At 25.3% G+C, this 47,398-nt stretch carries 42 protein-coding genes; 1 reads left to right on the top strand and 41 read right to left on the bottom strand.

The window, feature by feature from the left end:
* Nucleotides 1-36 precede the first annotated feature (36 nt).
* The 27 genes from BUE91_RS04740 to BUE91_RS04610 all read right to left on the bottom strand — a co-directional run bounded on the left by BUE91_RS04740 (nt 37) and on the right by BUE91_RS04610 (nt 27,768).
* Nucleotides 37-579 carry a hypothetical protein gene (locus BUE91_RS04740; RefSeq protein ID WP_073508116.1) on the bottom strand — a complete coding sequence of 181 codons (543 nt, stop codon included), beginning with the start codon at nt 577-579 and terminating at the stop codon, nt 37-39.
* Between the two features lie 250 nt (nt 580-829).
* Nucleotides 830-1,180 carry a 50S ribosomal protein L19 gene (gene rplS, locus BUE91_RS04735; protein WP_066900802.1) on the bottom strand — a complete coding sequence of 117 codons (351 nt, stop codon included), beginning with the start codon at nt 1,178-1,180 and terminating at the stop codon, nt 830-832.
* Between the two features lie 119 nt (nt 1,181-1,299).
* On the bottom strand, nt 1,300-2,154 hold the full coding sequence (locus tag BUE91_RS04730; RefSeq protein WP_066900804.1) for a YitT family protein: 855 nt from the start codon (nt 2,152-2,154) through the stop codon (nt 1,300-1,302).
* A gap of 17 nt (nt 2,155-2,171) precedes the next feature.
* Nucleotides 2,172-2,879 (bottom strand): queuosine precursor transporter, encoded by a 708-nt coding sequence (locus BUE91_RS04725; RefSeq protein ID WP_066900806.1) that lies wholly within the window; start codon nt 2,877-2,879, stop codon nt 2,172-2,174.
* Between the two features lie 57 nt (nt 2,880-2,936).
* Nucleotides 2,937-4,247 (bottom strand): L,D-transpeptidase family protein, encoded by a 1,311-nt coding sequence (locus tag BUE91_RS04720; protein WP_066900808.1) that lies wholly within the window; start codon nt 4,245-4,247, stop codon nt 2,937-2,939.
* 8 nt (nt 4,248-4,255) lie between these two features.
* Entirely contained in the window at nt 4,256-7,798 is a 3,543-nt protein-coding gene (gene smc / locus BUE91_RS04715; RefSeq protein ID WP_073508115.1) for a chromosome segregation protein SMC, read from the bottom strand.
* An 11-nt stretch (nt 7,799-7,809) separates the two neighbouring features.
* Entirely contained in the window at nt 7,810-8,289 is a 480-nt protein-coding gene (locus tag BUE91_RS04710; protein ID WP_066900812.1) for a deoxycytidylate deaminase, read from the bottom strand.
* An 8-nt stretch (nt 8,290-8,297) separates the two neighbouring features.
* Entirely contained in the window at nt 8,298-9,626 is a 1,329-nt protein-coding gene (gene xseA / locus BUE91_RS04705; protein WP_066900814.1) for an exodeoxyribonuclease VII large subunit, read from the bottom strand.
* Nucleotides 9,627-9,634: 8 nt separating this feature from the next.
* Nucleotides 9,635-9,979: a Spx/MgsR family RNA polymerase-binding regulatory protein gene (locus BUE91_RS04700; RefSeq protein ID WP_073508114.1), complete on the bottom strand. Its 345-nt coding sequence runs from the start codon at nt 9,977-9,979 to the stop codon at nt 9,635-9,637.
* Nucleotides 9,980-11,956 (bottom strand): excinuclease ABC subunit UvrB, encoded by a 1,977-nt coding sequence (gene uvrB / locus BUE91_RS04695; RefSeq protein WP_073508113.1) that lies wholly within the window; start codon nt 11,954-11,956, stop codon nt 9,980-9,982. It abuts the gene before it with no gap.
* Between the two features lie 8 nt (nt 11,957-11,964).
* The gene (locus BUE91_RS04690; RefSeq protein WP_066900818.1) at nt 11,965-13,269 is read right to left on the bottom strand and encodes a glycoside hydrolase family 10-like protein; all 1,305 of its coding nucleotides are present in this window, start codon (nt 13,267-13,269) and stop codon (nt 11,965-11,967) included.
* Nucleotides 13,270-13,280: 11 nt separating this feature from the next.
* Nucleotides 13,281-13,910, bottom strand: a complete 630-nt coding sequence (locus BUE91_RS04685) for an O-methyltransferase (protein ID WP_073508112.1) — start codon at nt 13,908-13,910, stop codon at nt 13,281-13,283.
* A gap of 63 nt (nt 13,911-13,973) precedes the next feature.
* The gene (locus tag BUE91_RS04680; RefSeq protein ID WP_073508111.1) at nt 13,974-14,651 is read right to left on the bottom strand and encodes an ATP-binding cassette domain-containing protein; all 678 of its coding nucleotides are present in this window, start codon (nt 14,649-14,651) and stop codon (nt 13,974-13,976) included.
* Complete coding sequence (locus BUE91_RS04675; protein ID WP_073508110.1) at nt 14,638-15,348, bottom strand: ABC transporter ATP-binding protein; 711 nt, start codon at nt 15,346-15,348, stop codon at nt 14,638-14,640. The genes BUE91_RS04680 and BUE91_RS04675 overlap by 14 nt, the downstream gene beginning before the upstream one ends.
* On the bottom strand, nt 15,329-16,108 hold the full coding sequence (locus BUE91_RS04670; protein WP_073508109.1) for an ABC transporter permease: 780 nt from the start codon (nt 16,106-16,108) through the stop codon (nt 15,329-15,331). Before BUE91_RS04670 ends, BUE91_RS04675 begins: the two co-directional genes overlap by 20 nt.
* Nucleotides 16,101-17,033: an ABC transporter permease gene (locus BUE91_RS04665; protein WP_073508108.1), complete on the bottom strand. Its 933-nt coding sequence runs from the start codon at nt 17,031-17,033 to the stop codon at nt 16,101-16,103. The genes BUE91_RS04670 and BUE91_RS04665 overlap by 8 nt, the downstream gene beginning before the upstream one ends.
* 69 nt (nt 17,034-17,102) lie before the next feature.
* Nucleotides 17,103-17,300 (bottom strand): cold-shock protein, encoded by a 198-nt coding sequence (locus BUE91_RS04660; RefSeq protein ID WP_066900829.1) that lies wholly within the window; start codon nt 17,298-17,300, stop codon nt 17,103-17,105.
* Nucleotides 17,301-17,385: 85 nt separating this feature from the next.
* On the bottom strand, nt 17,386-18,231 hold the full coding sequence (locus BUE91_RS04655; protein ID WP_073508107.1) for a pseudouridine synthase: 846 nt from the start codon (nt 18,229-18,231) through the stop codon (nt 17,386-17,388).
* Nucleotides 18,218-19,336, bottom strand: coding sequence for a rod shape-determining protein RodA (rodA, locus tag BUE91_RS04650; protein WP_073508106.1), 1,119 nt, complete (start codon nt 19,334-19,336; stop codon nt 18,218-18,220). The genes BUE91_RS04655 and rodA overlap by 14 nt, the downstream gene beginning before the upstream one ends.
* Complete coding sequence (locus BUE91_RS04645) at nt 19,329-20,546, bottom strand: M16 family metallopeptidase (RefSeq protein ID WP_073508105.1); 1,218 nt, start codon at nt 20,544-20,546, stop codon at nt 19,329-19,331. The genes rodA and BUE91_RS04645 overlap by 8 nt, the downstream gene beginning before the upstream one ends.
* A 3-nt stretch (nt 20,547-20,549) precedes the next feature.
* Entirely contained in the window at nt 20,550-21,107 is a 558-nt protein-coding gene (locus tag BUE91_RS04640; protein ID WP_073508104.1) for a CvpA family protein, read from the bottom strand.
* Nucleotides 21,104-22,129, bottom strand: a complete 1,026-nt coding sequence (gene alr, locus BUE91_RS04635) for an alanine racemase (RefSeq protein ID WP_073508103.1) — start codon at nt 22,127-22,129, stop codon at nt 21,104-21,106. Before alr ends, BUE91_RS04640 begins: the two co-directional genes overlap by 4 nt.
* Complete coding sequence (gene cmk, locus BUE91_RS04630) at nt 22,107-22,748, bottom strand: (d)CMP kinase (RefSeq protein ID WP_073508117.1); 642 nt, start codon at nt 22,746-22,748, stop codon at nt 22,107-22,109. The genes alr and cmk overlap by 23 nt, the downstream gene beginning before the upstream one ends.
* Before the next feature lie 10 nt (nt 22,749-22,758).
* On the bottom strand, nt 22,759-23,538 hold the full coding sequence (locus tag BUE91_RS04625) for a TIGR00282 family metallophosphoesterase (RefSeq protein WP_073508102.1): 780 nt from the start codon (nt 23,536-23,538) through the stop codon (nt 22,759-22,761).
* Nucleotides 23,539-23,612: 74 nt separating this feature from the next.
* Nucleotides 23,613-25,178, bottom strand: coding sequence for a ribonuclease Y (gene rny / locus BUE91_RS04620; RefSeq protein WP_066900844.1), 1,566 nt, complete (start codon nt 25,176-25,178; stop codon nt 23,613-23,615).
* 24 nt (nt 25,179-25,202) lie between these two features.
* A complete protein-coding gene (locus tag BUE91_RS04615) occupies nt 25,203-25,589 on the bottom strand; it encodes a hypothetical protein (RefSeq protein ID WP_066900846.1) in 387 nt (128 codons plus the stop codon).
* A 127-nt stretch (nt 25,590-25,716) separates the two neighbouring features.
* On the bottom strand, nt 25,717-27,768 hold the full coding sequence (locus tag BUE91_RS04610; protein ID WP_073508101.1) for a hypothetical protein: 2,052 nt from the start codon (nt 27,766-27,768) through the stop codon (nt 25,717-25,719).
* Nucleotides 27,769-27,925: 157 nt separating this feature from the next.
* Here BUE91_RS04610 and BUE91_RS04605 point away from each other — a divergent pair, with 157 nt between their 5' ends.
* A complete protein-coding gene (locus tag BUE91_RS04605; protein ID WP_073508100.1) occupies nt 27,926-28,987 on the top strand; it encodes a M24 family metallopeptidase in 1,062 nt (353 codons plus the stop codon).
* Nucleotides 28,988-29,019: 32 nt separating this feature from the next.
* Here BUE91_RS04605 and BUE91_RS04600 read toward each other — a convergent pair whose 3' ends face one another.
* From BUE91_RS04600 to BUE91_RS04535, 14 genes are all read right to left on the bottom strand, one after another.
* Complete coding sequence (locus BUE91_RS04600) at nt 29,020-29,940, bottom strand: ABC transporter permease (RefSeq protein WP_066901217.1); 921 nt, start codon at nt 29,938-29,940, stop codon at nt 29,020-29,022.
* An 11-nt stretch (nt 29,941-29,951) separates the two neighbouring features.
* Complete coding sequence (gene opp4B / locus BUE91_RS04595; protein ID WP_073508099.1) at nt 29,952-30,914, bottom strand: oligopeptide ABC transporter permease; 963 nt, start codon at nt 30,912-30,914, stop codon at nt 29,952-29,954.
* Between the two features lie 2 nt (nt 30,915-30,916).
* Nucleotides 30,917-31,864 carry an ATP-binding cassette domain-containing protein gene (locus BUE91_RS04590; protein ID WP_066901221.1) on the bottom strand — a complete coding sequence of 316 codons (948 nt, stop codon included), beginning with the start codon at nt 31,862-31,864 and terminating at the stop codon, nt 30,917-30,919.
* A complete protein-coding gene (locus tag BUE91_RS04585; protein ID WP_066901223.1) occupies nt 31,864-32,880 on the bottom strand; it encodes an ABC transporter ATP-binding protein in 1,017 nt (338 codons plus the stop codon). Before BUE91_RS04585 ends, BUE91_RS04590 begins: the two co-directional genes overlap by 1 nt.
* A 111-nt stretch (nt 32,881-32,991) precedes the next feature.
* Nucleotides 32,992-33,393: a Fur family transcriptional regulator gene (locus tag BUE91_RS04580; RefSeq protein ID WP_073508098.1), complete on the bottom strand. Its 402-nt coding sequence runs from the start codon at nt 33,391-33,393 to the stop codon at nt 32,992-32,994.
* Between the two features lie 23 nt (nt 33,394-33,416).
* Complete coding sequence (gene asnA / locus BUE91_RS04575; RefSeq protein WP_073508097.1) at nt 33,417-34,424, bottom strand: aspartate--ammonia ligase; 1,008 nt, start codon at nt 34,422-34,424, stop codon at nt 33,417-33,419.
* Between the two features lie 4 nt (nt 34,425-34,428).
* Entirely contained in the window at nt 34,429-36,456 is a 2,028-nt protein-coding gene (ligA, locus tag BUE91_RS04570; protein WP_073508096.1) for an NAD-dependent DNA ligase LigA, read from the bottom strand.
* A 7-nt stretch (nt 36,457-36,463) separates the two neighbouring features.
* Nucleotides 36,464-37,924 carry an IMP dehydrogenase gene (gene guaB, locus BUE91_RS04565; RefSeq protein ID WP_066901231.1) on the bottom strand — a complete coding sequence of 487 codons (1,461 nt, stop codon included), beginning with the start codon at nt 37,922-37,924 and terminating at the stop codon, nt 36,464-36,466.
* Between the two features lie 2 nt (nt 37,925-37,926).
* Nucleotides 37,927-39,540, bottom strand: coding sequence for a uracil-DNA glycosylase family protein (locus BUE91_RS07470; protein WP_073508095.1), 1,614 nt, complete (start codon nt 39,538-39,540; stop codon nt 37,927-37,929).
* Nucleotides 39,541-39,552: 12 nt separating this feature from the next.
* Entirely contained in the window at nt 39,553-41,403 is a 1,851-nt protein-coding gene (locus tag BUE91_RS04555) for a ribonuclease J (protein WP_073508094.1), read from the bottom strand.
* Between the two features lie 12 nt (nt 41,404-41,415).
* On the bottom strand, nt 41,416-43,323 hold the full coding sequence (gene mnmG / locus BUE91_RS04550) for a tRNA uridine-5-carboxymethylaminomethyl(34) synthesis enzyme MnmG (protein WP_073508093.1): 1,908 nt from the start codon (nt 43,321-43,323) through the stop codon (nt 41,416-41,418).
* Between the two features lie 8 nt (nt 43,324-43,331).
* A complete protein-coding gene (locus BUE91_RS04545) occupies nt 43,332-43,985 on the bottom strand; it encodes a potassium channel family protein (RefSeq protein ID WP_073508092.1) in 654 nt (217 codons plus the stop codon).
* Nucleotides 43,986-43,992: 7 nt separating this feature from the next.
* On the bottom strand, nt 43,993-45,321 hold the full coding sequence (locus BUE91_RS04540) for a TrkH family potassium uptake protein (protein WP_073508091.1): 1,329 nt from the start codon (nt 45,319-45,321) through the stop codon (nt 43,993-43,995).
* Nucleotides 45,322-45,375: 54 nt separating this feature from the next.
* Nucleotides 45,376-47,175, bottom strand: a complete 1,800-nt coding sequence (locus BUE91_RS04535) for a peptidylprolyl isomerase (protein WP_073508090.1) — start codon at nt 47,173-47,175, stop codon at nt 45,376-45,378.
* Between the last annotated feature and the right edge of the window lie 223 nt (nt 47,176-47,398).

Below are 47,398 nucleotides of genomic sequence, written 5' to 3'. Positions count from 1 at the left end.
CCCTTTTTTGTTCCTTTTTCTTCATCCCTTTTTAATTTATTTCTCAATTTTTATATATTTATTAAAGTATTTTTCATCCACATTTTCTTCTGTTAGACTCTCTAAAAAGATTTCTGATAAATCTTTTCCAGTTAAACTAACTTTTAAAATTTTCACATTATTTAGTTTTTCTACCTTTTTATTAATATTTTTCATTTCATATGTTATATAATCTCTATTTTTCATATATTTATCATCAGTTTTAAAGTTAAATAAATATATGTATATGTTATCGACTTTTTTAGAAACATCTTCTATATATTTTTCTAAATAATCTACATCTGGAAAGTATAAGTGTAGTTCTTTTATTTTCTTTTCTTCATATTTAGGTATTTGCCTTAATATCTCATCTGCTGATATTACATTTGCTAAAATATCAAAGTTCCTCTTCTTTGAATATAGCTCTTTCATTCCTGTTATCACACTTAATCTTTGATTTATTATCTTGTCATAATAATCTATATTTTGTGAAAATATTAAGTTTCCTAATATAAAGATTAAAAAATAAATGAGTTTATATCTATCAACTATTTTTTTCAAATCGTAATTTTATAGTGTTATTAATAATTAACTCTACTATATTCCTCCTTTTATTTAATATTTTCTTTAATTATACCCCCCCCCCACTGTTTTGTCAACAGTTAAATATTTAGAACAATCTAGTATTATATATATTCTCTTGTATATTTTATACCCCTTAACTTATATTGCATCAATAATTTGAGACTAAATTACTAAACTATAATAATTTTTAATAAAGAAAAAACCTAGCTTTGCTAGGTTCATATTATTATTTTCTAATTTCTTTAATTCTTGCTGCTTTACCACTTAATCCTCTTAAGTAATATAATTTAGCTCTTCTTACTTTACCTATCTTCTTAACTTCGATTTTATCGATTAATGGAGAGTTAATTGGTATAATTCTTTCTACTCCAACTCCTGAAGATACCTTTCTTACTGTAAAGCTTTTTTGAATACTTCCTCCAGAAATTCTAATTACTACACCTTCAAAAACCTGTATTCTTGTTTTATTTCCTTCTTTTACTGTGTAATGTACAGCTATTGTGTCTCCAGCTTTAAATTGTGGTAAATCTGATTTTAAGTATTCTTTTTCTACTAATTCTATTAATTTCTCTTTCAAGAAATTCACATCCTTCCCTCTAAAATATTCATATTTTCTATACTATTGAAAACAGCGGAATATTCGCTTAATTTACCTATGAATAATATCATATTTTAATATTTTTTTCAAGTATTTTTTTAAATAGGTGGTATATAGAACTTACCGTAAAAAGCATCTGTTTTAAAAGTATTAATAATAGCATTTTTATCAAGTTCTAAAATAGCTTTAACAATATCATTAACTTCATAAACTGACACTACTGTATAGCAAATATATACTCTCTCTTTTAAATAAGCTCCTGATCCAACAATTTTAGTCATACCATGTCTATATTTACTTATATACATTTCTGTTAGTTCATCACCCTTTTTAGTAATAATTTGAAGAGTAATACGTCTGTATCTATTATAGAAAGTATCTATAACTTTAGTTGTAACAAACTGAAATATTATTGAATATCCTGCACCATCCCATGTAAACATATATCCAAAAATTAATATTACTAACATATTAAATATAAATATATATATCCAAATAGATTTATTTATTTTATTAGAAATATATAAAGCAATGAAATCTGTCCCACCTGTTGAGCCTCCAACTTTTAACGCAAGAACCATTTGTAAACCATGTATTACTGCTCCTATAGTTAAGTTCAATAATATATTAGTAAACAATGGCTCAAATTTAAAATATTTCAAAAAAATTGAAGTTAAAAATATATGCAATAAAGATAGAAATACAAATTTTTTACTAATTTCTTTTGCACATAATAATGCTACTGGAAAGTTAAGGACTATCAATAAAATCCCTACAGATAAACTTACACCAAAATTTGATAATATCATATTTATTAATATAGATAATCCTGTAAATCCACCTGTTAATAATTTTGATGGAATTATGAATACTTCAATAGTATATGATTGTATAAATGCTGACATTACTATTAAAATTATTGGTAAAATCATTGATTTATATTTCTTAAACATTTTTTCTCCCAATATATTTAAATTTCTTCTATTACACCTTTATTTTTCCAATATGTTGCGATATATACAAATGGTGTATCTAAAGCAGATGTAATAATTTTTAAGAAATAAGTTGAAAATGTAATTGTTAGTATTAATGAAATTGGAAATACTCCATAAAATGCAACAAAATTAAATATTAGATTATCTAATACTTGACTTAATAATGTACTCAAATTATTTCTTATCCAAATATTATTGAAATCTGGATATATTTTCTTAATTATTTGATATAGATTAATATCAACATTAGATGAAATAACATAAGCAAGTAATGATGCAACTGTAAATCTGATAAATGGAGTAAATATAGCTGCTAAATGAACTTGACTAGTATCATTAGTAGATGGAGCCAATATTAATGCAATATTCATCACAACTGTTGTAAAAATCATAGTTAAAAATCCTATACCTACAACTTTAGAAGCTGCTTTTTTACCATAATTTTCAGATAAAATATCAGAAATTAAAAATATAGAACTATAAGCTATGTTTCCTAAAGTAGTTTCTATTCCAAATAAATAAACCAATTTATTAACCTGTACATTTGCAAGTATAATAGATATAGGGGCAAATATCATAAGACCAACTTTTCCCCATTTTCTATAAGCAAATAAGATTACAGAATAATTAATTAAAACATATAGAAGCCAGATAACTTCGTTACTTTTTAAAAAATCAAACATTTTTCCTCCTAAATTTTTCTGTTCAATGCTGCCACCTATGAACATCTATACTGTATTTTAGTCAACAATTACTATAACATTTTCTTCTGGATATGTAAAGCCATTTTTATCTGTTTTGCCATTACCATTTACCCATTTATATAGATATTCCATTACATCATCTGCATTTCTTACGCACTTATGAGATAAAGGTATAGTACCTAACTTTGATTCAGTCATTTTTTTTCTTTCTTTTCTATTTTCTTTAGGTTCAAAAGTAGATGGTATTCCATGAGAATAACCTCCACCAGAAAATCTAATTGCAAATTTTGCATCACCTATTATTATTGGTCTTTCTCCTATTTTTTCCCCATTAGAATTTAATATATCTTCTCTTTCAAAATCAGATGTATATAACATTACAGGTTTAGTATATGCAACTAGAAAATCACCATAAGGAGTTACAAATCCTACTCCTTTTGTTGTTCCTGTAGTTACATAACCTACTGTATTAACATTAAATATATTAGTTTCCTTGTTTCTTTCAATACTAACCTGAGTTTGACTATTTCTATCTATGTATATAAATTTATTGATAATTTCACTTATATTAGATTTCTTTAATCTTCTAATATACATCTTAGGTATTTTATATATCTCATCTCCATAAGAGAGTGTTTTAATATGTACATAATTATCATCTTCTCCCTCTAATGTAAATAATGACCTATCAGGTAAATTAATATATTCTTTATTATTATCATAATATGCCCTAATACTCTGATTTGATACATTCCCATATTTATCTTCTTTTCCATCAGATTCTATATTTAAAGAAATATAGCTATGTAAATAATAAATATCTTTTTCATCTTTAATTGCAGAAATAATAAAATCATTTACTTTATTTGCTTTTTCAACTGCCTTTTGCCAATTAAATCCTCTTATCTCTGCATTTTTAGCATAGATATAATGTTTTTCATCCTTATACATTACCTCTAACCATTCTTTTTCATCATCACCCTTAATAACTCCAAGTAATGGCAATCTTATGCCATTTTTAATTTTTCCAACAACTTTACTATCTTTTGTTGAAGGTAAATCTCTAATATTAGTCGTTGCCTTAATAAAGGCAAATTGATTTAAATTTTTATCAAAATATTTATCAAATTCTAAATTTAATGTAATATTTTCATATGACTTATCAAATTTTTGAATATGTTCAAAAGAAGATTGCTCTTCCTTTTCAACATTTTCTTCCATTTCAATATTTTCTTCCTTATTATCTTCAACAACTTTAACAAATTCTTCTGTTACCATACTTCCATTATTACTATAATTAACATTATACATACCAAGAAATAATATTAATAATAAAAACTTTTTCATAAATCCTCCTATATATCAACAGAAACAATTCTGGATTCACCTATTTCTTTATTCATAGTAACTCCATATAACCTATCAGAACCTTTCATTGTTTCCTTATTATGTGTAATTAAGATAAATTGTGATTTATCAATAAACCGTCTTAATAACTCCACTATTTTTTTTGTATTAGCTTCATCAAGAGCTGCTTCTATTTCATCAAAAAAAGTAAATGGTGATGGTTTAAACATAAATATCGCCATTATAAATGAAACTGCCAACATTGATTTTTCTCCACCAGATAATAGCATCAATGTTTGTTCAGGTTTATTTTTATATTTTACACTTAATTCTAAGCCCGTTGTTAATATATTTTCAGGATCAGTTAATTTAATATCTCCTTTTGCACCATAAAAAATTTCTGAACACATATATTTAAAATTATTTTTAATTTCATTAAATGCAAAGCTAAATTTACTTATCATATCATTTTCTATATTAGTTATTAACGATTTTATAGAATTTGAACTATTTTCTAAATCTTGCTTTTGTGAAACTAATTCTAAATATCTTTCATTTTCAAAATTGTATTCATCTATAGATGCTAAATTTACACTCCCTATATTTTCCTTTTTACTTTCAAGTTTAGTAATATTGGATTTAACTTGACTAACTTTATCCTCTTCAAGAATATTATAGTTAAAATCATTTATTATACTTTCCTTACTTTCATGTAAGCTTTCTAATTTTTCAAATAAGTTTTCAAGTTCTTTAGAATTTCTACCTATATTTTCAGATAATTTTTCAACTATATTTATCATCTTAATAGTTTCTTTTTCTAAGTCATTTATTACAGTAAAATGATTATTTTCATCTTTTTCTAGTTCTTTTAATAAAATTTCATCATTTTTTATTTTTTCAGAAAATATATTTTTATTTTCAGTTAATTCATCAACTAATTTATTTTTTTCATCAATTTCTTGATTATATTTACTAAATAATTCATCTTTATTATTTTCAAATATATTTATTTCTTCAAGATCATTTTTAACCTTATTATACATAATTTCAAGATCATCTTTAGAATTTTTTTTGTTAGTTAATTTTTCATTTAATACTGCAAAATCAATCAACATATTATGTAATTTTGTTTGATGTTTATCTACATCTTCAATTTCTCCTAATTTAAATTCTAATTCTTCTCTTTCATTATATATCTCTTCAATAACATTCATAGATTCATCTATTTCTTGTATATTTTTATCAATTTTATTTGTATTTTCAACTATCATTAAATTACTATCTTTAATTTCATAATTTATTGTATCAATTTTTCTTTCTAGACTAGATAATTCATTATTTTTTAAATCAAGTAAATATTTTATATCATTGTATTCCAATTTAAATTTATTTACCCTTTCATTTTCAACATTCAATTTTTCATCTAAAATAGAAATTTTTGTATCAATATTATTATACTCATTTTCAAGTTCTATAATTTTATCATCAAGCAATGTTATGTCTTTTTTAATAGCATTTAATTCTTCTCTTTTTCCCAAAGTTAAATCTACTCTATTTTTCTTATATCCCCCAGATATTCTACCCCTTGAAGTAACTAAATCACCATCTAAAGTAATTATTCTATCATTATATCCATTTTTAATCAAAGAATTTGCAATATCTAAATCTTCTACAATTAAAGCATTTGAAAAAATATGATCAACTAACTTTTCATATTCTACTTCCTTTATTTTAACTATATTTCTTGCAAAATCTATAACACCATTACCTTTAGGTATTTCACTTAATTTAGTTGATACTTTAATAGTATCTAAAGGTAAAAATGATATAGTTCCTATCTTTTTATTTTTCAATTCATTAATATATTTTTTACTTTCATTAGCTTTTCTTATTACTATATCATTTAAACTATATCCAACTAAAGTTGAAATAGCTGTTAAATATTTTTCTGGTATTTGTAACAGATTAGAAACACTATCGACTATATTATCATCATCTTTAAATGTATCAAGAATAAATTTACTAGAAGTCGTCAAAAATATATTATCATCTAAAGTTTTTTGTATAGAATTTAACTTTGAAATTTTAGATTCTTTCTCAAATATTATTTTCTGTCTATTAGTAGCAATATTTTTTCTATCTTTTTCTAATAATAAGATTTCATCTGTATAATGTTTTTGATTATTTAAAATACTTTTATTAGACTCTTCTTGAGATGTTTGTTTATTTTTTAAAGATTCATATTCTAATTTAATTTTTTCAGAATTTAATAATATTATCTTCTTTTCTTCTTCTAATTTACTAATATTATTTTCTGTTAACTTATTCTTTCTTTCTAAATCTTCATTTTCTCCTCTAAGCCTGTATCTTTTCATTTCAATTTCATTTATAGATTTTTCATGTAATGATAATTTCTCTTCCATTTCATTACGTAACTTAGTAAGATATTCTATTTTTTCTTTAAGTATTTCTATATTTTCATTTTTCTTAACATATTCTTTAGTCAATACATTTATTTCTTTAATTTCAACAGATAATCTATCATTATATATTTTTTCATCTTGCATTAACTTATCTTTTATAGCTAATTTTTCTGAAAGTTTTACTTCATAATTAGATTTTTCTCTAATAGATGTATTTAAATTTTCCTTTACTTCCTCTAATTCTTTATATATATTATTTAATTTATTTTTTTCATCTTCAATATTTTGAATTAAACTATTTTTCTTTTCTCCAGCATTTATTAAATATTTTTTTTCTAATTCAAGATTAATTTGTATATCATCAATTTTTTTACTATTTTCTTTTTTTTCTAAATTTAATTTTTCCTGTTCTACTTCTATTTTATTAATACTATATTCATAAAGCATGTATTTATTAACATTAATTTGATGAACTATACTATTGTATAATCCAGCTTTTTCTGATTCTTCTTTTAATCTTTTAACTCTTTGTTCAAGTTCTTTTTCAACATATATTATTTTATCTAACTCAACTTGTACATTTGATAGTCTTTTTAAAGCTTCTTCTTTTTCAACTTTAGCTCTCTTAGTACCAGCAGCCTCTTCAAGTATTTCCCTAATTTCTTTGGGATTAGATCCTATAATTCTTTCAACCCTACCCTGACCAATTATAGAATAAGCTTGTTTACCTATACCAGTATCCATAAAAAGATTATGTATATCTTTTAATCTTGATTTTCTATTATTAATTAGGTATTCTCCATCTCCATTTCTATATATTCTTCTGGTAATTTTAACTTCATCAGCTTCATAGTCTAAGTATCTATCTATATTATCAATTACTAAACTTACTTCTGCACTATTTGCATGTTTTTTATTTTTTCCACCAGAAAAAATTACATCACTACTCATAGCAGCACGTATATTTTTATAGCTCTGTTCTCCTAATACCCATAATATTGCATCTAAGATATTACTTTTTCCACTACCATTAGGTCCAACAATGGCTGTAATTCCCTTAGTAAAATCGATAATAGTCTTGGTTGAAAAAGACTTAAATCCATTTATTTCTAACGCTTTTAAATACATTCTTATTCCTCTTAATCCTTAAATTTAATTATTAATTCATCTATTCCTAATTCTAACTTAACTATTTCTATTCCAGCATTAATTAACATTCTTTTTGAAGCAATAGAACTATCTTTATCCTTATGTTTATCTGAGAAAAATATGACCTTTGAAATTCCAGTTTGTATTATACTTTTTGCACATTCATTACATGGAAAATGAGTTACATATATAGTAGATCCTTTTAAATCTCTATTACTATTTAAAATAGCATTTAATTCTGCATGTACTACATATGCATATTTAGTATTTAAAAAATCTCCCTCTTTTCCCCAAGGAATTTCATCATCACTTGAACCTATAGGAAAACCATTATATCCTATTCCAACAATTTTACTATCCTTTACTATACAAGCTCCTACTTGTGTAACAGGATCTTTACTTCTATTTGCTGATAAAAATGCTATTCCCATAAAATATTCATCCCATGATAGAAAAGTTGATCTCTTCATATTACCTCCTATTTAACTTTACTTTCAATATACCCGTCAGAAAAAGTTGTTTTTATAATGTCTCCAGAACTAACTTCTGTACCTTTTTTTATTATATTTCCATTATGTGTAGTAATAGTATATCCTTTTTTAAGAATATCTTCATTTGAATGCTTAGAAACAGACAATTTAAAATTTTCTAATTCAAGTTTTTTTATATCAATTTTATTTTCTATTATTTTTGATATATTATCATTTTGAGATTGTAACAATATTTTAAATCTATCAATTTTTGTAATTAAATTATTAGTATTCATCTTAAATTTAAAAGTTTTAATATCATTATTAATATTATAAATCTTTAAATTTAATGCTTTTTCTACTATATTTTCTAGTTCAGATATTAGTATTCTTTTTTCATTAAGTTTATCTTCAAAATTTCTAATAATATATGAATTTTTCAGACTATTTAATTCTTTATTTAAACTTGAATACTTATTTTCCAATATTTTACTAGCCTTATCTTTAAGATTATATAAAGTATACAATGCATCATCATGTTTTATAATGATTTTTTCAGCAGCCTGTGTAGGTGTTGAGGCTCTTAAATCAGCAACATAATCTGAAAGTAATATATCTGTTTCATGACCAACAGCTGATACTACAAAAATATCAGAATAATATATTGCTTCTATTACTTCTCTTTCATTAAAAGCCCATAAATCTTCTATACTTCCTCCACCACGTCCTACTATTAATGCATCCAAATTATATTTATCTTTATTATCATTAAAATATCTTATAGCTTCAACTATTTCTTCTTTTGCACCAATTCCTTGAACTTTAACAGGATAAAGAAAAATATCCACATATTTATCTCTACTATGTGTAGTATTAACTATATCTTTAATGGCTGCTCCTGTTTCAGCAGTTATTACACCAAGTCTTTTAACTATAGTTGGAATTTTTTTCTTCTTATCTACATCAAAATATCCCTTTTCCATGTATTCTTTCTTTAATTCCTCAAGTTTTTCATAAAGATATCCTATTTTATTCATTTTTTCTAAAGTATCTACATTAAAAGTTAATTCACAACGAGGTTTATAGAAAGTCATATCCGCAACTATCTTTATTTTATCTCCCTCTTTTAAATCTCTTGGTATGTTTTTATATATATATCCAAAAGCAGTACATTTAATTTGTGCATTGCTATCTTTAAGCGTGAAATAAAGATGTCCTGTTTTATGATAAGTAATATTAGACATTTCACCTTCTATAGATACCTTTTTCATATCACTACTTTTAATAAATTTGTCAACTAAAGTTACAATTTCAGAAACAGTTAAATTCTCATTCATATTTACCCCTAAACATTATCGTAGTTTTCTTTTTTATACCCTATTATTACCTTGGCACCATCTATTAATATAGGTCTTTTAACTAACATACCATTAGTTGATAATAATTCTAATTTTTCCTCTAAACTCATAATGTCTAATTTATCTTTTAATTTCATTTCTTTATACAAGATACCACTTGTATTAAATAATTTTTTTATATCTAATCCAGATTTTTTATGTATTTCTCTTAATTCTTCTTTAGTTAATTTTTCTTCAACTATATGTCTTTTTTCTAAAGTATGTCCCTTTTCTTCCAAATGTTTAAGTGCTTTCTGACAAGTTGAACATTTAGGGTAATGTATATACTTCATCTACATAACCTCCAATAATACTTTCTTTAATTCATTAAGTTTATTTCTTCTACTTATAGCTTCTTCATATTGATAATTTTCAGCAAATTTTTTCATTTCTGCTTCAACTTTTTTAATTTCTTTTTCTAGTTCTTTTATAGACTTAAATGTTATCTTACTTTCTTTATTTTCTTCAACATCTTCAGTATATTCAAGTAATGACTCAGTTAAATGAGCCTTAACATTTTTAGGAACTATATTATTTTCCTTATTATATCTTTCTTGAATTACACGTCTTCTTTCAACCTCATCTATAGCCTCTTTCATAGATTTAGTTATTTTATCAGCATACAATATTACATGTCCATTTACATTTCTTGCTGCCCTACCCATAGTTTGTATTAATGATCTTCTTGATCTTAAAAATCCTTCTTTATCTGCCTCAAGTATTGCAACTAATGAAACCTCTGGCAAATCAAGACCCTCTCTTAATAGGTTAATTCCAACAAGAACATCAAATTCTCCATTTCTTAAACCCTTAACTATTTCTACTCTATCTATAGTAGATATTTCAGAATGCATATATTTAACTTTAATTCCATAATCTAGGTAATATTCTGTTAATTCCTCTGCCATTTTTTTTGTAAGAGTTGTAACTAATATTCTTTCTCCTTTTGATACTCTTTCTTTAATATCATCCATTAAATTATCAACTTGATTTTTAGTAGGTCTTATTTCTATACTTGGTTCAACAATACCTGTAGGTCTTACAAGTAATTCTACTATTTCTCCATTTGATTCGCTTATTTCATAATCACTTGGAGTTGCTGATACATACACTACTTGTCCTACCTTATTAAAAAATTCTTCATGTCTAAGAGGTCTATTATCTAAAGCACTTGGCAACCTAAATCCATGATTAACTAGCATTTCTTTTCTACTTCTATCACCATTAGACATACCACCTATTTGTGGAACCATAATATGTGATTCATCTAAAAATACTATAGGTGATTCTGGGAAATAGTCAAGTAAAGTATATGGGGCTTCTCCTAATTTTTTACCTGTAAGATATCTAGAGTAATTTTCCATACCTTTACAGTATCCTATCTCCTTTATCATCTCTAAATCATATTCAGTTCTTTGTTTTATTCTCTGTGCTTCAACTAACTGCAATCTATCTTCAAAATATTTTACTCTTTCAACCATTTCTTCTCTTATATTCTCAACTAAAATATCAGTTTCAACTTCAGATAAATAATGGGTAGCAGGCATAAGATTTATTCTTTTAATATCCCTTATTTTTTTATATGTTAAAGTATGTAATTCAGAAATACTTTCTAATTCCTCATCAAAAAATTCAAATCTATAAACTATATCTTGGTATATAGGGTATATATCAATTACATCACCTTTTACCCTAAATTTAGCTCTTTCAAGAATAAGATCATTTCTTTCATACCTAAGTGCTAATAGTGATTTAATTAATTCTTTTCTTCTTATACCATTTAAAGCTATATCTACATACAAACTTCTATCTGAGTATGAATTTGGGGATCCTAACCCATAAATTGCTGAAACAGATGCAATAACTATAACATCTTTTCTATTTAAAAGGGCTGCCGTTGCCGCATGAGTCAACTTATCTATTTCCTCATTAATAGCAGAATCTTTTTCTATATATGTATCTGTAGATTGTATATACGCTTCTGGTTGATAATAATCATAATATGACACAAAATATTCTACAGCATTTTCAGGGAAAAACTGCTTGTATTCATTATATAATTGTGCTGCTAGTATTTTATTAGGTGCCATTATAAGGGCAGGTCTATTAAGTTCTTTAATTATATTTGCTATAGTAAATGTCTTACCACTTCCTGTAACACCTAATAAAATCTGATCACTAATTCCATTTCTTATATTTTCAACTACTTTTTTAATTGCTTCTGGTTGATCACCTGTAGGTTTGTAGTCTGAATGTAATTTAAATTCCATATTTTTCCTTATATTAAATTATCCTCTATTTGTCTTAAAATATTTGAAGGATTTTCAAGTAAAGTTCCATATCTAAAGAATATTGATCCTTTAACTGCATCATATTTTTCATTTAATTTAAGTTGTTTTTCAAGCTCTAATCTATCTTTCCATGGTTTTTGTTCTATGTATTTATATATTCCATGTCCTACATATAAAGGAGTATTTGTTTCTTTTGATTTTTCTGACCACCATTTAACTAATTCTTCATAATCAGCTTTTTCAAATCCAATATTCCAGTATATTTGAGGAGCTATATAATCTACCCATCCTTCTCTCATCCATTTTAAGCTATCTGCATATAATGAATCATAACTTTGTAATCCTTTAGTTTTTGAACCATTAACATCTGTTTCATAATTTCTCCATATTCCAAATGGACTTACTCCAAATGATAAATTAGGTTTAATCTTATGTACTGAAACTGATAAATTCTTTATCATATTATTAACGTTATCACGTCTCCAGTCCCCTCTAGTATTATATCCTGACCCATACATTTCAAATTCTTTTTGATCTACATTATCTCCAAGTTTTGAAGTTGCTGATGGATATGGGTAGAAGTAATCATCTAAATGAAGACCATCTATATCATATTTTTCAACTATTTCTTCTATAGCTCTTGAAACATAGTTAACTACTTCTGGATTACCTGGATTCATATAGAATTTACCATCATATTCAAATATCCATTCAGGTTTTCTTTTAACTATACTCTTATCTGATAATTTACTTAAATCTGTATTCATAGATGCTCTATATGGATTTATCCATGCATGTAACTCTATCCCTCTTTTATGTGCTGCATTTATTGCATATTCTAATGGATCATATCCTGGATTTTTATTTTGATTTCCAGTTAAATAAATAGACCAAGGTTCAAATTCAGAATTATATAATGCATCTGCTGCAGGTCTTACATGGAAGAATACTGCATTTAATCCCCATTTTTTAATATTTTCCATCATTTCATCTATTTCTCTTTTTTGTTCTTCCATAGTTGTTGTTTTTGGGAAGTCAAGATTAACTACAGTTGCTGCCCAAACACCCTTAAGATTTTTATTAATTTTTCTATTTTCTCTCTTAAAAATTTCCTCTGTTAACTTCTCATTACTTAATATTTCTTTATTTGTAGTCTTAGAAGTTATTTTTGGTTCATTTTCACCTAATTTATATTTAGCTTCATAATCCTTATATAAATCTTTTTCTTCCACTACAGATGAACAAGATATTAAAAATCCTAAAAAAGCCAAACTCGCTATTATTTTTTTCATTTTTACCTCCATTATTTTATAACTATTCCTACACCATCACCAAAGGGTAATAATGTAAAATTATATTTATCATTTAAATAATTAATAAATTTTTTCAAATTCCTTACCATTGTCTTATATTTCTTAGGAACATCATCTTCTGCAACATATCCTCTAAACATAATATTATCAATAAAGATGATTCCACCTTCTCTTAATAAACTATAGGAATGATTATAGAAATCTTCATATTTACTTTTTGATGCATCTATAAATATGAAATCAAATTTTTCAGTCATATTAGGCAATACATTCATAGCATCATCATGTATGTTATTTATATATTCACTTAACTTAAACTCTTTAAAATTTTCATTTGCTTTTAAATATCTTTCTTGATCTATTTCTATAGTTGTTAATTTACCATTATTTTTTTTACATATTTCTGCTAAAAAAATACCTGAAAAACCTGTAGCCGTTCCAATTTCTAAGATATTTTTAGCTTTAATATTTTCTGCTAAAAACACCATATATTTTAAAACTTCTCTAGTAATTATAGGTATTCTATTTTCTAGTGCTATTTTTTCAAGTTTTTCCTGTTTTTCATTAAATTCATATAAGTTCCTAGCAAAGTTACTAGAATTTTCAAAATTTATTATCATAAAAATCCTTTCACGATTTTATTAAATTATATCATAAAACATAGAAAAAAGCTATTTTTTATACTATTTCCATATATTTAATAATTTTTTTGTATAAGCCATATTACTTTGTTTTAATATATTTCCTCTTTCAACTATTTCTCCATTTTTTAATACCAAAATATCTTCTGTAATATATTTTAACAACTCTACATTATGAGTTATAAATACTATGGTTTTATCATGTCTTTCATTTAACTTTTTAACTATATCAATAATCTGTAATTGTAAATGAATATCAAGTGATGATACTGCTTCATCAAATATATATATATCAGGATTAAATAAAATTGCTCTTGCAATAACTAATCTTTGTTTTTCTCCTCCCGATAATATATTTATATTACTTTTTAAATCAATATGATTTAAAGATACAAACTCAAGAATTTCCTTTATTTTATCAATATCAATTTTTTTTTTCTTTATTATATATACCTCTTCAAGTACATCTAAAATAGAAAATCTAGGATTAAGTGACGATGTATATTCTTGATATATCATAGACACTTTACCATTTACTTCTAATTTTCCACTACTTATTTTAGTAATTTTAGATATTATCTTACCTAAAGTACTTTTACCACTTCCACTTTCTCCAACTACTGCTAAAAGAGTTCCCTTATTTATCTCTAAATCAATATTTTTTAAAGCTTTAATGCTTTCATAATTTTTATATACATTAGTAAGTTTAATTAAATTCATCTTCTAACACCCTATTCATAGCATTAATATATTCTATATCTGAATATTTTTTTAAATCTTCAACTTTTTCTACTTCAATAACTTCTCCGTTATTTATAAATATTATTCTATCACTAAATTTTCTTACTGCGTTAATATTATGCGTAATTAAAAGAACGGGTATATTTAAATTTGTTACTAAATTTAATATTTCATATTCATTAATATTATCAAGTCCCGTAGTTATTTCATCGCATATTAAAAGCTTAGGATCCATCATTAAACATATCGCTATAACTATTCTTTGCTTCTGCCCTCCACTTAACTCAAATGGATATTTTTCTAATACACTTTCATCTAAATTTAAATCATTTAGTATTTTTTTAGCTTTAATTATAGAATCTTTTTTATTTAATCTCTTATGATAAATAACTGCTTCTATTATTTGATTCTTAATTTTTAATACAGGATTTAAGCATTCTGCAAAATCTTGAAAAATATATCCTATTTCTATATCCTCAATATTATTATATCTAATAATCCCATCTACTTTTAACTTAGATATACCCTTAATAGCTCTAGACATCTGACTTTTTCCACTACCTGAACTACCAATTAAGGCTAGTATTTCATTACTATTTATATCAAAACTAATATTATTAACTATATTTTTTTCAGGAGTTGATATACTTAAATTTTTAATTTCTATTATTTTCATATATACCTCCAAAAAATAATGTGATTGTAACCAAAATTAAACTTGCAAAAAGAAACTGTTTAGGACTTATTAATAATCTTGAAAATCCAGAAGATATCAAATTACCTAATGATGGTCTTGGATTTCTTATTCCAATTCCCATAAAAGATAAATAACTTTCTGTAAATATTATACCTGGAATCATTAATGTTAATCTTACAAAGATTATAGGTAATATATTAGGCATTATATGCCTTTTTATTAAATAAAAGGGAGTAGCACCCATATTTTTAGCTACTTCTACATAGTTATGTAATTTAACTTTTTTTACCTCATTTCTAACAAGTATACTAAGTCTTAGACTTCTAGTAAAACTTATTGCAAATATTAGTAAAATTAAACTATTTCCAAATATTAATAGTATAAATATTATTATTATAATACTTGGTATTGAAAGTAAAAGTTCTATTATCATCATAAAAAATTTATCAATAAATTTATCATAATATCCCATTATACTTCCTATAATTAACCCTGAAATCAGGCACACTATACATACTATTATAGTTAATAATAAAGAAATATACACACTTTCAGATAATCTTGAAAGTAAATCTCTTCCTAAATAATCAGTTCCTAAAATATGATTATTTTTAAAAATTCCTAATTCTATAGAATTTAAATCCTGATCACTATAATTAAATTTATTGAAAAGTTTTTCAATAACAACAAACATCATTAATGAAAGTATAAAAAATATAGAATTAATCTTTTTATTCATCATCTTTCACCTTCAATCTTTTATCAAAAATTAATATTAATATATCCATTATGTTAAATAAACTAACAAGTATTATAGTATAAAATATAGTTAATCCCATTATCATAGGATAATCTCTATCTATTATTGATGTAGTAAAATATCTACCAAGACCAGGGACACCAAATAGAGTTTCAACTATAAATGAACCTGTAATTAAAGATATTACATATGGAATTAAACTTGATAATAAAGAAGGAGCAATATTTTTAAGTATATGCTTAATTACAATATAGTTTATGCTAAGACCTTTACTTATTGCAAATTCTACATAATTTTTATTTAACTCTTCTTTTATTTTCTTTCTTAATAATTTAAATATTATTGGTAAATAAAATAAGACTAAGGTTAATACAGGAAATATTTTTTCTCCCCTTCCATAATATCCCATAATACTTAATTTAAGTAAACCCAATAATCCTTTATGTATATAAACTGCATAATATTGCAATAATCCAACTATAACAAATCCAGGAATTGCTATTAATATACTTGAAATTCTTACAAATAGTTTATCAATGAAATCAAAATTCACAGAAATAATAGAAAACATTAAAGCGAAAAAACTAGAGAAAAATAAAACTCTTAATCCTAAATCAAGTGATGTAGGAAAGTTTTTCTTAATAATATCTAATACTTTTAAATTAGGATATTTAATGGATTTACCAAAATCCCCAGTAGTAACCTTTTTCATGTACTTTATATATTGTTCACTAATAGGTTTATCAAGATCATATATTTTTATTATTTGATTTTTAACACTTTCATCCAACTCTTCATCTATTAGGTTATTAGGAAGAGAATGTATCATGAAAAAAGTTAAAGTCATTACAGAAAATATTACTATTAATCCTCTTAATATTTTAGAAAAAATTTTTTTAAACATATACCCTCATTTCTAATAAAAAAAACTATCTCTTATAAAGAGATAGCCAAACTAATCCTATTTATGTCATTATTTAGAAACTACGTTTGTTGCTTGTGGTCCTTTTTCTCCATCTTCAATATCAAACTCTACGTCTTCACCTTCGTTAACTGTTTTGAAACCACCTTTATTTATTTTTGAAAAATGTAAAAAGTAATCTTTTCCATCTTCACCTGAAATAAACCCGAATCCTTTTTTTTCGTTAAACCATTTAACTTTACCTAACAAAATACTTCCTCCTATCCATAATGGCATATGCCAATTTCTAACAAATTATACCATGTTTTCAAGAAAAGTCAATATAATTATTATTCTAATTAAATTTCATGTCTAACTTTATCTCATAATTTAGGAATTTAATATAGTAACATTTAAGATACATTCTATCTTTTTTTTGATACTTTCCATATTTACTATCCCCTATTATAGGGTAACCCATATCACTTAAATGGACTCTAATTTGGTGCTTTCTACCTGTAATTAAGTCTATATCAAGAAGTGCCTTAGAATTTTTTAATTCTATCACTTTAAAGTATGTTATAGATTCTAAACCATCTTCTGACACTATTACTTTATCTTCGAGTATTTTTATTTTTTTATCTGAAAAAAATTTTTCGTTTAATTTTAAACTTTTTTGTTCCACTTTAGCAATATATCTCTTTATTATATTTTTATTTTTTATTTCCTCATTTACTTTTCTAAGTATTTGTAGATTTTTACAACCTATCACTAATCCTTCTGTTTCCAAATCTAATCTATTTGCAAAATTTACATTATGATTATTATAATATGCCTTTGCCATTTCAGATAATCCAAACTTATGTTTATCCCCTTTATACATAGCTATATTATTAGGTTTGTTTATTATAAATACATTATCATCTTCAAATACTATCATTTTTTTAAATAAATCTATATCTATTATATTCTTTTTTATTTTTCTTTCTATAACTATTTTAGCAGAATCTGGAAAAAGAATCTCATCATTTAATAAAAGTCTATAATTTTCTTTACTTTTTTGGCCATTTACCTTTACTAGACCTTTTCTTATAAGTGAAAATATTATTGAAAGACTTTGCTCTTTAGAATACTTTCTCATAAATTTATCTAGTCTAACATTTACATGTTCTTCATCTACTATGTATCTATTTATCCTCATCATCATCTCCATTGTATATCTTAATATTTTGTATTAAAGCTATCATTAAAAATGAAGATATAAATGATGACCCTCCATAGCTCATTAAAAGTAATGGTTTTCCTGTAACAGGAACTATACCTAAAGTCATTCCAATATTTATTATAACATGTGCTAAAAATATTCCTGATATACCATAGAGTATTATTCTTCCATAATCATCAATAATTTTTTTGGAAATATTTATTATGGCATATATTAAAAAAAAGTATAAAGATAACACTAATGCCGAGCCTAAAAATCCTACTTCTTCTCCTATGACAGAAAAAATAAAATCTGTTTGTGGTTCAGGTAAAAACTTTAGTCTACTCTGGCTTCCATCTAAATACCCTTTACCAGATAAACCACCAGAGCCTATAGATATCTTAGATTGAGCAACATGCCACCCCTTATTTTTCAGATCTTTTTCTGGATTAAGAAAAACTTCAATCCTTGTTTTTTGATAATCTTTTAAAACAAACATATATGTTGGTATACTCATAATACCAACTATTGCAAATATTATTATTATAGGTTTAACATTAGCATTAGATAGATACAACATACATAAAAAAGAAAAACAAAGTATCAATGTAGAACCTAAATCTGGTTGTAATAATAATAAACCTAATATGGGTAAACCTGGAATAAATGCTAAAACAATAGCTTTAAATGAATTAATACCATTTGGAAATTTCTTTACAAACCATAATGAATATATCATTATTAAAAATATCTTCACAAATTCTGATGGTTGAATTTGTGTAATACCTATATTAATCCATCTTCTTGCCCCAAGTTTTATTACACCAAAAAATCTTGTATATAGTAAAAGTAAAATAGAAAATATATATATAAATCTCATTATTTTTTTACTAAATCTATAATCTATAAATAAAGAAATTACAAGTATTGAAGTCCCTACAAATATCCATAATAAATTACTTTTTACATAATACATAGACCTCGTAGCACTGTATACAAATGATGTGCTTATAAAAGCAAGTAAATATACTATAAGTAATAAAGCTTTATCTAATCTCTGTATACGATTTCTTAATTTAATATAATTTCTTTTACTAAACATCTATATCTCCTATTAAACAAGTACTAAAATCATTTAATAAAGTTTTAGCTTTATTATTTATATCTTCTACTGTTACATGTAATAATGTATCTGTAATTTCTTCATCACTAAATACTTTTCCAAAAGATTTATACATATTTAATAATCTTCCAACAATTTTATTATTTTCTTTAGCTGTAGCTCTAGTTGAAAGAATAGAATTTTTAACTTTTTCTAATTCTCTTTCAGTAATTCCTTCTTTTTTTATATCCTCTAATATTTGTAATGTAACCTCAATAGATTCTTTATATTTATTAATAGATGTACCTATATATATAACAAAAGTTTTTAAATCCTTATAATCAAAATTCATAGTATAAACTGAATAAGCTAAACTTCTTTTTTCTCTAATTTCTTGAAATAATCTTGAGCTAAATCCATCTCCTATAATTAATTCTAAACATGTATCTATAAAATAATCTTTTAAAGTTCTTTCTTTTATATTGTTTTTAGCAAGCATATATATATTTACTTGATTTATTTCCTTTTTTTCCCTATAATCTATTTTCTTTAATTCATTTTTTTCAAAAACATACTCCACTTTATTTTCATCTAATCTTGAAAAATATGTAATTATTTGTTCAATTAATAAATCTTCATCAACATTACCGGAAACTGATATAATTAAGTTATCTCTCGTGTAATTTCTTTTATAATAATCTATAAGCATATCTCTTGTAAAACTATTTAAACTTTCTTCAGTACCTATAATATTATATTTTAAATTACCTTTAAATAGATTTTCTTGCATTTGTTCAAATACTACGGACCAAACATCATCTTTAGACATTCTTATTTCTTCAAATATTATTTCTTTTTCCTTTTTTATCTGATCTTCTGGAAATATAGGGTCTGTAATCATATCAAAAAATATTTCTGATGTTTCTTTTTGTTTACTTGATAAAGAAGTGAAATAATAATTTGTAACTTCTTTTGAAGTATATGCATTATATTTTGCTCCATAAAAATCCATTTCTTCTGAAATTTCAAAATTATTTCTTTTATTTGTACCTGTAAATAACATATGTTCTAACATATGAGAAAGACCTTTTTCATTTTCCTTTTCATTCACAGAACCAGTATTAAAACAAACAGAAATTGTAAATGAAGTATCATCTTCTATTTTATTTATCAATACTTTTATTCCCAATACATCTAATGTTTTTACCATAAATTATTTCCCCTCTTTTATTTCTTTTAAAAGTCTTTTCTTAAAATTCTTTTCAATATTTTCTTTCCTAAAATCATCTAATTTATTTTTTATAAATTCTGGAAATAATGAATTATACGCTCCAGAATTAATAGAAATATATTCAATTAAAATAGAACTTTCTAATACTTCTTTAACATTATTTGATTTATTTGATGCAAATAGCATTATAATAATAGATAATATTATAATAATACTTGCTTTTACTAACCCAAATACTACTCCAAGAAGCTTATTTATAATCCCAAGAGGTGTCATACCTATTAATTTTGTAAGTATATTTATAAGTAAAGATACTAATAAGTATAATACCAAAAATATAACAACATATGCAGAATATCTAACTATTACGTTATCAGCTTTAATATTAGCTATTAATTCTACTGTAGGTAAAAATATAGGTGTAAAATATATAACTATTACTAATTTAATTAAATTAAAAGCTGATTTTACAAAACCATTCTTATATCCCATAATTACAAAAAATAGGGTTAGTATAATTATCAAAATATCTAATATCATTTTTCCTCCATCCATATTCTCTTAACTCTATATGAAACTGCACATAATAATTCATAACTAATAGTATTTAATTCTTTTGCTAAATCTTCAACCAAAATATTATTACCAAATATTTCAACATAATCATTTACTTTAATATTATCATCTACTTTTATCATAAACTGATCCATACATATATTCCCTATAATAGGGTAATATTTTCCATTAAAATATACATTTGATTTATTAGACATAGATCTAAACATACCATCTGCATATCCACATGATATAGTTGCAATTTTATCTCCACGACGTGCTAGATATGTTTTAGAGTATCCAATATATGCATCTTCTTTTAAGGTTTTAATATGATTTACTCTAGCCTTAAATGTCATAACAGGTTCAAAAACATCTGTCATTTCTGCACCATACATTATTATACCTATTCTATATAAATCGTAGTCATCATAATTATTTATACTACCAAAGCTATTTAATATATGTCTATATTTAACTTCTAAGTCATTAGTAACCTTATTAAATTTTTCTATTTGTATGTTTGTATAATTTTCATCATTATCAGCAGATGATAAATGAGAGTATATTCCAATAGGTTTAAGTTTATCATATGCTCTATATATTTCATCTTCCATAAAACCTATTCTACCCATTCCTGTATCTAAAGCATAATGAAAGTTTCCATTTATCTTATTTTTCAATATGTATTCTATATCTTCAAAACTAGAAATTGTTAAATGTATTCCTTTTGAAACTGCTCTTTTAATATCTTCTCTAATAATAGGAGATAATATCAAAATATTAACTTTTGGAAATACAGCTAATATTTCTTCGGCTTCTTCAATTCTAGCAACACCAAAAAAATTTATTCCTTTTTCTATAGATTTTTCAACAATCTTTATAGCTCCATGACCATAGGCATTTGCTTTAACTATAGCCATTACTTTATTGGCAGAAATTTTTTTTAATATTTCATCTAAATTTTTATTAAAAGCATCTAAATCAATTATTGCATAAGTACTCATGTTTATTCACCAGCTTTAATATTTTATTTAAAACTTCATCAAAAGTTAAATTATCTGTATTAATCTCAATAGCATCTTCTGATTTTTTTAAAGGAGAATGTTCTCTATTCATATCTTCATAATCTCTTTTAATTATATCTTCAAGTATTTTTTCATATTCTAATTTTTGATCTTCTAGATATCTTCTATTTGCCCTTACCTCAGCTGAAGCATTTAAATATATTTTAATATCAGCATTTGGAAATACCACTGTTCCTATATCCCTACCATCTAATATTACTGATTTATTTTTTGATATTTCTCTTTGTAAATTAACCATAAACTCTCTTACTTCTTTAATTTTAGATACCTTTGATGCCATCATAGAAACCTTATTTTCTCTAATTTCCTTACTAACATCTATATTATCTAAATAAAAAGCATTACCCTTAATATCTATATTTAATTCCTTTAATACGCTACTAATGTTTTCTATACTTAAATTATCTTTTATCATCTTATAACCTAATAATCTATACATAGCACCTGTATCTAAATGAGCTATATCAAGTTTTTTAGCTATTGTTTTCGCAACTGTACTTTTCCCACTACTAGATGGACCATCTATAGCTATAATCATAATTTCACCTCTATATTTCTTCATAAGATAAATTTATTCTCTTAATACTTAATGTTTTCCCTGTTTTAGGATTTATTTCAACCTCAATTCCATTAATTCTTTTATTTTCTTCACAAACAGTATATCTAACAGGCATTCCATCTTTAAATTTCTTTATAATTTCTTTTCTATTCATTCCAATTACACCATCATGACCACCAGTCATACCTATATCAGTAATATATCCTGTTTTATTTAATAATATTCTTTCATCTGCCGTTTGTATATGAGTATGTGTTCCGTATACAAGTGAAACCTTACCTGCTAAATTCCAACCCATAGCATTTTTCTCTGAAGTTACCTCTGCATGAAAATCGACTATAATTATATCTGCCTTATCCTTTATTTCTTCATACAATTCATCTATTGCCAAAAAGGGACAGTTTATTGTATTCATATACACTTTTCCTTGTAAACTTACTACTGCTATTCTAACATCATTTTTTTTAATTATAGTATAACCTTTTCCAGGACTTTTCTTAGAAAAGTTATGTGGTCTAATTATTCTACTTTCACTATCTAAATAATCATATATTTCTTTTTTATCAAAACTATGATTTCCTAAAGTAACTACATTTACTCCATAATTAAACATGCTTTTAGCATTATTTGGAAGTATTCCAAACCCCTTATCTATATTTTCAGCATTAACTATGATAAAATCATAATTTCCACCTCTTCTAGCTAAAAATTTAAATAATACATTTTCTCCTGATATTCCAACTACATCTCCTATAATTGCAAATTTCATATTTTCCCCATTCTAAAAATTTAAGCAGCCAATTAAATATGACTGCTTAATATTCAAATTAATTAACTCAAAAATTATTTTGCGTATTCAGTTGCTCTTGTTTCTCTAACTACAGTAACTTTAATTTGTCCTGGATATTGCATTTTTTCTTCAATATCTTTTGCAACATTTCTTGATAATATTACTGCTTGATCATCACTAATTTCTTCAGGTTTAACAATTAATCTTAATTCCCTTCCAGCTTGTATAGCATATGAACTTTCTATACCTTGATGTGAATTTGCTATTTCTTCTAATTGTTCTAAACGTTTTAAGTAATTTGATAATGTTTCACGTCTTGCACCTGGTCTTGCAGCACTTATAGCATCTGCTGCCTGAACTATTATTGCTTCAACAGAAGTTGGTTCAACTTCATTATGATGTGCTTCTACAGCGTTAATAACTATATCGCTTTCTCTTGAGAATTTTCTTAAAAATTCTGCCCCATTAATTGCATGAGAACCTTCTTGTTCATGTGAAAATGCTTTACCTATATCATGTAATAATCCAGCTCTTTTAGCATAATCAACATTAACTCCTAGTTGTGTAGCAAGACTAGAACATAAATGTGCAACTTCAATTGAATGTTGTAAAACATTTTGTCCAAAAGATGTTCTAAATTTAAGTTTACCTAATGTTTTTAAAACTTCCTTAGGTAATGCAGGTATCCCTACTTCTAAAATAGCTTCTTCTGCTGCACTAATCATAGAATTTTCTACTTCAGATTGTGATTTCTCTACTAATTCTTCTATCTTAGTAGGATGTATTCTACCATCTTGTATTAATTTTTCAAGCGTTAATCTTGCAACTTCCCTTCTTACACCATCAAATGATGAAAGTACTACAGCTTCTGGAGTGTCATCTATAATTAAATCTACTCCTGTAGCAGCCTCTAACGCCCTTATATTTCTCCCCTCTTTTCCAATTATTCTACCTTTCATTTCTTCGCTAGGTAATTGTACAACTGAAATAGTGGCATCTGCAACATAATCTGAAGCAGCCTTATTAATAGCTATTGCAATAGCTGATTTAGCTAATCTATCTTTTTCTCTTTCCAAATTATGTTCATAATCTTTAATTAAACGAGCTTTATCATATTCTAATTCATCCTCTAGTTTAATTAATATTATTTCCTTTGCTTGTTCAGAAGTTAAACCTGATATTCTTTCTAATTCTTTTTCTTCCTTTTCTATCATTGCATTTAATTCATTTTCAATTTCAACAATTTTTTCTTTTCTTTCTTCAAGTTTAGCTTCTTTTTCTTCTAATTTATTTGTTCTTAATTCTAAATTTTCTTCTTTTTTAGCAATTCTTTCTTCTTTTATTAAAAATTCAGATTTCATTACTTTAATTTCTTCATCGACTAATTTTCTTTGTGACAATAGTTCTTCTTTAACTTTTAAAGTCTCTTCTTTTTTAAATGATTCTATTTCTCTTTCTACATCTTTTTTTGTAGTTTCAAACTTCCTTTTTAGATCAAATATTTTTAATTCTAAATCACTATATTCGCCATATTTTTTAGTAAATTTACTTTTTGTAATATTAAATCCAATTAAAACTATCAATACTGCAATTAAGATGATTAATGTATAAGCAATCATTTTTACTCCCTTCTTTTTTTATTATCATTCAACACTATCAATCATCCATTGTCCATTATATTTTCTCCAAATTACATCAAAATAACTTGTTTCAGTTTCATAATTTAATAATAATATAGATTTTGCTGTATTTGTATTTATTATTTCTATCTCTTTTGAAAAAACTATTAAAATTTTTGAAAAATCATATTTTGATAAACTTGATAATATTATTCGGTTTCTTAGTGTTGTAGTTATCCTTTTTTTTATCTCGTCTTTATTATCTATTCTTGCTAAATCAATAATCTCATCTTGTACTTTAATTACTTCTTTAGAAATTGCATTTTTTTCAAAATTGCTTATTGTACTGACATTTATATTTGAACAGCTTATTAATAGTAAAAAAAACGTTAGAAATATATATTTTTGCATATTCCTCCCATAATATTCAGTCTACCATATTTTAGATTTTTTTTCAAATATTTTTAAATTGATATTACACAAAACTGACCTATTAAAATTGATACTTTAGATACAATTTTTAAGGTCAGTTTTTAATTTATTTGTACATTCTATTTTTTAATTCAGTTATAATCATATTTATTTCATTTATTTTTTTACTATTTACAGTATATTTTTTAGCTTTTTCAAATGAATTTATAGCTTTTGAATAGTAGTTATCTGACATTTTAACATCTAATCTACTATCTCCCATTTTTATATAGTCTTGTCCTTCACTAAAGAATTTAATGAAATCGTCACTAAAATCTCCTCTTTTTAACCTATTTTCTAGGTCAAAAATAAGTTTATTAACTTCATTTATTTTAATAGTGTTTTTTGTATATTTTAAAGCCTCTTTTAAATAATTTATTGCTTGTTTATAGTAATAACTTTTATCATAAGCATTACTTTTACTTTCACCTAAAGTAATAGAACTTTTAGCTTTACTATATAGTTCATCATATTTTAAAGTAAATCTCATGTTTTTTTCATTTTCACTAATTTTATTTTCAAGATTTCTTATTAAGCTAGTAGCCTGGTTTCTTTTACCTAAATCATTAGTTAAGTTAATTGCTTTTTTCAAAATATCTATGGCTTGTTTGTAGTAATAATTTACATCTTCAAAAGTTTGTTGTTTTTCAGCAAAATATATAATTTCTATAGCCCTGTTATATTCCTCTGTAAATTTATACTCATTTACTTTATCGCTATTTTTTATTTTCCATTCTAAATCTTGAATATACTTCTCTATTTCACTACGTTTATAGAAATCATTTGTATAATTTAAAGCCTTTTTAAAATTATCTATGGCTAGTTTGTAATAATAATTTGCATCTCCTGCATATGATTTACTTCCTTTTTCAACATATGAAAGAGCTTGTCTATAATACATATCAAAATTATTTGCAATATTATTTCCAGTTCTTGTTCTAATATTTTCTAAATATACATCTATTTGACTTACTTTGGTTCTTTCTCCAAGTGCAATATATATAGTTTTAGCTTTTTCAAAGGCAGTTTTTGCAGAATCATACCTTTGTAGATTATAATCTCTTTGTCCTTCTTCAAAATACTTATCAGCAAGTTGTATTTCTAATTTATATTTAATATTTTCTAAATACACATCTATTTCTTTTGATAAAGTATAGTTTCTATAATATTCATACACTTTTTTAGCTTCTAAAAATTTTGGTTTAGCTCTATCATAATTACCACTGTTGTAATATCTCTTACCTTCTTCAAAATTCTTATTAGCCTCATTTAATTCTATACTACGTTTAATCTCTTTTATATAATTATCTATTTGTTCAACATTTCTAGTCATAGAATATCTATAATAAATATCTCTTGATTTTTCAAGCTTAGATTTAGCTTCTGAATATCTTCCATATCTATATAGATTAATAGCTGCTTGATAATGTTGTTCTGCATCTGCTAAATCAATAGATTTAGTTAAACTTGTATATTTATTTTGTGAATTTCTATAATTATTACTAAAATCCTTATATGATTCATAACCTTTATAATACATATCTTTAGCTTCTCTAAAGTTTGCTGATCTTTCTAAAACTTCAGCTCTATTAATATATATATCAGCAGTGTATCTTGCAAATGATTCAAAAATTGAAGAATATTGACTATTTTTAACATCTGCTTTTCTTAATTTAGTAATAAAGTCTCCTAAAGAACCTACTCTCTTATTTAAATCTTCATTAGAGTAAGATTTAATTAATTCTATTGCTGTAGTTAAGTTTCTATAATTATCATGTCTTAATTTGAAGTCTGTGTATTTTTCCAATATAGGATTTTTTTCAATAATATATCCCATTTTCCATAATTCAAAGTAGATATTTGCTTTAGTTCTATAATCATTAGAATTATTAATTATAGACATATATCTATTTTCTGTTTCTCTAATTCTTGAAATTATTTCATTTTCTATTTCTAATGGTATTGGTGATTTAGCATTTTTTAATTCAACAACTGTTGTTTCTAATGCTCCTATATAATCTCCTTTTTCATATAATTGTTTTGCAGTTAATGCCGAACATGAAGTAATAAATAGGCTCACCGTTATCCCAATAAATAAATTTCTTAAATTTTTTTTCATTTTCCTTCACCTCTCCTTGTTATACATAAATGATACACCAATTAAGTTTAAATGTCAATAAAACTAATAGACTTATAAGTTATTTATCAGTATACACTATAATATTTATTGCAATATTCAAATTTAATGAGTATAATAATAAAAAAGAGGTGAAAATATGAAAAAGGATAAAATACTTCAATATATAGTAGAAACTGGCCTTGATGGTATAATATTTACTACACCAAAAAATATAGAATATCTTACTGGCTTTTCTTGTGATCCACATGAGAGAGCTTTAATGTACACAATAAATAAAAATGGTGATGAATTTATTTTATGTCCAAAATTAGAAGAAGAAGTTGCAAAAAAATCAACAGAAAATATTAATATAATAGGATATTTAGATACAGAAAGTCCGTATACTAAGTTACATGAATTTACTAATAATATATCTAGTCTTGGTATAGAAAAAGAACATCTTACTGTATTAAGATATGAGGCAATATTAGAAACATTTAAAGTTAAAGAAATAAAAGATGTCTCTCATTTAGTCCGTAATCTTAGAAAGAAAAAATCTGATCTAGAATTAGAATTTATGAGAAAAGCTGCAAATTTAGCTGATAAATGTATGGAAATTGCTAAAAATAATATTAGAAAAGGTATAACAGAACTAGAATTAAAATCAATAATAGAAAATGAAATAAAAAAATATGGTGTTTCTAAAATGAGTTTTGATACTATAGTTTTATTTGGTGATAATGCTGCAAACCCTCATGGTGAAAGTGGGGATAGAAAATTAAAAGATAATGAGTATGTCCTATTAGATTTAGGTTGCTATTATAAAGGTTATGCTAGTGATATTACTAGATGTATGGAATTTGGTAAGGTAAGTAGATTTGATAAATCTATATATGATTTAGTTCTTAAAGCAAATACAGAAGCTATTAAAGCTGTAAAACCAGGTGTTAGTTTTTCTTCTATTGATAAAATTGCAAGAGATATTATAACTAATGAGGGATATGGAGAATATTTCAATCATAGACTAGGACATGGAATAGGTATGGATTGCCATGAATATCCTGATGTATCTCAAAAAACAACAGATTTATTAGAAGTTGGAATGACATTTACAATAGAACCAGGTATATATATACCAAATAAAGTTGGAATAAGAATAGAAGATGATATATTTGTTACAGAAAATGGTTGTGAAGTTTTAACAAAATATAAAAAATAAGGATTAACTAATAAGTTAATCCTTTTAATTTTTTATCCTAATCTCTGTCTAGCATCACTAGCTCTCTTTAATGCTTCTCCTATATAGTTAATGCATAACATTATTATTAATATTAATATTGATGCTGGCATCCATACCCACCATTTATCAGCAAGTACTTCTGGTGCAGTTGCATAACTTATTAAAATTCCTAAAGAAGGAACTTGAGGCGGTAAACCATATCCTAAGAATGTTAATCCAGTCTCTATACCTAAGTTACTTGCAAATCCTAAAGTTAATCCAACTATAATTAATGATGAAATATTTGGAAGTAATTCTCTAAATATTATTTTAACATCACTAGTTCCCATAGTTTTTGATGCATTTATATAATCTCTTCTTACTTCTGATAATACTTTACCACGAATTAATCTTGCAGTTCCTGTCCAATAGAAAATTGACATTATTAATATAAATGTAACAACATTATATCTTGGTACTATAGTAACAAATACTATAATTATCAACGTAGTTGGTAATATACTTATGAAATCTATTATTCTCATTGAAATATTTTCTATCCAACCACCATAATATGAAATAATTACTCCAACAAATATACCTATAAATGAAGTAATAATAGTAACTGAAAATCCTATTACTATAGAATTTCTAGCTCCAATAATTAACTGACCAAGTATACTACGTCCTCCATAGTCAGCCCCCAACCAATATCCTTCAAGTGGTGCTGCATACTTATCTAATAATCTAACCTTCATTACATCTTCTACATCTAATAAAAAAGTAGCTGAGAAAAATATTATTATTATTAATATTGATAATAAAGTTAGAGAAAATAAAGCAACTTTATCTTTTTGAAATTCTCTTTTAATTACATTAAAACTTGAAGGTACTTCATTTGCTAAACTATCTTCAATAAGTTCATCTTTTTCTAGTTTTTCTTCTGTCTTCATTTTCTCCTCCTTTACTCTATTCTTATTCTTGGATCTACTATCATTAATAAAATATCAGATAATAATGATCCTAATAAACTTAAAAATCCATAAAATAATATTAATGTTGTAATAACTGAATAATCTCTTGATGATATTGAAGAAATAAATAATTGTCCCATACCAGGATAATTAAATATTGTTTCTATAAATATAGATCCTCCAAATAATCCTGTAATTGTATAACCTAAAAATGCTGCAATAGGCAAAACAGAGTTTCTAAATATATGTCTTGAATAAACTACTGACTCTGGCACACCTTTTGCTTTTGCTGTTTTAACATAATCTAATGACTTAGAATCTATAATTTCACTTCTTAAATATCTAATAGTCCATGTAGTTCCAAGTAATGCATATGTTGTTGCTGGCAATATCAAATGATATATTTTATTAACTACATAATCTAAAGTTCCAGGAGTGTATCCTAAATCAACTGATCCTCCAGTTGGGAATATTCTAAATTTATATCCAAATATAAATACCATTAATAAAGATAAAATAAATGTAGGCATTGCATAACTTACAAAATTATACACTGTTACAATTTTATCTAATCTTGATCCATTATATCTTCCACTTAATATCCCTAATGGTAATGCTATAGAATACATTAATATAACAGATAATAATGATAGAAAGAATGTATTATATATTCTCTCTCCTATAATTCTTGTAACAGGTAATTTATATGTATAACTTATACCAAAATTACCATGAAAAGCTCTACTCATCCAATTTACGTATTGAGTATATAAAGGGTCATATAATCCTGCTTCTCTTCTCAATTTTTCAATAGCTTCAGGAGGTGTTGTAGGTGAAATTAATCCAGTAAATGGATCTCCTGGCATTAATTTAGCAACAACAAATACTATTATACTTAAGATAAATAATTGAGGAATCATTGCTAAAACTCTTCTTAATACTGTTTTCCACATGCTTATTTACCTCCTTTATTTAAAGCTACATAATGATCAGAAGAAGAATCTAATAATTTTAAATCAAATACTCTTCCTTTTTCATCATAATATATTTTTTCTAATTCTTTGTATTCCTTATCAACTTTTATTCTAAAGTCTCTTTTTTCATCTCTAATAAGAGGATTAACATCAGGTATAGCAGCTATTAATCTCTTAGTATAAATGTGTTTTGGATTAGAATAAATTACATTCTTATTTCCTGTTTCAACGAATCTACCTTTATACATTATAGATATATGATCACACATATGTTTTACTACACCTAAATCATGTGATATGAAAATATAGCTTAAACCTAAGTGTTTTTGTATTTTTTTCATATAATTTAATACTTGTGCTTGGACAGATAAATCAAGTGCTGACACTGGTTCATCTGCAATTATCAATTTAGGATTAGTTGCTATAGCTCTTGCAACTCCTAATCTTTGCCTTTGTCCTCCACTAAATTCATGTGGATACTTAACTATATTATCTTCTGTCATTCCTACTATTTCTAATAATTCAATTACTCTTTTTCTTTCTTGATCTGGAGTAAAATTTTCAAAGTTCTTTAATGGTTCTGATAATAAATCAATAACTCTTTTCTTAGGATTTAATGAAGACATAGAATCTTGGAATATCATTTGTACATTTTTTCTATACATTGATTTTCTCTTAACTCTATTTAAGTTTATTTCTTCACCTTCATAAAACAATTTACCTTCAGTAATTTTTTCTAACCCAATAATTGATTTCCCTATAGTTGACTTTCCAGAACCTGATTCACCTACTAATCCATAAGTTTTTCCTTTTTCTATTTCCATGCTAACGCCATCAACAGCTCTAACATAATCTTTAATAGTATTGAAAAAACCTCCTCTGATTGGATAATGAACTTTAAGTCCTTCTAATTTAATTAATTTGTTCACTAATTCTCACCTTCTTTTGTAAAATAGAAGTTTTTATAACAAGTACATCTTACGAAATGTCCTTCTTCAACTTCATGTAAAGTTGGTATTTCTTCATGCTCATTTTCAGCAATCCAAGGTATTCTATATCTAAATCTACAACCTTCTCTTGGTAAATTTTTTAAAGATGGAACAGTTCCATGTATTACATGTAAATCATCTTCTGAATTTGAATCCATTTGTGGTATTGAGCTTAATAATGATTTAGTATACGGATGTTTTGGATTTTTAAACAAGTCATATACTGTAGCTATTTCTACAATTTCACCCGCATACATTACCGCTACTCTATCAGCAATTTCTGCTACAACTCCTAAATCATGTGTTATTAATATTATTCCTGCTCCAATTTCAGATTGTAATTCACGAAGTAAGTCTAATATTTGAGCTTGTATAGTAACATCAAGTGCTGTTGTTGGTTCATCAGCAATTAAAATGTCAGGTTTACATGAAAGTGCTATAGCTATTATTATTCTTTGTCTCATACCTCCTGATAATTCATGAGGAAATTGATTCATAACTCTTTCTGGATTATTAATACCAACTTTTACAATTAATTCTTTTACTCTATTTTTTCTTTCTTCAGATGTTAAAGTTGTATGATATTTTAATCCTTCTTCTATTTGATCTCCTATTTTCATTAATGGATTTAATGCAGATAAAGGATCTTGGAATATCATTCCAATTTTAGCTCCTCTTATATTATTAAAATCTTTTTCTGTAAAATCAACTAAATTGTTCCCTTCAAATTTAATTTCTCCAGAAACTTTTGTATATATAGGGTTATGTAATCCCATTATTGAAGTCGCAAGCGTGGATTTACCACATCCTGACTCACCAACTATGGCTAATACTTCATTTTTTTTCAAATGAAAACTAACACCATCAACGGCATTATGATATATATCTTTTATACGAAAACTTGTGATTAAATCTTTTATTTCCAAAAGTATCTCAGATTGTTGATTATCTCCCATATTTATCTACTCCTTTCATTTATATATTTAACTTATTTTAGATTTTACTACATTTTTAAATTTTTTTCTATATATTAACTATATAAATTATATATGCAAGTATATATTTTGTCAATTTTTGCATTTTTCACATAAACCTTTGATATAAAACATTACTTCATCCATGTAAATATTTCCTAATTTTTCTAAATCCATTTTGTAATAATCTATTTTAAAATCAACCATTTTATTACATTTCAAACATTTAAAATGTCCATGTGGGTAATCTTCTACATCATATCTAGTTTCATTTCCTTCTATTACAATAGCATTTGCAATCTTATTTTCCACCAAAAGATTTAAAGTATTATATACTGTTGTTTTTGATAATGTAGGTAATTCTGGCAATAAATCTTTATATATTCTATCTGCTGTTGGATGAACATGATTTGAATGAAGATAATCCAGTATTTTAATTCTATGTATAGAAGGTTTAATCCCTCTTTCTTTCAAACATTTTTCTATATCTTTCATTTCTACCACCTTATTTTATGATATTATAGTAAATTTATTCCATTTTTTAAACATTCTTCTTCTATTTCTTTAGTCCATATAGATGCTTGAACTTCTCCTATATGTGCTTTTTGTAATAAGAACATACAAATTCTTGATTGCCCTAATCCACCACCTATTGTTAAAGGTAATTCATCATTTAATAACATTTTATGATAATCTAAATTCTCTCTATCTTTATTTCCTGATATTTCTAATTGTTTTTTAAGTGATTCCTTATCTACCCTAATTCCCATAGATGATAACTCAAATGCAGATTCTAAAATATCATTCCATACTAATATATCTCCATTTAATTCCCAATCATCATAGTCTGGAGCTCTACCATCGTGTTTTTCTCCACTATTTAAAGCCTTACCTATTTGCATTAAAAATACAGCTTTATGTTTTTTAGTAATTTCATTTTCTCTCTCTTTTGGACTTAAATTTGGATACATATCTTCAAGTTCTTGTGAAGTTAAGAAATAAATATCATTAGGAAGTAATTGTTTTAACTCATGGTATTTCATATTAACATATGATTCTGTAGCTAAAAATACTTTATAAATCTTAGTTACTACTTCCTTTAAAAATTCTAATCCTCTATTTCTAGTTTCTCTTGAAATAACTAATTCCCAGTCCCATTGATCTACATATATAGAATGAGTATTATCTAAATCTTCATCACGTCTTATAGCATTCATATCTGTATATATTCCATGATTTTCCTTAATTCCATATCTTTTTAAAGCCATTCTCTTCCATTTTGCAAGTGAATGTATAATTTCTAGTGTATTTTCATTATCATCTTTCATCGTAAATGCTACAGGTCTTTCAACTCCATTTAAATTATCATTTAATCCTGTAGATTTTATTACAAATAAAGGTGCTGAAATTCTTGTTAAATTTAACGCATCAGCTAATCCTCTTTCAAAAAAATCTTTTATTTCCTTAATTGCAATTTCTGTTTGCATAATATCTAGGCTTGACCTATATCCTGTTGGTACTAACATTTTTCTATCTTCCTTTCAAATTACTTAATTTTAAAAATTCTTCCTCTGTTATAATCTTTATCCCCAATTGTTCTGCTTTTTTTAATTTAGAGCCTGATTTTTCACCAATTATTAAATAATCTAAGTTTTTACTTACTCCTGATAAATATATTCCACCATTTTTTTCAATAATTTCTTTAATTTCTTCACGACTATAGTTTTCAAATTTACCTGTAGCTAAAAACTTTTTATTAGTTATAAACTCATTACTTAATATTTGTTCTTTTTCAAAACTTAAATTAAAACCAATATTTTTAATTTCATTTATTAAAGAAATATTTTCATCATCTCTAAAATAATTATAAATAGATAAACTTACTTTATCTCCTACACCTTCTATTAATGTAAATTCTTCTAAATCAGAATTAATAATATTTTCTATATTCCCAAAATGCGATACCACTAATTTTGATGTAGTTTTACCAACATATTCTATACCTAAAGAATAAAATAATTTTTCAAAACTTATATTTTTAGCTTCTTCTATATTATTTAATAACTTCTCAACGCTTTTAGCGCCCATTTTCTTTAACTTTATTAATTCTTCTTTATAATTTTCAAGTTTAAATACATCTGTTATAGATTTAATATATCCTAAATCTACAAATCTATCAACTATCTTATTTCCTAAACCTTGAATATTTAAAGCATCTCTACTTACAAAATATTCAATTTTTCTTTTTAATTTTTCTATACAATTCGGATTTTTACATTTAAGAGCTACCTGTCCTTCTTCTTTAATTACATCATTTCCACAACTTGGACATTTTTCTATAATTTCAATATCTTTTTCAACGCCCGTTCTTTTTTCTACTAGTACTTTTACTACCTGTGGAATGATTTCTGCAGCTTTTTCAACTATTACAATATCACCAATTTTTAATCCTAATCTTTTAATCTCATCAATATTATGTAAAGAAGCTCGTTTTAAAATAGATCCAGATATATGTACAGGTTCTAACTCAGCAACAGGTGTAATAACACCTGTTCTACCTACCTGAAAACTTATATCTAGCATCTTAGTCTCTTTTTGTTCTGCTTTAAACTTATATGCTATAGCCCATCTTGGAGATTTAGCAGTATATCCTAATAAACTATGTAAATTATATTCATTTACTTTAATCACTAATCCATCTGTTTCATATTCTAGTTTTTTTCTATTATTATCCCAATATTCTATTTCTTTTTCTAAATCTTCAATTTTATCAGATTTAATAAATACACCTGTGGTTTTAAATCCAAGTTTTTTAATATATTCTATGGATTCTAATTGAGTTTTTAAACCATATTTTTCAGAATCAACTAAATAGTATAGATAACAATCAAGATTTCTATCTTTTACTATAGTATTATCAAGTTGTCTAATTGTTCCAGAAGCAGCATTTCTAGGATTAGCAAAAACCGTTTCTCCATTTTCTTCTCTTTCTCTGTTAATTCTCTCAAACTCTTTAAGAGGTAAAACTATCTCTCCTCTTATTTCTAGATCAATTTCATCTTTTAATATCTTAGGTATACTTGATATTTGTATTACATTTTCAGTAACATCTTCACCTACACTACCATCTCCACGAGTAATTGCTTGTATTAATCTACCTTTTTCATAAATTAAACTAATACTTAAACCATCTAATTTTAATTCTAATACATATTCAACGTTACTACCAACTTCTTTCTTTACTCTTTGATCAAAAGCTTTTAAATCTTCCATAGAGTATGTATTAGCAAGACTTAACATAGATTTTTTATGTTTTACTTTTTTGAATTTATCACTAGATTTTCCACCTATAATCTCTGTTGGAGAATTTTTTAGTTTTAATTCAGGAAATTCTTTTTCTAATATTTCTAATCTTTTTAACAATTCATCATATTCTTGATCTGTAATCAAACTTTCATCTAAATTATAGTAATGGTGGTTGAATATCTCTATATCTTTTATTAATTTTTCATACTCTTTCTTTTTTTCTTCTTTATTATTTAGATCAAAAAGTAACATATTTCTCCTATTTAATTCCGCTATAATTTGGGGCTTCCTTTGTTACTATAACATCGTGTGGATGTGATTCTTTTAATCCTGCATTAGTAATTTTAACAAATCTTCCATTAATTTTTAAATCCTCTATAGTAGGAGTTCCACAATATCCCATACCTGAACGTAATCCTCCACATAATTGGAATAAAACATCTTTTAATTTCCCTTTTAAAGGAACCATAGATTCTATACCTTCTGGAACTAATTTATCTGTAGCAGATTCAAGTTGGAAATATCTGTCCTTACTTCCTCTTTTCATAGCTATTAATGAACCCATGCCTACATAACTTTTATATGCTCTACCATTATATAGTATCTCTTCTCCTGGTGATTCATAAGTTCCAGCAAGTAATCCACCTAACATTACACAATCTGCTCCTGCCGCTATAGCTTTAACTATGTCTCCTGAAAGTTTTATTCCTCCATCTGCAATTACTCCTATTCCTCTTTCATTACAGTATTCTGCCACTTCCATTACAGCAGATAATTGTGGCATACCAACACCTGATACAACACGAGTTGTACAAATAGATCCTGGTCCTACTCCAACTTTTACAGCATCTACCCCAGCTTCTACTAAATCAATCGCAGCTTGTTTTGTAACTATATTTCCACCTATTAAATTTAAGTTTGGAAATTCTTTTCTAATTTCTTTTATCTTCTCAATTACACCCTTTGAGTGTCCATGAGCAGAGTCAACAGTAATAATATCTACTCCTGCATCTACTAAGGCTTTAACTCTTCTTAATGTATCTGCTCCTATTCCCACTGCTGCTCCAACTCTTAATCTTCCTTTTTCATCCTTACATGCATTAGGATAATTTGCAACATTATCTATATCTTTAATAGTAATTAATCCTTTTAATTTACCATTTTCAACTATAGGTAATTTTTCTATTCTATGTTCTAATAAGATTCTTTTAGCTTCTTCAAAAGTTGTTCCAACTTTTGCTGTTATTAAATTTTCTTTAGTCATAATATCTATAACTTTAGAACTTAAATCTTCCCTATATTTTAAATCTCTATTTGTTATTATACCTAATAATTCATTTTCACTATTTATAACTGGTAATCCAGATATCTTATATTTTTTCATTATATCACTAGCTTCTTGTAAATCAGAACCAATATTTAAAGTAATAGGATTAGTTATCATACCACTTTCAAATATTTTAACCTTATTTACTTCATCAGCTTGTCTTTCTATAGTCATATTTTTATGAATAAATCCTATTCCACCTTCTCTTGCTATAGCTATTGCAAGTTCTGCTTCCGTAACTGTATCCATTGCTGCACTAATAATTGGTACATTTAATGTTAATCTCTTCGTTAGCTTAGTTTTTAAATCTACCTCACTTGGTATTACACTTGAACTTTGAGGAATTAATAATACATCATCAAAAGTTAATCCTTCTAATAAAATTTTATTCATTTTTATACTCCTAACCAATTTATATATTTTTTAGTTTTTTCAAAAGATTTACCTAACATAAAGTCATTCTGATTTTTTAGATTTCCACAAATAGCTGGATGATTATGTTTAATTATTTCTCCATCTAGAATATGCTTTTCCATAATTGCAGCATCATTTCCCCATAAAAGATAAGTAATATTAGGATTTTTATTACTAATATATTCAATTAATTCATTAATAATATTTTCCCAAAACTTATGATGAGCACCAGCTTTATCAACAATTGTAGTTAGTGATGAATTTAATAATAACACACCTTGTTTTTGCCAATTTTTAAATATCATATTAGGTGATAAAATGTTAAATTCTTTTTTTAATATCTTATTTCTGATATCTGATATATCAGCTATATTTCCTGTATATGTTTTATAAATTAACTTCAAAATATTTTTAAGTGATGTATTTACTTTTTCATCCATCCAACTCTTACTATTTACTTCAAATGCAAGTCCAGTTGCTACACCCTTTTGAAAATATGGATCTTTTCCCATAATACATACTTTAATATCATAAAGATTTTGACTAAGTGCCTTAAATATTTTTTCAGAACTAGGTGTATACTCTATATGATCTGCTTCTAAATTATCTATAAATCCTTTAATTTTAATTACTTTATCAAAATTAAAAAATTCTTTATAACTTTCATGTATACCATATTCTTGTATAAAATTATTTACTATATCATCAAATTCATTTTCATTATTTACTATATCAAATACTTTCATTCTATTGTTAAATGATAATATATATATCTTTGAATTGAAAATTTTTATTTTCTTTATTTCATCTTGAAAGACCTTAATTTTATTAATTTCATTTAACTCAAAATCAGTAACTATTAATTCTCCATTAATATTACCAAAATAATAGAAGTTATCATCATTTTCTATATATGTTATCTTATAACTTGACACCTTAAATGAATATTTAATCTGTGATTCTAAAATATCCCATATTTCAATATACCCCTCATCAGTTGAAGCTAAATAATTAAGATCAACAATTTTAGAATAAATATGATTTGTAGTTGAAGTAATTTTGAAAATTTCTTTCAAATGTTGTAAAGAAAATAATAAGACATTTATACTACTTTCATGCATTTTTCTATGTTTTATTAATATATTTTCATCACTAACATATATTTTAAATCTTCCTTCTCCTAATTCAGTTAATGGAAAGGCTTTAAGATTTTCTAAATCTATATCATTTATATACAAAATACCATTTGAAATATATGCTAATTTACCTGTTTTACTTACTATTACATTTTCAATATTATTTAAAGGTAAAGTTATTTCTTCTACTATTTTTCTTCTTTTCCCATCCACCTTATATACCTTATTATTAGTACATATAACAAAAAAATCATTACTTTGAAAAAGTTGATTTTCATATTTAATAAATCTAATACTTAAAGATTCTTTCATTTTACCTTTTATACTTTTTATCTTTTTCATATTACTTAGAAAATTTAAAGAATCTCCAGTCGTAATTAATGTATAATTTAGTGGATCTAACGTAAAATCTGATATATTAAAATTAAAATTAACGCTATCCTTTAATATAAGTTCCATATTGATTACCTCTTAAACTCTAACTACTGTAACTATAACTGTTGGTACTTTACCTATATTATCATTAAAGAAATTGTTTAAAGTATTTGTTATTCCCATCTTTATCTTCTCAATATCTTGTTCTTGTTTTTGCTCTAAAAATTCCAATTTCACCTTAATAATTTCTTTCATATTTTCAGTAATTTGTGATGTAATATCATCTTTTTTGTATAAAAATCCTTTACTAAATATTATAGGATCTCCTATGAATTTTAAGTCAGAATTTTGAACTACAGATATAGCAAGAACTCCATTATCTGCTAAAATTTGTCTTTCTTTTAATATATGTTCTCTTACATTACCAACACTATCTCCGTAAATATACACAGCTCCACTTGGAACTTTACCAACTGTTTTAAAACTATTAGGTGTTAGCTCAAGTTTAAATCCATTTTCTGCAAGTATAATATTTTCTTCTGGCATTCCAACTTCCATAGCAAGTTCTTTATGTTTTTTAAGCATTACATATTCACCATGAACAGGCATAAAATATTTAGGTTTAATTAAATTTATCATAAGTTTTTGTTCTTCTTGACATCCATGACCTGAAACATGTATACCCATAACTTTTTCAAATATTACAGAAGCCTCTTTTTTAAGAAGTTGATTTATATTCTTATACGCAGCTTTTTCATTACCTGGTATAGGTGATCCTGAAATAATTACCCTATCATTTGCTCTAAGAAATATTGATTTATGAGTACCATTTGCTATCCTTGAAAGAACTGATAATGGTTCACCTTGAGTTCCTGTACAAATTATCATCACCTTATTTTCCGGCATTTTTTCAGCTTGTTCTAAAGTGATTATCATATTTCTAGGTATTTTTAAATAACCTAGTTTTGAACAAATTTCAAATATTTTTATCATACTTCTACCATCTATAGCAACTTTTCTACCATATTTTTGTGCTATAAGTATAATTTGCTGTATTCTATGTACATGTGAAGCAAATGATGCAAGTATTACCCTTCCTTTAGCCTTAGCAACTTCTGCATCTATACTTCTTCCTACTGTTGATTCAGATGGAGTAGAACCTGGAACTTGAGCATTAGTACTATCAGATAATAGTAAATCTACCCCTTCTTCTCCTATACTTGCAAGTCTTCCAAAATCAAATTTTTCATCATTAATAGGTGTTAAATCAACTTTAAAATCTCCTGTATGTAATATTGTACTTGTAGGTGTTTTAACTCTAATTGCATAACAATCTGGGATTGAATGTGTTACAGTTACAAACTCAACAGTAAAATATTTTCCAATTTTAATTTCGTTTCTATTAGATATATAAACACATTTAGGTTTTTTTACAGTAACTTTCTCAAATTTAGCTAAAGCTAACTCTAAACTTAATTTCCCCCCATACATAGGTATATCTGATCCTAATTTTTGATAAAAATAAGGTACTGCTCCTATATGATCTTCATGTCCATGAGTAATAAGTAATCCCTTAACTTTAGATAAATTTGATGATAAATACTCAAAGCTTGGTATAATTAAATCTACTCCCAGATGTTCATCTTCTGGAAAAGTTAATCCAGCATCAATAACTATCATCTCATCTCTATACTGAATAACTGTAATATTTTTACCAATTTCTTCTATACCCCCCAGTGGAATTATATATGTCTTATCAGTAGTAATATCTTTACTTTCTTCTACATTTACTTTTTCTAAAGCTTTTTTTCCATTTTTTTTAACTTTTTTTACCAATGGTTTTTCTTTAATTTCTTTTATTTCTTCTTCAAATAATTGCTTAACAGCCTTTATTTTTTCTCCTATTTCCTTTTTCTTTTTTGAAAAGGTCTTTTCATTTTTCTCCATTTATTCTCCCTTCTATAGTTTAATTTTTCCATCTAGGTACATTAATAATACAGAAATATCAGCAGGTGTTACTCCTGCAATACGTGATGCTTGACCAACAGTATGAGGCTTTCTTTCATTTAATTTCTGTTTAGCTTCTCCAGTTATTCCTTTGATTTCTAAAAAATTTAATTCAGCTGGTATTATTTTTTCTTCTAATTTTCTTTGCTTTTCTATCATTGAATTTGCTTTATTAACATATCCTTCATATTTAATCTGTACTTCAATTTGATATTCTGTTTCATCATCAAAATGTATATTTTCCATTTCTATATCTTCTGCTATATATTTAATATCATCATATGTAAAACTAGGTCTACGTAATAATTCTTTTAATGTTGTTCCGCTCTTTAAACTCTCATTATTTTTTTCTAAAACTTCTACTAATTTCTTATTACTTAATCCAAGTTTAGTATCTTCAAGTATTTTTATAGTTTTCTCTACATTTTTAAGTTTTTCTAACACTTTAGAATATGTCATATCATCAACTAAACCTATTTTATGTCCTATATGTGATAATCTTAAATCAGCATTATCTTCTCTAAGTATTAATCTATACTCAGATCTTGCTGTAAACATTCTATATGGTTCTTCAATTTCTTTAGTAATTAAATCATCTATTAATGTTGCAATATATGAACTATTTCTCTCAAGTAATAAAGGTTTTTCTCCTTTAATTGCTAAACTTGCATTTATACCAGCAATTAATCCCTGAACAGCTGCTTCTTCATATCCACTAGTACCATTTATTTGTCCTGCTAAGTATAATCCTTTAACTTTTTTAGTTTCAAGTGTGTATTCAAGTTCATTAGGATTTACAAAATCATATTCTACTGCATATCCATATCTCATTATTCTTGCATTTTCTAATCCTTCAATTTGTCTTACCATTTTTTGTTGTAAATCAGCTGGATATGATGTAGAAAGTCCTGATATATATACTTCATTTGTATCAAATCCTTCTGGTTCTAAGAATAGATGATGTGAATCTTTATCATTAAATTTGATTACTTTATCCTCAATAGAAGGACAATATCTTGGTCCTACAGAATCTTTTATTGTACCATTAAATAAAGGTGATCTATTTAAATTATCTCTAATTATTTTATGTAAATCTAAATTTGTTCTTGTAATATAGCATGAAAGTTGTTTAGTATTTTCAATTACTTCATTAGGTGTAGAACTTGAAAACTTAATAATCTTAGAAGTTTCACCAGGTTGTTCTTCTAATATATCAAAATTAATTGTTCTAGCATCTATTCTAGGTGAAGTTCCTGTTTTAAATCTTCTAACATTTAATCCCATATCAATTAAAGAACTAGTTAAATCTTTAGCTGATAATTCTCCCATTCTTCCACCTTCAATTATTTTATCTCCAACATAAAGTAATCCATTTAAAAAAGTTCCAGAACATATTATTATACTTTTAGCTGAAAATTCTAAACCATTTTTAGTTTTTAATCCTTTAATTACAAAATCTTTTTTATCATATTTTTCATATATTAATTCTGTAACTATATCTTGAACTACATCAAGATTTTCTTGATTTTCAACTATTTTTTTCATATTTCTAGCATAAATTTTTCTATCAGCCTGTGATCTTAATGATCTAACAGCTGGACCTTTTTTAGTATTTAATACTCTAATTTGAACAAAAGATTCATCTATAGTCTTTGACATTTGCCCACCTAATGCATCTAATTCTTTAACTAAATGTGATTTAGCTGGTCCCCCTATAGATGGATTACAAGACATAACCCCTATATTATCTAAAGTAATTGTAAACATAGCTGTTTTTAATCCAAGTCTAGAACTTGCTAGTGCAGCTTCTATACCAGCATGACCTGCACCTATAACTAATAAGTCATATTTATTCTCCATATTCACCCCTATTTTATTATTTTGTCTATCATCTCTGTTTTAAGTAATAATATTAATGTTTCATCTTTTTTTAATATATCGTTAGGATCTGGTGTAACATTCATTGCTCCATTTGCATATTTAACAGCAATAACATTAGCTTCATATTTAGTTCTTAAATCAAGTTCTTTTAAAGTTTTACCTACAAATTCTTCTGGCATAATTAATTCAAATACTGAATATTCCTCAGAAAATCTAAAATGCTCTACCACTGTAGGTCTAAGAGATGCAAGTGCAATTTTTTCTCCCATAGATTCTTCTGGATAAACAACCATATCTGCACCTATTTTTTTAAGTACCTTACCTTGAGTATGTGAAACAGCCTTGCATATTATTTTCTTTATACCAAGTTCTTTTAAATGTAAAGTAACCAGTATACTTGATTGTATATTACTTCCTATACAAACAAATGCAATTTCAAAATCATCTTTTATTACATTTTTTAAAGTTGTTTCTTCAGTTACATCTAATATTATTGCTTCATCTACTATTTCTTCATCTAATGCCTGTCTAACTAATTCTTCTGATGAATCAAGAGCTAGTACTGTATTTCCATTTCTATACAATGTTTTTGCTACAGATTTACCAAATTCTCCTAATCCAATTACTAAAAAATTCTTCATAATTCTCCTAACCAATTAATATATTTCCCTCTGGATAAACATATTTACCTTTTTCTGTACTTCTAGATAATGCTAATATTACTGTTAATAATCCAACTCTTCCTAAAAACATTGTAATTATTAACAATATTTTAGAATATATTGTAAGTGATGCAGTAATTCCCATACTTAAGCCCACTGTTCCCATAGCAGAAATTAATTCAAATAAGACCTTTACCATATTTTTATCATTTTCAAAAATGCTCATTAATAAGAAAATTATAAACAAGTATGATAACGCTACGAATAACAAGGCTACTGCCTTATTAAAAGTCTTAAATGAAATTTTTCTTTTTGAAAATACTATTTCTTCCCTATTTTTCATAGAAGCTTTTATACCTAAAAATATTATACCTACTGTATTTGTCTTTATTCCACCACCTGTTGAACCAGAAGATGCTCCAATAAACATTAATATACATGAAACCAGTACTGTCGGTAATCTAAGTTCATTTAAATTTACTGTATTAAAACCTGCAGTTCTTAAACTTACAGATTGGAAGAAACTAGCCAGTATCTTCTTTAAAAAAAGTAAATCACCTATACTATTATTATTCGTATACTCAAATATTAAAAACAAGAACATTCCTATGAATAGTAAAGAAACTGTAATATATAAAGAAAATTTAGTATTGATTGTTAATCTTCTTCCTCTTCCTTGAATATACTCATATATATCTATAATAGCTGCGAACCCAACTCCACCTGTAAAAATTAAAAAAGCAATAATAATATTTACATAAACATTATCAACAAAACCTTCCAAATTGTTTGAATACAGCGAAAAACCTGCATTACAAAATGCAGAAATAGAATGAAAAATTGAATAAAAAATTGCTTTACCTACACTATATTTTTTTAAAAAATCTGAAAGAAGAAAAATTGCACCTAATATTTCTATACCAAATACAACCATAGCTACTTTTTTAATATATAAATAAATATCAAAATTATCTTCAAAGTTCAAATCTTCTTTTACAATCTTTTTAGTATAGTACCCTATTTTCTTTGACACTAATAATACTATCAAAGAAGAAAAAGTTAATATACCTAATCCACCTAATTGTATTAATATCAGTATTATAACATTACCAAAGCCATTAAATGTCTCACTTACATCTAATAGGGTTAATCCTGTTACTGTCACAGCTGAAGTTGCAGTAAATAGTGCTTCAAAAAATGAAATTTTAACTCCACTTTTTAAGCTAATGCTTAATGTTAATATACTTGCTCCAACAACTATTATTGATATAAATGAAATTAATATCAAAATATATGGTGATATTTTTTTTTCCATTTTACACTCCATTTTTTAATAAGGACAATCTAAAGAAGATTGTCCTTATTTATATTATATTTCTAATAAATGTCTTGTAACATACTCAGTTGCTGCTATAAAGTTTAATTTATCTTTAACTTCATTGTAGCTAACTTTTTTGTACGGTGTATCTTCTGTCTTTTGAATAATTACAAATGAATCATCTAATGAAATTTCTATAAAATCTCCTATTTTAGCAGAGAATAACTTAGAATTTACAGCTTTATCATAACCAACTACAGGTAATTTATCATTTTCTTTAACTTTAGAGAAATGATCTTTAATCCCATATTCATTGTACTTACCTGTTGTATCGCTAGTAATATTTTCCCATGTTAATTTACTATTTGTTATTAAATTTTTAATTTCTAATACCTTATTTTTAGTATCTTCTTTAGTTTTTTCTCCAGCTTCAACTCTTATTAAAATATGTTTTAAAGTTGCAATATCTTTATTATTCTTATCTTTTTCTTCAACTAAGATAATATGATATCCAAATTGTGTTTTAACTGGTCCAACTATACTTCCGACCTCTGCTTTTGCAACTGCTGCTCTAAATTCAGGTACAAAATTATTAATATTTGCTTTACCTAAATCTCCACCATTATTTGCACTTCCAGGATCCTTAGATAATTCTTTAGCTTTTTCTGCAAAATTCTCTTTAGTTATCTCTTTCATTAATTCTATAACTTTAGCTTCTGTTTCTTTTGCATCATCATCACTAGGTATATATACTTTACCAATTATTTCTCCACTTACTGTATGTGGAATATCAAAAGCTCCTCTATATTTATTAAATATTGATCTCATTTCTTCTTCATTTGCAACATATGAACTTATTAATTTAGCTACATATTCTTCTGCAATATATTCTAATTGATATTTAGGTAATAAGTCTTGATTTAATGTTAATCCTGACTCAATAGCCTTATCTTTAATTCTAACCTTTTTTTCTAAATCTGATTCAATTAATCCCTTTATCATATTTTGAAAATCTTCAGTATATCCATTACCTTGTTTAAAGAATAGATTTATAACTTGAGATAATACATCCATATATGTAAATCTGTATTCTTCTTTTTCAAAGAATACCTCTTTTAACTTATTTAAAGCTGGTTCTATGCTCTTATCACTTATAGAAAATTTAGCATTATTAAACTTGTTTTCTATTAATGATTTTTCATATATTTTAGCTTTTTCACTTAAAATTTCATCCTTAACTTCATCTTTAACTTCTGCAAATGATTTATCTTCATATTCAGTAAATTTTCTTTGATTAAATCTATCTTCAATTTCTTTATCAGTAACAGAAATCTTTTGTTTAATAATATCTAATTTTTTATCATTTAATAAAAATGTTTTAATTGTTGATCTTAATCCCTCAACAGTTTGCCCCTGTGCATTTAATGCAGTAATTAACCCTTTACTTCCTCCAAGTTGATCTTCTAACTCTTTAAATTTTTGTTCAATCTCACTTCTTGATACTCTTGCTCCTAATTCATTTGTTAAAACTTTATTTATAGCTTCATATACTTGACCAGCTAAAACATATCCTTTTACTAATTCATCAGGTAATGATTGAAATTTTTCTTTATATAATTTTTTAGCTTTAATTATTTGTTCACTTAAACTTTCTACTTGTCTTGAAAAATCATTGTATCTCTTTTCAAAATCTTCCTTATATATCTTTTCTCCATCTATTTTTAACATAACAGTTTTTTTCTCTCTATTAGAAATATACGTATAAGCAGACATAAATACTGGAATTAGCATTGCAATTGCTATAAAGACCGTAATTATTTTCATTGGTCTTCCCATTTTTTTTAATGCCATTTTTGTTCCTCCTATTAAATTATATTATATGTAATTATATCATACTTCATCAATTAAATTCAAGTTTTTATACATATACCCCCTCCTTTTTAAAAAAATAAGAAAATTATGATAATTTTTTCACAAGACTTATTGTATATATTAAAAAAAAGACTACAACAACGTTGTAGTCTTTAAACTTAGAATTACCATGTATAATTAATCCCAATTCCAGCCTTACCAA

Source organism: Streptobacillus notomytis (genome assembly GCF_001902585.1).
Classification (GTDB): domain Bacteria; phylum Fusobacteriota; class Fusobacteriia; order Fusobacteriales; family Leptotrichiaceae; genus Streptobacillus; species Streptobacillus notomytis.
Note: the sequence above shows the minus strand (reverse complement) of the source record. Positions and strands in the feature narration are given on the sequence as shown.

Excerpts from the sequence above, each read along its gene's own strand:
- BUE91_RS04615 (WP_066900846.1), bottom strand. The coding sequence starts at position 25,589 with ATGCAAAAATATATATTTCTAACGTTTTTTTTACTATTAATAAGCTGT.
- ligA (WP_073508096.1), bottom strand. The coding sequence starts at position 36,456 with ATGTTACTTTTTGATCTAAATAATAAAGAAGAAAAAAAGAAAGAGTAT.
- BUE91_RS04605 (WP_073508100.1), top strand. The coding sequence starts at position 27,926 with ATGAAAAAGGATAAAATACTTCAATATATAGTAGAAACTGGCCTTGAT.
- cmk (WP_073508117.1), bottom strand. The coding sequence starts at position 22,748 with ATGATTATAGCTATAGATGGTCCATCTAGTAGTGGGAAAAGTACAGTT.
- rodA (WP_073508106.1), bottom strand. The coding sequence starts at position 19,336 with ATGTTTAGTAAAAGAAATTATATTAAATTAAGAAATCGTATACAGAGA.
- BUE91_RS04665 (WP_073508108.1), bottom strand. The coding sequence starts at position 17,033 with ATGTTTAAAAAAATTTTTTCTAAAATATTAAGAGGATTAATAGTAATA.
- uvrB (WP_073508113.1), bottom strand. The coding sequence starts at position 11,956 with ATGGAATTTAAATTACATTCAGACTACAAACCTACAGGTGATCAACCA.
- opp4B (WP_073508099.1), bottom strand. The coding sequence starts at position 30,914 with ATGTGGAAAACAGTATTAAGAAGAGTTTTAGCAATGATTCCTCAATTA.
- smc (WP_073508115.1), bottom strand. The coding sequence starts at position 7,798 with ATGTATTTAAAAGCGTTAGAAATAAATGGATTTAAGTCTTTTTCAACC.
- BUE91_RS07470 (WP_073508095.1), bottom strand. The coding sequence starts at position 39,540 with ATGGAACTTATATTAAAGGATAGCGTTAATTTTAATTTTAATATATCA.
- BUE91_RS04610 (WP_073508101.1), bottom strand. The coding sequence starts at position 27,768 with ATGAAAAAAAATTTAAGAAATTTATTTATTGGGATAACGGTGAGCCTA.
- BUE91_RS04625 (WP_073508102.1), bottom strand. The coding sequence starts at position 23,538 with ATGAAATTTGCAATTATAGGAGATGTAGTTGGAATATCAGGAGAAAAT.
- BUE91_RS04585 (WP_066901223.1), bottom strand. The coding sequence starts at position 32,880 with ATGGGAGATAATCAACAATCTGAGATACTTTTGGAAATAAAAGATTTA.
- mnmG (WP_073508093.1), bottom strand. The coding sequence starts at position 43,323 with ATGGAGAATAAATATGACTTATTAGTTATAGGTGCAGGTCATGCTGGT.
- BUE91_RS04730 (WP_066900804.1), bottom strand. The coding sequence starts at position 2,154 with ATGTTTAAGAAATATAAATCAATGATTTTACCAATAATTTTAATAGTA.
- BUE91_RS04645 (WP_073508105.1), bottom strand. The coding sequence starts at position 20,546 with ATGGTAAAAACATTAGATGTATTGGGAATAAAAGTATTGATAAATAAA.
- BUE91_RS04725 (WP_066900806.1), bottom strand. The coding sequence starts at position 2,879 with ATGTTTGATTTTTTAAAAAGTAACGAAGTTATCTGGCTTCTATATGTT.
- BUE91_RS04710 (WP_066900812.1), bottom strand. The coding sequence starts at position 8,289 with ATGAAGAGATCAACTTTTCTATCATGGGATGAATATTTTATGGGAATA.
- alr (WP_073508103.1), bottom strand. The coding sequence starts at position 22,129 with ATGAGTACTTATGCAATAATTGATTTAGATGCTTTTAATAAAAATTTA.
- BUE91_RS04675 (WP_073508110.1), bottom strand. The coding sequence starts at position 15,348 with ATGAAAATAATAGAAATTAAAAATTTAAGTATATCAACTCCTGAAAAA.
- BUE91_RS04670 (WP_073508109.1), bottom strand. The coding sequence starts at position 16,108 with ATGAATAAAAAGATTAATTCTATATTTTTTATACTTTCATTAATGATG.
- BUE91_RS04580 (WP_073508098.1), bottom strand. The coding sequence starts at position 33,393 with ATGAAAGATATAGAAAAATGTTTGAAAGAAAGAGGGATTAAACCTTCT.
- BUE91_RS04720 (WP_066900808.1), bottom strand. The coding sequence starts at position 4,247 with ATGAAAAAGTTTTTATTATTAATATTATTTCTTGGTATGTATAATGTT.
- guaB (WP_066901231.1), bottom strand. The coding sequence starts at position 37,924 with ATGAATAAAATTTTATTAGAAGGATTAACTTTTGATGATGTATTATTA.
- BUE91_RS04640 (WP_073508104.1), bottom strand. The coding sequence starts at position 21,107 with ATGATATTAGATATTTTGATAATTATACTAACCCTATTTTTTGTAATT.
- BUE91_RS04685 (WP_073508112.1), bottom strand. The coding sequence starts at position 13,910 with ATGATAATAAATTTTGAAAATTCTAGTAACTTTGCTAGGAACTTATAT.
- BUE91_RS04600 (WP_066901217.1), bottom strand. The coding sequence starts at position 29,940 with ATGAAGACAGAAGAAAAACTAGAAAAAGATGAACTTATTGAAGATAGT.
- asnA (WP_073508097.1), bottom strand. The coding sequence starts at position 34,424 with ATGTTAGTACCAACAGGATATAGGTCAAGCCTAGATATTATGCAAACA.
- BUE91_RS04540 (WP_073508091.1), bottom strand. The coding sequence starts at position 45,321 with ATGGAAAAAAAAATATCACCATATATTTTGATATTAATTTCATTTATA.
- rny (WP_066900844.1), bottom strand. The coding sequence starts at position 25,178 with ATGATTGCTTATACATTAATCATCTTAATTGCAGTATTGATAGTTTTA.
- BUE91_RS04535 (WP_073508090.1), bottom strand. The coding sequence starts at position 47,175 with ATGGCATTAAAAAAAATGGGAAGACCAATGAAAATAATTACGGTCTTT.
- BUE91_RS04545 (WP_073508092.1), bottom strand. The coding sequence starts at position 43,985 with ATGAAGAATTTTTTAGTAATTGGATTAGGAGAATTTGGTAAATCTGTA.
- BUE91_RS04690 (WP_066900818.1), bottom strand. The coding sequence starts at position 13,269 with ATGAAAAAAATAATAGCGAGTTTGGCTTTTTTAGGATTTTTAATATCT.
- xseA (WP_066900814.1), bottom strand. The coding sequence starts at position 9,626 with ATGAATGAGAATTTAACTGTTTCTGAAATTGTAACTTTAGTTGACAAA.
- BUE91_RS04555 (WP_073508094.1), bottom strand. The coding sequence starts at position 41,403 with ATGGAGAAAAATGAAAAGACCTTTTCAAAAAAGAAAAAGGAAATAGGA.
- BUE91_RS04680 (WP_073508111.1), bottom strand. The coding sequence starts at position 14,651 with ATGAATTTAATTAAACTTACTAATGTATATAAAAATTATGAAAGCATT.
- BUE91_RS04700 (WP_073508114.1), bottom strand. The coding sequence starts at position 9,979 with ATGAAGTATATACATTACCCTAAATGTTCAACTTGTCAGAAAGCACTT.
- BUE91_RS04655 (WP_073508107.1), bottom strand. The coding sequence starts at position 18,231 with ATGAGGATAAATAGATACATAGTAGATGAAGAACATGTAAATGTTAGA.